Source organism: Erythrobacter sp. (genome assembly GCF_035194505.1).
In the GTDB taxonomy this organism is placed as follows: domain Bacteria; phylum Pseudomonadota; class Alphaproteobacteria; order Sphingomonadales; family Sphingomonadaceae; genus Erythrobacter.
This window is the reverse complement of sequence record NZ_CP136573.1, coordinates 1,233,707-1,289,900: the sequence shown is the minus strand read 5'-3', so window position 1 is coordinate 1,289,900 and position 56,194 is coordinate 1,233,707. Positions and strand designations below refer to the sequence as shown.

The following is a 56,194-nucleotide window of genomic DNA, read 5'->3' as shown; positions in this document are numbered from 1 at the left end:
TCCGGCCCGCCCAGCTCCATCGCGAAGACGCCGTCACGCTGGAAGCACACATCCTCGATGCGCACTTCCTCGCCCGCCAGCTTCTTGCGGGAAGAGGTTTCGATGATCGAAGGCGTGGCCTTGCCGCCGAACAGGAGGCTGGTGGTGTCGCTCTTGGGGTCGCAGCCGATCAGCAGCACGCGCTTGCCCTGCTGGGCCATCATGTAGGACAGGTTGGCGAGCGCGAAGCTCTTGCCGCTTCCGCCCTTGCCGTAGATCGCGATGATCTGCGTTTCCTTGGTCACCTCGCCGGTGTGGACCGGATCGGGCTCGTGGTTCGCTTCATCGCGCAGCGCGGCAGACTGGGTTTCAAGCACGGACATCAGCAGTCGCTCCAATCGAGAACCATCTTGAGACAATCAGGATCTGTGAATGCCTGCGGGTAGGCCGCGTCCACCTGGCTCGCCGGACGGCGATTGGTGACAAGGCCTTTGAGATCGAGCCGACCACATTCGATCAGCGCGCGGGTTTCGGCGAGATCGCCGGGCTGCCATTCGGCGGCCACGCGGAAATGGGCTTCCTTCATGAAGGCTGCCGGGAAGGCGAAGCTGACACGTTCGGAATAGAAGCCGGCAAGGACAATCTCCCCGCCCTTGGCAAGGCGCATCACCAGACTGTCGATGAGCGAAGCATCGCCGCTGGCATCGTAGATTGCGTGATAATCGCGGCGGTCATCATCCGCCGGATCGAGCACGGTATAGCCTTCCGCGCCTGCACGGCGGGCAGGATTGGTTTCCCACACCGTGGGCGGCTTTCCACCCAGCGCCACGGTGAGGCGGGCGAGCAGACGGCCCAGCACGCCGTGGCCGATGATGAGATCGGGCAGGGCGTCGCGGTGATGGAACCCGCCCTTGATCGCGTGGAGCGCGGTGGCGGTAAGCGCGCAGAGCACGCCGGCATCGCCCAGATGTTCGGGGATCGGCAGGGCGCGGGCCGAAGGCACGATCACGCGCTTGGCGGTGCCGCCGAACAGGCCGCGCGCATCGGTGTAGCAATTGGCGCCGGGCACAAACACCCAATCGCCCACCCGTCCGAGTGCCTCGTGGCCGGCGTCGACGATGCGGCCGACGGATTCGTAACCGGGAACCAGCGGATAGCCGAGGCCGGGGAAGGGCGGCATGCGCCCCGTCCAGAGCAGCTTTTCGGTGCCGGTGCTGATGCCGCTGAAGGTGATTTCGACGACGACATCGGACGCCTCGACAGGCTTCATCCCCAGCGCCCGCAGCGCAAGGCGCTCCGGTGCTTCAAGAATGACTGCCAGCGTGTCCATTTTGTCGGTCTCCTCCGGAGAATTCAGGGCTTTGGGCCCGAGTCGAATGCTCCGCAGCTAGGTTCTCCCGAGTGTTAGCTACGCCTTACGTGTAGGACTGTCAAATTTTATGGACAAATTTCCCTCAGGCCTGTGCGATTATCACGCTTGCGTTGACAGGTTGCGCAGTTGCGACGAGCCGAGCGCTGGCAAAGCCTGCCGCGCGCAGCATGGCGATGATTTCTTCCGGGCTGCGCGCCCGTCCTGATCCCATCGCCCACAGGTAGAGCCCGAAGAAGGCCTCCCCCATCGGTTCCGCCCCGTGAATCCGCGCCATCGGCTCGGCGATCAGCAGGCGCGCGCCGGGGGCAAGGCTGGCGCGGATATTGGCGAGCAGGCTCTGCGCCGGCGCATCATCGTGATCGTGGAGGATGCGGATGAGCGAGACCATGTCGTAGCCTTGCGGCACGGCATCCTCGAAGAAATTGCCGGGATGGGCAGAGACCCGCGCCGCGCCGAAGCTTTCCGCGAGCACCGCGCCGCCTTGCGCGGCGACTTCGGGCAGATCGAACAGGCCGAGTTCGAGATGCGGCCAGGCCGCGCCGATCGCTTTCAGGAAGGCACCATGCCCGCCGCCGACATCGAGCAGGCGGCGCACATCGCGGAAAGGCACGCTTGCCAGCACCTCGTCGGCAACGAAGTGCTGCGAGGCGGCCATCAGCTCGGAATATTCCGCCGTATCCTCGCCGCGCTCGGTGGTGCCTTGCAGTGCGCCGGCATAGGTCCAGAAGCGCGAAAGGCCGGTCGGCTCGCGCCGGTCAGCCTTCAGCAGTGCGAGCGGATCGGCGAGATCGGCGTAGAGCAGGCGGTGGTGGCGGACCATGGCCTGCACCCCGGCATTGGCAGCGAAGACCGCGCCCTGTTCGCCCAGCATCCACAGGTCAGGCCCGGCTTCCTCCGACAGCATCAGCGCCCGGCCCGCGCGTAGCAGGGTGAGGCCGGCCGCCTCGCTCATCCCCATGCGGCGGGCGACCTCGGCTGCGCCTATCGGCCCGTCTTTCAGAATGTCGAACAGCCCGCTTTCGACATAGGCGCGCAGCACCTGCGAGTAGGCAAAGCCCGCCAGCAGATCGAAGGCTGCATCGGCGCGGCTCCTCGCGATCCAGCGGATGATCGGCAGGCGCGCTGCCCAGTGCTGGAAGCGGGGATTGGCGAAAACCCGGTTGCGGCGGCTGATCCAGCCGATCCTGATGGTGGTCCAATCGGTCACGGACAGGGTGTTTCATGCGCCATATGTCTAATTAATTGGACATGTGAGACTGTAAGGTCAATGATAATCGGCGGGATCGGAGCTGGGAGGAGGCAACTATCGCGCGAGTCGCCGTCATCGGTGCCGGTATCGGCGGGCTGACCAGCGCCGCGCTGCTTGCGGCTGCGGGGCACGAGGTCCACGTCCTCGAGAAAGAGGCATGGGTCGGCGGCAAGGCGCGGCGCGTGGCTGTCGATGGCGCCGAAATCGACGGCGGGCCGACGGTCTTCACCTATCGCGCAGTCTTCGACGAGGTCTTTGCAGCCTGCGGTGCGCGGCTCGACGATCATGTCACCACCCGCAAGGCCGATGTCATCGCCCGCCATGCGTGGGACGATAGCGGCCACCTCGATCTGTTTGCCGACCGCGAAGCCAGCATCGCCTCGGTCGAAGCTTTCGCAGGCGCGGATACCGCGCGCGGATACCGCAATTTCACCGAAGAGGCGCAGCGCATCTTCGAAGTGCTCGAAGCCCCCTTCCTGCGCGGCGACAAGGCCTCCACCCCGCTGCCGATGATGTGGCGGATCGGCCCGTGGAAGCTGGGCGACATGCTGGCGATGCGCCCCTTCGACGGGATGTGGAACGCGCTCGGGGCACACTTCAAGGACCAGCGGCTGCGGCAATTGTTCGGCCGCTATGCCACCTATTGCGGCTCCTCCCCCTTCAGCGCGCCCGCCACCCTGATGCTGATCGCGCATGTCGAGGCGCGCGGGGTGTGGCTGATCGAAGGCGGTATCCATGCGCTGGCCAAGGCGCTCGCGACTCTCGCCGGACAGCAGGGCGCTCGCCTGCGCACCAATACGGCCGTCACCGACGTGCTCACCAAGGGAGGCCGGGCGAGCGGCGTGCGGCTTGCCAATGGCGAGGTGATCGCAGCCGATATCGTGATCTGCAATGGTGATCCGTCCGCGCTTGCCACCGGACGCTTCGGCGCAGACGCGGCGCGCTCCGTCCCCGCGATCCCGCCGGCCAAACGCTCGCTCTCCGCGCTCGTCTGGTATGCCCATACTAGGACCAGCGGCTTCGAGCTCAGCCACCACAACGTCTTCTTCTCGCCCGATTACGCGCGCGAATTCCGCGAGATCGCGGCCGGCCAGACCCCGTCCGATCCCACCGTCTATGTCTGCGCGATCGATCGCGGAGCCGATGGCAGCGCGCCTGCATCCGGCACGAGCGAGCGGCTCCAGATCATCGTCAATGCGCCCGCCAATGGCGACACCCACCAATACACCCCCGAGGAGAGAGAGCGATGCACCCGAACCATGATGGCGACGCTCAGGCGCTGCGGCCTCGAATTGGAGGAACCGCTGGCGCACCAGCTTATGACCCCGCAGGACTGGGAGGCGCTGTTCCCGGCCACGGGCGGCGCTCTTTATGGCAGGGCGTCGCACGGCTGGGCGGCCTCTTTCCAGAGGCAAGGGCCCAAGACGCGCCTGCCGGGGCTCTATTGCACGGGCGGGGCGACGCACCCGGCAGCTGGGGTGCCCATGGCAGCCTTGTCCGGGCAGCTGGCCGCACGTGTGATCGCGAAGGACCTCGCTTCGATGAAGACATCCCCGCGGGCGGCTATTCCTGGTGGTATGTCGATGCCATCTCCGACGACGGGCAGCACGGGCTGACGATCATCGCCTTTCTGGGGAGCGTCTTTTCCCCCTATTACAAGCGTTCGGGGCGTGGCGATCCCTTGAACCATGTCTCGCTCAATGTCGCGCTCTACGGTCCGCAGGCGCGCTGGGCGATGACCGAGCGCGGGCGCGGTGCGGTGGAGCGCGATGCCAGCAACCTCGTGATCGGGCCAAGCGCGGTGACATGGGACGGCGAGGCGCTCACCATCGACATTCACGAAGGCGACACGCGCCTGTTCGTCCCGTGGCAGCGCAAGGTCACCGGGCGCGTGCGGGTCTATCCCGAGGCGCTGAACCGCGCCGCCTTCGCGCTTGATCCCAAGGAAAGCCACATCTGGCACTGCCTTGCGCCCTGCGCGCGGATCGAGGTGGAAATGCAGTCCCCCGGCCTCAGCTGGAGCGGCAAGGCCTATCTCGATCACAATCGCGGGGCCGAGCCGCTGGAGACGGGCTTCAACACCTGGCACTGGTCGCGCGCGCATCTCAAGGACGGGGCGCTGGTGTGCTACGAGGGCGAGCGCGGCGACGGATCGCTGTTTGCCAGCGCCCTGCGCTTCGGCGCGGACGGCGTGCCCGAGCCGGTCGACCTGCCGCCGATCGCGGGCTTGCCTGACAGCAAGTGGGGCATCAACCGCCGCACCCGCTCCGACATCGGCGTCGCCGAAGTGCGCCGGACCTGGGAGGACACGCCCTTCTACGCCCGCAGCGAACTGGCTTCGCGCTTTCTCGGCGAGGAGGTGACGGCGGTGCAGGAAAGCCTCGACATGCGGCGCTTCTCCTCGCGGCTGGTGCAATACATGCTGCCCTACCGGATGCCCAGAAGGAAAGCCTGAGCGCGCCGATTAACCAAGGGCTTAGGGTTCTGTGTCATAGGCGCCTGTAACAGGGCAGGCGCATATGGCAGAACTCAGAGTTTCCAACGACAAATCGGCCTTTGAGGTTCTGGCGCAGTGCGATGCGTCGGGCCGGTTGACGCAAGGGTGCGTGGCCGAGGCGCTGGCCATGATGGACCGCTATGGCCTGGTGGTGCTCACCGATTGCCTGTCCCATGCCGAAGCCGACACCGCGCTCGCCTTCATGCAGGCGACCATCGCCGATCCCGACCGCAGCCACAGCGCCTTCGCCAGCGAGACCGACAATCTCTATCGCCGCCGCGATTTCTGCTCGCTGCCCTCAAGCCCTGCGGTCAAGCGCTTTGCCGCGACCCTCGCCCAGCGGCTCGAAGGGGTGATCGGGGAGTTCTGCGGCAAGACGCGCCCGGTGCTCGAAGTGGCGACCTTCACCTCCTACCTCGGCTCGTCCCACCAGTATATCCACCGCGATCCGGCAGGCGTGATCAGCATGTTTGCCGCGGTCGAGGATGTCTCGGATCAGCAGGGCGGCACGGTGTTTGCGCCGGGGACGCATATGTATGGCGGCTCTGCCAACACCCATGGCGGGGCGGCCAACGGTTTGATGGAGCTGTTTCGCACCCGCGCCAATGCGCGCATCTTCTGGCACAATCTCGCCAAGCTCAGGGCGATGCGCGGATCGGCCGAAGCGCCGCTCGCCCCCGGCGAATTCCGCGACCGGGTGTTCTCGACCCATTGGGACCAGCACCAGCCCAATATCCTGCGCTTCCTGCTCGGCAAGAACGCGCAGTTCAGCCTGCGCCACCTTGGGCTGCGCACGCTGTGGAAGCTCTGGCGCGAGGGTGCGCGGCTCGATCAGCTGTTTTCGCTGGTGCAGGTCGCCCCGCGCAAGGGGACGGTGATCCTCTATCGCAGCGATCTGCTGCATGCCGGGCCTGACAACCGCTCGCGCCAGCCGCGGCGGTTCTTCGGGATGAGCATCGCGCGCGACATGATCGAGCGCAAATACTGGCACGACGGCTATTCCCCGCATCCGAGCCTGGTGGCCGAACCGCTGAGCTTTGGCGATCTGCTGGCCTATCCTGCGCTGGCGGTGGAGGCCCCCGGCGAGCGCGAGGCGGCGGAATAATCGCCTAAGCGGCAGGCGGGGGCGCATCCTTCTCCGCCGCTTCGCGCGCTTCGCGTTCGGCGCGGGTTTTCTTGAGCTTGCGGTCCATCGAGACGAACTGCCACACCCCGAAACCGATGGCCCCGCCATAGAACAGCACCAGCTCGATCCAGCCGAAATTGCCGCCTTCCATGGTGCTCTCCTAGCTTGTGCCCGCCAGAAACCCCGCGATCAGCGCGGCGGCCTTATCGGGGTCTTCCTCATGCGCCAAATGGCCGAGACCGGGGAGAAGTTCCAGCCGCGCATTTGGGAGCCAGCCCTGCGCATCGCGCGCCCATTCGGGCGGGATGGCGGGATCATTGCCGCCGTGCAGCAGCAGCACCGGATTGGCGACCTCGCCCATGCGGGTGCGCAAGGTGGGCAGGTCCCAGTTCGCCATCATCGCCAGCGCGCCGCCGGCATGGCCGGGGTGCTTCAGCAATGTGCGATAGCAGGCGAGACCCCCGGCCTCGATCCGCGAATGGGTGGAGCGCCACAGGAACCGCTCGGCCCCGCCGACAAGGTCGATGCTGCCGGTGAAAATGCGCGGCACCAGCGGGTTGGCGAAAAGCGTTTTGGCGACCGCAGGGAAGATCTGCGCCAGCGCGCCGGGGAAGGGGCGCAGCGCGGCGTTCAGCCCGACAATCGGCCCGGCATAGGCGTGATCGAGCGCCAGTTGCAGCGCCACCGCAGCGCCTGCCGAATGGCCGATGATCGCGGCAGGCTCCACCTCCAGCGCGTCCAGCAGGGCAGAGACTTCGCGCGCCATGGCGGGCAGGCTCATGGCATAGGCGTCATGGCCTTGCGTGAAGGCATGGCGCGGCAGATCGGGCGCGATCACGGTGTAATTCTGCGCCAGCAGCGGCATCAGCCCGCGCCATGAATGGACCGAGGCGCCAGTGCCGTGGAGCAGCAGGAGGGGCGGTCCGGCTCCCATGCGCTGCACATGCCAACGGGCCTTGCCGACTTCGATGAAGGTGCTGGCATCGCGGTGCGGCCAGATCAGGCCCTCGCGGTTCCAGTCGAGGCGGCTCATGCCGCGCTGGAACGGGTGGGCGCACCCTGCGCGGCATTGATCGCGGCTTGCAGCATCTTTGCGTCAGCGCGGGGCAGGGCGAGGAAGCGGCCGTCCAGCGCGCTGGCGAGGCTGGCGCCTTCGGGGCCGGGGCGGGCGGAGATATCGACCACCAGCGCATCGATCCCGCGCGCGGCAATCGCCTTGGCGGCGGTCTCGGCGTCGCTCATCGCCTGCGGGCGGCCGGGCGAACCGTCGGCAGCGATATTGGCGCGCCCGTCGGTGAGGATCACCAGCGCCGCGCTGCGGCCGCGCGCGATCACGGCCTCGGCCACTTCGCGCGCCAGATGGAGGCCCATCGCAAGCGGCGTCCCCCCGCCGCCGGGCAGTTCGGCAAGGCTGCGGCGGGCGCGTGTCAGCGAGCGGGTCGGGGGCAGCAGCAGCTCGGCCTGCTCGCCCCGGAACGCGATCAGCGCGACTTCCGAGCGGGTGACATAGGCCTGCGCCAGCATCAGCTCGACCGCGCCCTTGGCCTCGGCCAGCCGCGCTGCTGCTGCCGACCCCGAGGCATCGACCGCAAAGATCGTGACCCTCGCGCTGCGCTCCTCGAAGCGGCGGATGCGCAGGTCTTCCTTGCGCATGATGATGGGAGAGGAAGGGTCTGCGCCGTTTTCGCGGCGGCGCACCGCCTGCCACGGCACAGCCGCGCGAAGGCTGTCGATCAGCGCCAGCTTCGCCCCGCCGCGCGGCATTCCGGGGCGCGCACCCAAGGGCTTGCCGCGGGTCGCTGCCTTGCGCTTCTGGCCGGTGCCGCTCGATCCGGCGCGGCGCGGCGCCTTGCCCTGTGCTAGGCTAGCCAGCAGGTCCGCCGGGATCGACGCCTTGGCCGCCTCGACCAGAATCTCGGAAAGATCGGGCTCCTGCTGTTGCTGCTCGCTATCGGATGGATTGTCGCGCTCGCCATCGGGGGGCGGGGGCGGCTGGTCTTCGGGTGGCTCTTGCGGCTCCTCCTGCGGGGGCAGACGGGTGGCACGCGGGGCGAGGACAAGGCCGACCGCACCGGCCAGATCGGCCTCGGACGCGGCGCTGCGCCCCTCCAGCGCGGCCAGCCCCCGTGCGGCCTCTCCGGCAAAGATCAGTGCGCGAAGGCTCTCCACGCCCAGCATTTCGGCGGTGGCGGCCAGCGCCTTGAGGGCCTGCCTATCCAAAGGCGCGACATCGGCGAGGCGTCCGGCGGCGGGCGTGAGGTCCACCCCCTGCCAGCGCCGCGATTGGGCCAGATCACAGGCGAAGGCTAGGCGCTCGGTGAGGCTTGCGGGCGGGGCTTCGTCCGGCTCGGTGGCATCGTCGAGCAGCACCAGCGCGGCGGCATCCTCGTCCAATGCCTGCGCCAGCCGACCGGCGACGCCTGTATCCATCCGTTCGGCCATGCCAGCCAGCAATGCGCCGCCTGCCGCTTCCTCGATCAGCCCGCGCTGGCGCACCGGCGCACCGGCAGCGAGGCTCGCGGCGAGATCGATCCCGCCAAGCAGGCGCTCGTCATCGACATGGCCGGGGATGCGCCGCAGCGCGATATTCTCGCCCAGCGCCGCCACCAGCGCCTCGCGCGCAGGACCAGCGCCGCGCAGCACCATCCCGCGAAACAGGCGCGGGGCGAGGCAAAACAGCCGCGCCGCCAGCAGGGCAGGCTCCAGCGGATCGTCCGGCAGAGCGCCGGGCGTGGTCATCCGAACAGCTCGGCAATCGCCCGGGTGATGCGCGCGGTGGAGCCGGTTTCATCGAGCACATCGCGCCGCAGCCGGTGGCGCAGGGCCGAGGGCGCGATGGCCACCAGATGCTTGCGGGACACTTTCTTGGCCCCCTCCAGCGCCGCCAGAGCGCGGGCAGCGCGCATCAAAGTGAGCTCGCCGCGCAGGCCGTCCGCGCCCACCGTAAGGCACAGATTGGCGGCATCGCGCAGCACCTCCTCGCCCGCCTCCAGCTTGGCAAGCCGGGCCTTGCCCTTGGCCACTTGCTTGAGGATCGCTGCGTCGGCCTCGGCAAAGCGGGCGGCGAAAGCTTCCGGGTCAGCCTCGTTCGCTGCGACCAGGCGCATGATTTCGATGCGGACTTCGATATCCTTGGGGCTGCGCACTTCGACCGAAAGGCCAAAGCGATCGAGCAATTGCGGGCGCAATTCGCCCTCTTCGGGATTGCCGCTGCCGATCAGCACGAATTTGGCCGGGTGGCGCACCGAAAGCCCCTCGCGCTCGACCACATTCTCGCCCGAGGCGGCCACATCGAGCAGCAGATCGACGAGGTGATCCTCGAGCAGGTTGATCTCGTCGATATAGAGGAAGCCGCGATGGGCCTTTGCGAGCAGGCCGGGTTCAAACGCCTTCTCGCCCGAGCGCAGCGCGCGTTCCAGGTCGAGGCTGCCGATCACCCGGTCCTCGGTCGCGCCCAAGGGCATGTCGATGAAGGGCACAGGCCGCTTCACCAGCTTGCCGGTGCCGACCACACCGGGATAGCGAGCCTGATCCTCCTTCGAGGCGCCATAGGGGCAGCCGTCTGCGGCCATGATCGGCGGGAGCAGGCTGGCGAGCGCGCGCGCGGCGGTGCTTTTGCCTGTGCCGCGATCGCCGAACACCATCACCCCGCCGATAGAGGGGTCGACGGCGGCGATCAGCAGCGCCTGTTTCATCTCGTCCTGACCGACGATTGCGGAGAAAGGGAAGCGTGCCATGTGGCTAGCCTTGTGAACCTTTGAGAAGGTTTGGACAAGGGAAAGTGACAGGCTGGCTAGACAGTATTCCCGAATTCCGTTCGCCTCGAGCGCAGTCGAGAGGCGTCGCGCAGGTGTCTCGACTGCGCTCGACACGAACGGAGGGTAGCTATCTCTTCCCCAGCCTATTCAACACCAGCACCGGGAGCAGCCCCGCCGCGAGCAGGATCAGCGCCGGGATCGATGCTTCGATCAGTCGCTCGTCGCTGGCGAGGCGATAGGTGCGGGTGGCAAGGGTTTCGAGGTTGAAGGGGCGCAGGATCAGGGTCGCGGGCAGTTCGCGCAGGGTGTCGATGAACACCAGCGCGGCGGCCCCTGCAAGGCTGGGGGCGAGCAGCGGGGCATAGATCTTTGCCAGCACACGGCCCGGCCCCGCGCCAAGGCTGCGCGCCGCCGAATCGAGCCCCGGCGGAATGCGCGAAAGCCCTCCGGTGACGGAGTTGTAGGCGACCGTCAGGAAGCGCACGCCGAGCGCATAGACGAGGATCGCCGAGGTGCCGGTGAGCAGCAGCCCGCCGCTCCAGCCCAGCTGATCGCGGGCAAAGCGGGTGAGGGTGACGTCGAAAGCGCCGAGCGGTGCCAAGAGGCCCACCGCCAGAAGCGCGCCGGGCAGCGCATAGCCCAGGGTCGCCAGCCGGATCGCGCCGGCCGTCAGCCCCGCACCGGATCTTGCGCGGGCAAAGGCGAGGAGGAGCGCGGCGACAAGGCACAGGCTCGCCGTCATCAGCCCCAGCCGCAGACTGCCGCCCGCATAGGTCGCCAGATCGCCCGCCGCGCCTTGCGCTTCGGGACTGGCGGCCAGCGTCATCAGGTAGAAGGCGGGCAGCAGGAAGCCGAGCGCCACCGGCACAAGGCAGGCGACAAGGGCGAGCGCCTTGCCCAGCGGCGAGAGTGCCACCAGCGGCTCCGCCTCACGGCTTTGGGCGAGGCCGTCGCGGCTGTCGGTGCGCCCGCGCCGGGTGGCCGCCTCGAGCGCCACCAGCGCGATGACGAAGAGCAGCATGACGCCGGCAAGCTTGAGCGCGGCAGGCTTGTCCCCCATCGCCAGCCAGCTGCGGAAGATGCCGGTCGAGAAGGTGGGGATGGCGAAATACTCGGCCACACCGAAGTCCGCGAGCACCTCCATCAGCACCAGCGCAAGGCCCCCCGCGATGGCCGGGCGCGCGGCGGGCAGGGCCACCTCGCGAAAGGCGCGCCAAGGCCTCGCGCCAAGGCTGCGCGCGGCGCGGAACTGGGCAAGGCTCTGGGTCGCAAAGGCGGTGCGCGCCATGAGGTAGACGTAAGGATAGAGCACCAGCCCGAACACCAGCGCCCCGCCGCCCAGCGAGCGGATATCGGGCAGGGCATAGTCATGGACGCCCCAGCCGGTCGCGTCCCGCAGCGCGCTTTGCACCGGCCCGGCATAGTCGAGCATGTCGGCATAGACATAGGCGGCGATGTAGGCGGGCAGCGCCAGCGGCAGCACCAGCGCCCAGCTCAGGATATTGCGCCCGGGAAAGCGGGTCGCCGCGATCAGCCATGCACAGCCCGTGCCGATCACGCCCGCGACTGCGCCTGCGAGCACCATGAGGAGCGCGGTGTTGGCGATATAGGCGGGCAGCACGGTGCGGGCGAGATCGCCGAGCGCCGCGCCCGAACCCCCGCCTCCGCCCAGCGCCGACCAGCCGATCGCGGCGATCGGCAGGCCCGCCAGCGCGGCAATTGCCAGCGCGCCAAGGCTCCAGCGGCTCAGCGCCCCTGCGCCGCCGCTTGCCGAGCTGCCTGCAAATTGCCTAAGGCGGCTCACCGGCGCACGCCGGATGCGAAGGGCAGGAACCAGGATTGAGCCTCGAATTTCGTCATATTGCCCACGGCTATGGTCAGGTCCGGGCGCTGGAGGACATCAGCTTCCACGCGCCGGCAGGAGAGATCACCTGCCTGCTTGGCGCGTCGGGTTGCGGGAAGTCAACTCTGCTTGGCCTCGCGGCGGGGCTGCTCACGGTGCAGCAGGGCGAGATATTGCTGAACGGCACAGTGCTGGCCGATGCCCGTCACAGCCCTCCGCCCGAAGCGCGCCCCGTGGGGCTGGTGTTTCAGGACGGCGCGCTGTTTCCGCATATGACGATTGCACAGAATATCGCCTTCGGCCTGCCCAAGGCCCGCGCTGGCGAGGCCGAGGGCTGGCTGGCGCAGGTCGGCCTTGCGGGGCTGGGCGCGCGCTATCCGCACCAGCTTTCGGGCGGGCAGCAACAGCGCGCCGCGCTCGCCCGGGCGATGGCGCCGGGGCCGCAGGTGCTCCTGATGGACGAGCCCTTCGCCAGCGTCGACATCGTGCTGCGCCGCAAGCTGCGCCGTGATTGCCGCATCATCCTGCGCGAACGCGGCGCGACCACGGTGCTCGTCACCCATGATCCGGCCGAGGCCCTCGATATTGCCGACCGGATCGCGGTGATGGAGGCGGGACGGATCGTCCAGTTTGCAACCCCCAGCGAGCTTCACGATGCCCCTGCCAGCGCGGCGGTGGGCGCGATGTTCGGAGGGGCGCAGGTCATCTCTGGCACGCGCGGCGAGGGCGGCTTTATGACGGCTTTCGGGCTGTGGAGCGCCGATTGTGCCGCTGCGGCTGTGCCGGAAGCCGCCGCCTATGATCTGCTGGTTCATGCCGATGCGCTCGATCTCGCCGAGGACCCGCAAGGGCTGCGGGTGCGCGATTGCCACGCGATTGGCCCCGCCGTGCGGGTGGTGCTGGTGGCGGCGGACGGCAGCGAGATCACCGCCGAGAGCGCCGCGCCGGTCAACCCCGCCAGCCGCTACCGCATCGCCCCGAGGAAGGGCAGCCTCAAGGTGTTTGCCCAAGGCTAGCACTTGCGCATCGCCAGATAATATTGCAAGTCATTCGCAACTTGCTATCAGGATTCGCGAAAGTCATGAAGAAACTGCTCCTCGCCCTTGCCGCCTGTGCCAGCCTTGGCGGGCTTGCCGCCTGCTCAGAAGGGGCGGAGGGTGACGGCGCAGCGCCGACCGATGCGGGCGAGGTCAATGTCTATACCGCGCGTCACTACGACACCGATCTGGCGCTCTACGAGGACTTCACCAAGACCACGGGGATCAAGGTCAACCGCATCGAGGCCGATGCCGACGCCCTGATCGAACGCATCGCGGCCGAGGGCGAATTCAGCCCCGCCGATGTCTTTGTGACGGTCGATGCCGGACGCCTCGCGCGGGCCGAGGAGGCCGGGATCCTTGCCGAGGTGGATTCGCCTGTGCTGCAAGAGCGCATCCCCGCCCACCTGCGCGATCCCAAGAACCGCTGGTTCGCGCTCACCACGCGGGCGCGGATCATCATCTACAACAAGGCCAAGGGACAGCCTGCGGGCCTTGCCACTTACGAAGACCTCGCCAAGCCGGAATTCAAGGGCCGCATCTGCATGCGCTCCTCCTCCAGCGTCTACAATATCGCGCTGCTCTCCAGCATCATCGCCCATGACGGCGCGGCCAAGGCCGAAAGCTGGGCCAAGGGCTTGGTCGCCAATTTCGCGCGCCCGCCGCAGGGCAATGACATGTCGAACATCGAGGCCGTAGCCGCCGGCGAATGCGACATCTCGCTGGTCAACACCTATTACCTCGCCCGTTTCGCCAGCGGAGAGAAGCGCAAGGTGCTGGACGGCGTCGGGATCATCTTCCCCAATCAGGCGACCACCGGCGCCCATGTCAACATGAGCGGGGCGGGCGTGGTGAAGTCCTCGCCCAACCGCGCCAATGCGGTGAAGTTCCTCGAATACCTCGCCTCCGACACGGCCCAGCAGCTGCTTGCAGGCGGCAACAACGAATATCCCACCGCCAAGGGCGTCGCTGCGACCTCGGCGGTCGAGGCGCTCGGCAGCTTCAAGGCCGACACCCTCAGCGCCGCCGAAATCGGCAAGGGCCAGCCGCAAGCCGTGACGATTTTCAACCGCGCGGGCTGGAACTGATTTGCGCTCCATCAAGGCGCGCTTTCAGGCCTTATCACTAAACTGTCTTGAAGGGGGCGCGGTGTTCGTCCATTTGCGCCCCGATCCTGCGGGCCGCTTCTGGCCGGCGCACACCTGTATCCGAGGCCTCTCTTGACCAACACCGCCCCGACCCGCGACCAGTTCACTGAAAGCGCGGCGCTCTCTGTCGAGACGATCACCTATGTGCACCACTGGTGCGAGGGGCTGTTCACGCTCAAGATGACGCGCCCGGCGAGCTTCCGCTTCCGCTCGGGCGAGTTCGTGATGATCGGCCTGCCGGGCGACAACGGCAAGCCGCTGCTGCGCGCCTATTCGGTCGCTTCGCCGAGCTATGAGGAGGAGCTGGAGTTCCTCTCGATCAAGGTGCAGGACGGCCCGCTCACCTCGCGGCTCCAGCACATTCAGGTCGGCGATCCGATCTATCTCGGCAAGAAGCCGACCGGCACGCTCGTCACCGACGCGCTGCTGCCGGGCAAGCGGCTGTTCATGCTCTCGACCGGCACCGGCCTTGCGCCCTTCATGAGCCTCGTGCGCGATCCCGAGGTCTACGGGATGTTCGAGGAAGTGATCGTCGTCCATTCCGTGCGCAACGTCGCGGAACTAGCCTATCGCGAGCTGCTTGAAAGCAAGCTCGAAGGCGACCCGCTGCTCGAGGATGAAGACCGCGCGCGGATGATCTACGTGCCGACCGTCACCCGCGAGCCCTTCCGCACGCAAGGCCGCATCCAGCAGCTGATCGACGATGGCCGCCTGTTCGAACAGTCAAAGGGCCCGCAGCACTTCGTGCCCGATGAAGACCGCGTGATGCTGTGCGGCTCGATGGCGATGATCAAGGACCACGCCGCCGATCTGGAGCAGCGCGGCTTTACCGAGGGCGCGAACAACAAGCCCGGCCAGTTCGTCATCGAACGCGCGTTTGTGGGGTAAGCCTGCGGCGGAGCTTTCCGCTGCATTCACAAGTGGTTCAGTATCGCGGCGGCAGTCTTTTCCCGGCAACAGGGAGACTGCCGTGCCCGATCATGTCCTGCCCGCTATCGCCGCTTTCGCTGGCGCATTGATCCCCGCAGCCGCGCTTGCGCAGGAGGAGCGCGTCTCCTCGCTTCCCGATTACAACCTCGTGCAACTCTCGGTCGCTGCCAGCGCGGTTCCGATCGAGGAATTCCAGTCCCGCACCATGGCGATCAATTCCTGCGGGGAGGCGGTGAAACTGGGCAAGGCGCTGGGCGCGAAGGTGGAGCGCAAGACCTTTGTTCACGCGACCGAACTGCCCCCGCAATTGCGGCCGGTGCTGAAGGATCTGCCCAACGGCATGGCCACTCCGGTGCTGACCGAGGACGGCAAGGCGCTGCACGTGCTGGTGGTGTGCAGCCGCTCCTGACCTCTCCCCACTTTCGCGCTTGACCCTTGGCGAGCGGCGCTGTTCAATCGTGGCAAATCAAAACCCATTTGCCTCGGAGAGAACCCCCCATGCTCGCGACCTCCTATCGCACCGCCTATAATGAAGACCACGAGGCCTTCCGCGACACTGTCCGCAAGGTCTTTGCCGAACACCTGACGCCGAACCTCGACGAGCATGAAGCCAACGGCATCGTGCCGCGCGATGTGTGGAAGGCCGTGGGCGAGGCGGGGCTCCTGTGCCCCACCGTGAAGGAAGAAAACGGCGGCTTGGGCCTCGATTTCGGGTTCAACTGCATTGTCGCCGAGGAACTCTCCTACCTCGGCTCGGCGGCGGGCTTCACGCTGCAATCGGATATCACCGCCAACTATTTCGAGCGCCTCGGCACCCCCGAACAGCGCGCCAAATATATGCCCGGCATGGTGACCGGCGACATCATCACCGCGATCGCCATGACCGAACCCGGCGCCGGCTCCGACCTTCAGGGCATCCGCACCACGGCGAAGAAGGACGGCAACCACCTCGTCATCAACGGCTCGAAAACCTACATCACCAACGGCCAGAACGCCGACGTGGTGATCGTGGTCGCCAAGACCGATCCCGAGCGCGGGGCCAAGGGCATCAGCCTTGTCCTCGTGGACGCCGATACCCCCGGCTTCGAGCGCGGACGCAATCTCGACAAGATCGGGCAGCATTCCGCCGACACCTCGGAGCTGTTCTTCAACGACTGCCGCGTGCCGATGACCAACATCCTCGGCGCGGAAGGCATGGGCTTCGTGCACCTGATGGAGGAACTGCCGCAGGAGCGCCTCAGCATCGCGGTCGGCGCGCAGGCGGCGGCGCAGCGCGCGTTTGACGAGGCGGTGAAGTTCACCAAGGAGCGCGCGGCTTTCGGCAAGACCGTGTTCGAATTCCAGAATACCAAGTTCACGCTCGCGGACCTCAAGGCCAAGCTGCAGGTGGGCTGGGCGCATCTCGACTGGGCGATCAGGAAGCACCTCGCGGGCGAGCTCACCACCGACGAGGCGAGCGCGGCCAAGCTGTGGCACACCGATCTCCAGTGGGAAGCCTGCGACGTGTCGCTGCAACTCCACGGCGGGGCGGGCTACATGAACGAATACGCCATCGCCCGCCTGTGGCGCGATGCGCGCGTGACGCGCATCTTCGGCGGCACGAACGAGATCATGAAGGAAGTGATCTCGCGCTCGATCTAAGTGCCTTGGGAGGGTCCTGACATGACCGAACCGCTCGACTTTACCGGCAAACGCGTGCTCGTCATCGGCGGGTCGAGCGGGATCGGCAATGGCATCGCGCACGGGTTCCGCCTGCGCGGCGCAAGCGTCACTGTCACCGGCACACGGCCCGATGCAGGCGATTATCTCGAAGCCGAGGACAGCGACTTCACCGGCCTCGATTACTGCCAGCTTGACCTCACCGACCGCTCGGCGGTGGACCGGCTGGCGGGGGTGCTAGGCGCGGTGGATGTGCTGGTGCTTTGCCAGGGCACGGTGCGCTATGGCCGGCAGGAATTCACCCGCGATGGGTGGGATCAGGTGGTCGACATCAACCTCAATTCGGTGATGGATGCCGCCCGCGCATTCCACCCCGCACTGAGCGCAGCCAAGGGCGCGATCATCATCGTCTCCAGCGTGGCGGCGTTCAAATCGACCATCGGCACGCCCGCCTATGCGGCATCGAAGGCGGGCGCGGCGAGCCTGACCAAGACGCTGGGCGAGGCCTGGGCGCGCGACGGCATCCGCGTCAACGGCATCGCTCCGGGCCTTGTGCCGACCAAGCTGACGAGCGTGACCACCGATCACCCCGAACGCCTCGAAGCGTCCCTCAGGAAGATCCCCCTGCGCCGGATGGGTACGCCCGAGGACATGGCCGGCGCGGCGCTGTTCCTCGCCTCGCCGCTTTCGGCCTACATCACCGGCCAGACGCTGGTGGTGGACGGCGGCCTCACCCTCTCCTGAAGGAAGCACCCGCGATGCAATTCACCCGCCTCGGCCGCTCCGGCCTCACTGTCTCGCGCCTGTGCCTTGGCTGCATGTCCTATGGCGACACCTCCAAGGGCTGGCACGGCGACTGGCTGCTGGACGAGGACGCCGCGCGCCCGTTCTTCCGCGAGGCGCTGGAGGCGGGGATCAATTTTTTCGACACGGCCAACATCTATTCGGGCGGCACCTCGGAGGAGATCACCGGCAAGCTGCTCAAGGAGATGGCGCAGCGTGACGAGATCGTGGTCGCCACCAAGGCTTTCGGCGTGTGGCGCAACGCCCCCAATTGCGGCGGGCTTTCGCGGAAGGCGCTGTTCGCCGCGATCGACGACAGCCTGACGCGGCTGGGCATGGACCATGTCGATCTGTTCCAGATCCACCGCTGGGACGACAACACGCCCATCGAGGAGACCATGGAGGCGCTCCACGACATCGTGAAGGCGGGCAAGGCGCGCTATATCGGCGCGTCTTCGATGTATGCATGGCAGTTCGCCCGCGCCCAGGAGACCGCGCGCACGAATGGCTGGACGCGGTTCATCTCCATGCAGAACCAATTGAACCTGCTCTACCGCGAGGAAGAGCGCGAGATGCTGCCGCTGTGCGCGGTGGAGGGCGTGGGGGTCATCCCGTGGAGCCCGCTCGCGCGCGGACGGCTGACGCGGCCATGGGGCGAGACCTCGGTGCGCTCGGAAAGCGATGTCGTGGGCAAGGTGCTCTACAAGCCCGAGGACGCGGCGGATCGCGCTGTGGTTGACCAGCTTGCGCAGCTGGCCGCCGCACGCGGGGAGGCGATGGCGAGCCTTGGCCTCGCATGGCATTTCACCAAGCCCGAAGTCACCGCCCCGATCATCGGCGCGACCCGTCCGCAGCACATCGCCGACGCGGTGCGCGCGCTCGATATCGCGCTGACGGCAGAGGAAGTGGGCGCGCTCGAAGCGCCCTATCGCCCCAAGTTCCCGACCGGCATGGGGATGCCGATGCCCGCGATGGACAAGGTAAGTGTGAGGTAGGGGCGGGGGGGCTGCACCACCAGCAACCGAATGTTACATTCGCATGTGATTTAGTCACAAGCGCGTCACATGCTTGCGCCACTCCTGTCCTTGCAACTGTGCGGGGCCACGATGGACGTCGTCAATATCTTCCTGACCAGCGAACTTGGCGAAAGCCTTGATGATTTCGTGCATGATGATCGGCGCTTCACCTTCGACAAGCTGGGCCCTGATGGCCCGCGCCGGTTGGTGGAAGGGCCGATGTGGGCCTTTGTCGACTGGGTGATGCCGACCATCTCGGGGCTCGAGATGTGCCGCCGCCTGCGCGCCGATCCGCGCACCGCCGATGCCCATGTCACGATGGTGCTGGAAGAGGACGATGCCGAGGATCGCCGCCGCGCGCTGCGGGCCGGGGCGGATGACTATCTGGTCGGGCCGCTCTCGCGCACCGCGGTGCTCGACCGGGTGCTGGCGCTGCAATCGCGCGGGGCCGAGCGCCACGCCACCCGCCGCTTCGAGGCGGGCGCCTTGACGATCGACATGGCTGCATTGCAGGCGCGCTGGGCGGGCGAGCCGATTGTGCTGCGTCCCAACGAATTCCGTCTGCTGCGCTTCTTTGCCGAAAACCCCAACCGCGTGCTCACCCGCGAGGATCTGATCAGCGGCCTCGGCAAGCGCGAACCGGCCATCGACGAGCGCACCGTCGACGTATGGGTCGGCCGGTTGCGCCGCGCGATCAAGGCGGCAGGCGGCGGCAACCCGCTGCGCACCGTGCGCTCCTTGGGATATGTCTTCGATCTGGGTTGAGAGGTGAGATGCCTCGTCGCCCCGTGCGTGACACGGGGCTCGGCCTTCTTCCGGACTGCGACCCAAAAAAGGAGCCTAACCCCGTGTCTGGCACGGGGTGACGGGTTCGGGAGAGACCGGAGCCTCTCCCGGTTGGTCAGAAACTCGCCTTCAACCCGATCGCGAAGCTCGTGCCGACATCGAAGGTGTTGAGCTCGGCGCGGTTGCCGTTCACTTCCTGGAACTCGAAATTGTCGCGCCCGAAGATGTTGCGCGCCTCAAGGCTCAGCTCCAGCGGAATACCGGCCAGCTTCAGCTCGCTGCGGGCGACCAGATCGACCGTCAGGCCCGGAGCCTCGACCACATCGGGCAGCGCCCCTCCGCGCAGGGTCACACGCTCGCTCGCATAGTTGAACAGCACGGTGAACTGCTGCACCTTTTCGGTGTCCTCGATCCCCAGCGACAGGTTGGCGACGTGGTCCGACTGGCCCACCAGCGGCGCGCCGTCATCGAACAGCTGGCTCGCCGGCTGGCCGACAGCACCCGGGATCGGCGCCAGATCGCCCGCACCCACCGAAATGCTCGACTGGGTGTAGGTGTAGTTGGCGAGGATCAGGAACTGCTTGGTCTCGAAGAAGCTGCCCCAGTCGGCGAGGTCAATGCCGTAGGAAACGTCCAGCTCGGCCCCGTAAAGCTCGGCCTTGGGGGCGTTGGCATAGCTTGTCTCGATGATCCCCGGCGCGGTGATCAGGAAGTTCTCGATCGGGTTGTCGATCGACTTGAAGAAGCCCGCGAGGCTCACCTTGCGAGGGCCCCCGAGGTAATATTCGAGCCGCGCTTCGGCATTGATCAGCTCGCTGTCCTGAAGGAACGGGTTCCCGCGGAAGCGGCGGTTCGATTCCGGATCGAAATAGGTCTGCTCCACCAGCTCGCGGAACTGCGGGCGGGCGATGGTCTGCGAGGCCGAGAGGCGCAGTTGCAGATCATCCATCGCCTGCCATGTCACCGTTGCCGAGGGCAGGAAATAGTCGTTGGCGATGCGGGTCGGGTTGGCGAGGTTGCCCCCGCCGAAAGTCGGATCGGGCGCGGCGACCTGAAGGCCGTCTTCGTAACGCACACCGGTTTCCAGCGTGAGCGTGTCGGTCGGCTGGTAGCGGCCCATCAGGTATCCGGCGTGCACCGTCAGCGCGGCGTCGAACACCGGGAAGGGGGTGGGATCGGAAACGGTAATGTTGAAGAAGGGCTGCGCAGTGGTGCCGGGCGGAATGATGCCGGTCGCAAGGGTCGATCCGTTGATGATGTCGCCCGGACGACGCAGGCCCAGCGCGCGCAGGGCGGTGGTGAATTCGGCCGAGGAGCTGATCAGCGGACGGATGATGAAGGAGATCGAACGGCGCGCGGTGTCCGAATAGGAATAGCCCGCCGTCAGCGTCAGGTTGTCGGCCACTTCGTAAGACACGTCCGCGCCGCCGAACCACAGCTTTTCGGTCAGCTCTTCAAAGCCGACCTGGATGCGCTCGGTCCCGCCCACCAGCGCGCCCACGTCGACCACGAATTCGCTGCCGAAGGGATCATTGGGGATGTTGGTGCGGATATAGGGCACGATCGCGTTGTAGGGCGCCTCGCGGTCGGTCTGGGCATAGCCGCCGCGCAGATCGATCTCGAAGGAGTCGAAGTTGAACTCGGCAACGATCTGCGAATCCATCAGCTGGCGTTCGAACCAGCCGGTCTGCTGGGTCTGGAAATCGAACGGGCGCGCGACATCGGTGAAGGCGTCGGTGCCGGTGGCGAGACGCGCGGTCTTGAGGGTGTCGCGGATGTAGAGATTGGTCCAGCGGACAGTGTGCTCGCCGATATCGAGGCCGATCCCGATCATCGCGTTCACCAGCACCTTGTTGTCGGTGATGAAGTTCTGCGAATCGAACAGGATCTGGCCCGCCTGCGCATCGCCGAACTGCTGGCTGGTGACATTGCGGTTGCGCCAGGTGTTGGTGATCCCGGCCGTGGCAATCAGGCCAAGGTAATTGCCGTCGCCCACCTCAATCGAGGCGCCGCCAGTGAGGTTGGCGGAGAAGTTGGCGGGCAGCACGTTGTTCTTCTGGAGCGTCACCAGATTGGTCGGCAGGATCTGCCCGGCCAGCTGGCGTTGCACCGCAGCCGGCGCATCATTGATGCGCGTGCCGCTGGCGATCAGGCCTTGCAGCGCGGTCGGGATATCGCGGTTGCCGTTGTCGAAGCCGAAGCTGTCCAGATCGCTGCCGAAATAGGTCAACCCGTTCTGGAAGGTGGTCTCGGTATCGCCGCTGGAGCCGATGGAGATGGTGAGGAAATCCTCGGTCGGGATCGCCTTGGTGGTGAGGTTGATCACCCCGCCGCCGAATTCGCCCGGGAAGTTGGCCGAATAGGTCTTCTGCACGAGGCTGGAGGAGATCACGCTGGTCGGGAAGATGTCGAGCGGGACGACGCGGCTCAGCGGTTCGGGGCTGGGAAGCGGCAGGCCGTTGAGCAGCGCGAGAGAGTAGCGATCGCCGAGGCCGCGCACGAAGACGCGGCCATTGCCGACCAGCGACAACCCGCTCACCCGGCCGAGCGCGCCGGCAATATCGCCTTCGCCGGTGCGGGCGATATCGGCTTCGGAGAGCACGGTCAGCACCTGGCCGGAATTGCGCGCCGGATCACGGCTGCGGCGACCGGTGACGATGATGCCGCCGCCCGGCACCGAAATGTCGGACTGCTGGAGCTCTTCTTCCGGCGGGGTCTCCTCGGCGGGCGCGTCGGTCTGCTCCGTGGCCTGCTCCTCGGGGGCCGGCTCGCTGCCTGCGTCCTGTGCTGCAAGCACGGACGGCATGGTGAGCGCGGTGGTGAAAAGCAGCAGGCCTGCCAGGCGCTTGCCGGTCGACATAGGTGAGAACCCTCTTTTAAATTGGTCGTGCTGAATGCGAAAATGGGGGAGACGCTGCGGGCTGCGGCGTCTCCCCCGTAGAGCGGTCAAGACGCTCGCTTAAACCGGGTAGACCGGGAGCGAGGTGCAGGCGCCGGTCGAACTGCTGAAGTTCTGGATCGACGAGTTGCAAGTCCAGTTGCCGAAGATGCTGGTCAGCGCCGCGGCGTTCTGGATCGCGCCGATGAAGGTGCGGTTCGGGAAGAAGGTCGAACGGCCGTTCGCGGCAAAGGGCGTGCGGGCGGTTTCGTTCGCGCCGTTGACCACGCCGTTGGTGAGCGTGATCGCAAAGGCGAGGTTGTTGTTGGTGCCGCCGTTGATGCGGGCTGCGACATCGGCATTGGTGTTGCCGCCGCCGCCGCGGATCGGATCGGTCGCCGGGCAATCGCCGACCACCGAGTCCACGCCGATGATCGCCGCGAGCGTGGTCGGCTCGTCGATCTGGAAGCAGTGGTTGGTGCCGGCATTGATCACGCCGTTGGTGAGACCGAGCGCCGCGCCGCCGCGGGCCTGCACCACCTGCGGAGCCGCATCGCGCGCCGCGAAGGTGAAGTTGTTCACCTGGAAACGGGTCTGCGGGATCGCGTTCGAGGGGGTGCGGTCGGCAACGTTGGGCGAGTCGAGTTCGATCAGGCGGTCGCCGGTCGAGGACCGCTGCACCGCGATCACGGTGTCGAGATTGACGATCGCGCCGGTATCGACGTCGAGCGAATCGTCCGACGCGCCGATGATCGCGAAGTTGCGGGCGTTGAACCCGCCGCCGAAGAACTCGATGCCGTCATCCGAGCTGTTGAACGAGACGAGGTTCTCGATCACCGTGCCCGAACCCGCGCCGCCGGTGGTCAGCGACTGGAGTTCGTTGTTCGGTGCCAGTTCGAAGCCCGAGAAGCGGATCTGGTTGAAGCGGAACGAGCCCGAGCTGTCAGCCGAGTTGGCCCCGCCGAACGGGGTGGCAACAGCGGCACCTTCAAGACGGCCTTCGCAGGTCGGGTTGTTGGTCGGCGCGGCGGCGGTGTTGAACACGCCGGTCGAGCAATCCGAGATCGGCGCGCGGCCGAGCAGCACGACGCCGCCCCACTGCTGCTGGCTGTTGTCGCTGGCGACGCCCTGGATGTTGTCGCGGCTGGTCCAGATGATCGGGCGTTCGGCGGTGCCGTTCGACTGGATCGCGTTGCCGCGGTTGACCACGAGGTAGGAGTCCTGCTGCGCGAAGAAGATCACGCCCGGCTCGACATTGAGGGTGACGGTGGTGCCGGTCGAGGAGAAGCCGCGATCCGTGCCGACATCGACGCGGCCGTTGATCTGGTAAACCAGCCCGCGGATGAAGGGCAGGGTGTCGGTCGAGGTGAAGCGCGCCGGCAGCTGGCACACACGGTAGGTGCCGGTCGGGCCCGAAATGGTGCCGGCATCTACCAGACCGCCCGAGGTGGCGATGGTCGGACAGCCGGCCGCCGGGGTCACCAGCGTCTGGGTCGGCGTGGGCGTCGGCGTCGGGGTGGGCGTCGGGGTCGGGTTGTTGATGATGATGTTGCCGCCGGTGCCGGGCGAGACGATTTCGTCCGCGCCGCAGCCGGCGAGCGCGAGCAGGCTGCAGCCCAGAACGAGAGTGCGTTGAATGTTTTTCACAGCGAGCGGTCCCCTGAAAAGCCGAGAATCGGGTGCGCGTTGAAAGCCGGTGGATTCGGCTGCGCAGGGCTTCGCTAGGGTTGCTGCATGACAGAATTCTTGCAGCGTTACAGTCGCATGGCATTCGCTGTAATATGACTGAAGAATGACAAATGTGACGAAGCGCCACTTCAGCGAAATCGCGATTGTGACAGTTCCTGGTGACGCAAAAACAATGACTTGCGGTTTTAAATTGCAGAAATATTACATTATTACGCTTTTGTTGCGGATGCGCTTTTTTCGAGTCACTATGCTCCCACACTGGAAGAGGAGCCTTCTGACCATGTCCTTCACGCTGTTTGCGACGGCCCTGATCGCCGCCACGCCGCTGCCGGCCGCACCTGTCGCCGGGCTTGCTCTTGCTGCCGAAAGCGATCTGGCGGCCACCACGCTCGCCACCGGGCGCGGGGAGGAGGCGATTGTCACGCTCCAGCGCGCCAGCGCCGCCGATCCGCATGATCCGGCGGTGATGATCAATCTCGGCATCGCCTATGCCCACCGCGGCGAGGACGCCAAGGCGCGCGCGGCCTTCGAGGCGGCGCTGACCTGCCACGAGGTGGTCGATCTCGATACGGCCGACGGGGCCACCACCGATTCGCGCCGGCTTGCGCGCAGGGCGATCCGGATGCTCGAACGCGGCGAGTTCCGCCCCGCGCAGCTGCGCACCGAACAGCTGACCTACCGCAACTAAGCGCCGCCGAAAGGCACGCAAAAAGGGCGGGTTGCCGATCCGGCAGCCCGCCCTTTTGCGTTGTGCAGCCCCTTGCAAATGCGCGCTTTCGCGGGACTGTCACCCGCTTGTCATTTAGGTTAGACATTGGGCGGAGGATTACAGAGGGACCCGGGGAATGATTCTCGCCGCGGCTGGCCGCGTCACCATTGTCGCCATGCTGCTCGGCCTAGCGACCGGGGCACGGGCCGATGTGCTTGAGCTCGGGGCCGAAGGTGCGCGCTGGGTGGCCGGGCCGCTGGCGGGCAGGCCTGCCGCAGCGACCGCGAGCCAAACCGAAGCGGCAAGCGCGCCAGTGGTGGTCGAAGGGCTTGCGCTGCCCGATGCCATGATCGCCGATCCCGCGCGCCATGCTGCTGGCATTCCGCCGCGCTACACCGCCAAGATTGCCGAACTCGCCGCGCGCTATGATCTTTCGCCCTCGCTGCTCGAAGCGCTGGTGTGGCAGGAGAGCCGCTGGCAGGAAAACGCGGTCTCGCCGGTCGGCGCGCGCGGTCTTGCGCAGCTGATGCCGGGCACAGCGCGCTATCTCGGGGTCAATTCCGACGATCCCTTCCAGAACCTCGAAGGCGGGGCGCGCTACCTGCGCGAACAGCTCGACCGGTTCGGCGGCGATCTCGAAAAGGCACTGGCCGCCTATAACGCAGGGCCCGGACGGGTCGAGCGCGCGGGCGGCATTCCCAATATCCGCGAAACCCAGAACTATGTGGCGGCGATCATCGGCCGCTTGTCCAACCATGCGCGTGTCTCAGGCCGATAGGCGGGGGCACGTGCGAGACGTGAAAGTACCATGAAGGAAATGATGTCGCTGCTCCGTTTGCCTGCCCGTATGGCTGCCGTTCTCACCCTCGCGCTCGCGCCTGCCGCGGCCATGGCGCAGACCGCCGATCCGGCCGGCTCCGGCCCGATCAACAATGCGCTCCTGTGGCTGCAGGGCACCTTGCTGGGCACCGTGGCGACCACGGTGGCCGTCATGGCGGTGGCCGCGATCGGCTTCATGATGCTCACCGGCCGGATGAACTGGCGCTTCGGCGCGACCGTTATCATCGGCGTCTTCATCCTGTTCGGCGCGACCACCATCGTCGCCGGCATCCAGTCGGCTGCCGGATAGGGCCATGAGCGAGCTCGTCCGCCATCCGGTGCACCGCGCGCTCACCCGTCCGCAGATGTTTGCGGGCGTGACGATGAACTTCTTCATCATCAACCTGATGGTGACGACGATCGCCTTCCTGATGCTCAAAAGCTTCTGGATCATTCCGGTGCCGCTGGTGATGCACGTGATCGGCTACTTCGCGTCCTTGCGCGAGCCGCGCATTTTCGACCTGTGGATCACCAAGGTCTCCAAATGTCCGCGCGTGCCCAATTTCAAGCGCTGGGGGTGCAATTCCTATGCCCCGTAAATGGATCGGCGCCGCCGCGTGGAGCGCGAAGGAAGCCAAGGTGGGCGACCGCCTGCCCTATGCCCGCCTGATCGACGAGAGCACCGTGCTGCTGCGCGATGGCTCGGTGATGAGCGCGATCCAGGTGCCCGGCCTGTTGTTCGAGACCGAGGATTCCGGCGCTCTCAACGCTCACGCAGCGACCCGCGAGGTGATGCTGCGCAGCACGCTCGATGCGCGCTTTGTGATGTATCACCACGTCATCCGCCGCCGGGTGGAGGTGGAACTCGATGCCGAATTCCCCGACGCGCTCAGCCGGCATATCGATGCGCGCTGGAAGCAGCGGCTGGCGGGCGGATCGCTGTTCATCAACGATCAGTTCATCACCCTTATCCGCCGCCCCGCGCGCGGCAAGACCGGTCTGCCCGAGCGGCTGTCGAAGATGTTTGCGCGCAGCACGGCTGAAGAGCCCGAGGCCGATCCCAAGGATCTGCGCAGCCTCAAGGCGGCCGTGAGCGGCCTTGTCGCCAGCTTGCAGAATTACGGCGCAGCGGTGCTGGGCGATTATCAGGCCGCAGGCAGCAGCGGCACCAATTCGGAGATGCTGGAGCTGCTCTCGGCGCTCTATAATGGCGAAATGCGCCCCGTGCGCCGCCCGACGCCCGAAACCGATATCGGCCATATGCTGCCCTATCGCCGCGCCTCTTTCGGGCTCGATGCGATGGAACTGCGCGGGTCAGCCGCGCCCGATTTCGCCGCCATTCTGGGCCTCAAGGACTATCCCGAGGCGACCTCGCCGGGGCTGCTAGACAATATCCTGCGCCTGCCGTTCGAGATGGTGGTGACCGAAAGCTACGCCCCCAACGAGCGGACCACGGCCAAGGAGCGGATCGATCTCGCCCTCAGGCGTTCGCGCTCGGTAGACGAGGAGGCAGCGGCCGAACGTGCCGACATGCTGTCTGCACGCGATGCACTGGGCAATGGCGCGGTCGGCTTTGGCGATCACCACCTCACTGTGCTGGTGCGCGAGACGACGCTGCCGCGATTGGACGATGCGGTGGCAGCCTGCGCGGCGGCGCTCGCCGATACCGGCGCGATTGCGGTGCGCGAGGACACCAATCTCGAACCCGCCTTCTGGGCGCAATTCCCCGGCAACGAGGAATACATCGTCCGCCGCGCGCTGATTTCCTCGGCCAATATGGCGGGCTTCGGCAGCTTCCACGGCTTTGCCCTGGGGCAGGCGAGCGGCAATCACTGGGGTGATGCCGTGACGCTGCTGGAGACCACCAGCGCCACGCCGTTCTTCTTCAACTTCCACCACGGCGATCTCGGCAACTTCTCCGTCATCGGCCCTTCGGGTTCGGGCAAGACCGTGGTGATGAACTTCCTTGCCGCGCAGGCGCAGAAGTTCAAACCGCGCACCATCCTGTTCGACAAGGATCGCGGCGCGGAGCTGTTCATTCGCGGCATCGGCGGGCGTTATGACCGGATCGCGCCCGGCGCGCCGACCGGCTTCAACCCCTTGAGCCTGCCCGATACGCCCGCCAACCGCGCCTTCCTGCGCGACTGGCTCGGCGTGCTGCTCAAGGCGGAGGGGCCGGAAGAGTTCGCGACCATCAGCGCTGCGGTCGATGCGACCTATGCCAATGATCCCTCGCTCCGGCGCCTCAAGCACTTCAAGGAGCTGCTGGCGGGCACCCGCCGCCCGACGCCGGGCGATCTGGCGGACCGGCTGGCCGCGTGGATCGGTGAGGGCGAGCACGCCTGGCTGTTCGACAATGCGCAGGACAAGCTCGATCTCGCGACCCGCGTGATGGGCTTCGACATGACCGCGCTGCTCGAAAATCCGCGCCTGCGCACGCCCACGATGATGTATCTCTTCCACCGCATCGACGAGCGGCTGGACGGGCAGCCGACCATGATCCTGATCGACGAGGGCTGGAAGGCGCTCGACGACGAGGTGTTTGCCGCGCGCATCCGCGACTGGCTGAAGACGCTGCGCAAAAGGAACGCACTGGTGGGCTTTGCCACACAGTCGGCGCGCGATGCATTGGACAGCCGCATCTCCACTGCGCTGGTCGAGCAGACCGCGACCATGGTGTTCATGCCCAATTCGCGCGCGCGTCCTGAGGATTACTGCGACGGCTTCGGCCTCACGAGCCACGAATTCGCGCTGATCCGCTCGCTCCCCGCGCACAGCCGCTGCTTCCTCGTGCGCCAGCCCGATGCGAGCGTCGTCGTGCGGCTCGATCTGTCGGGCGCGCCCGAGGTGCTGACCATTCTTTCGGGCCGCGAGAGTGCGGTGCGGCGGCTCGATCTGCTGCGCGAGGCGGTGGGCGACGAGCCTGCGGCGTGGTTCCCGGCGCTTACGGGCCGCGCATGGCCTGATGGGGCGGCGGTGGATGCCGATGGCCAGCCCGTGTGGCAGGCCGCCGAATGAGCACCACCTGCGATATGGCCGCAGAGGCGATGGGCACCGGCGTCTCCGCCGCGCTCACTGCGGTCGATTGCATTGCCAGCGGGATGAGCGAGCAGGCCTTCAACCGCCTGTTCGGCACCGATGGCCAGCTGGCCTTCGCGCTGACGATCCTGCTGGGGCTTTACGTCGCGTTCTTCGGTATCTCGCTGATGCTTGGGCGCGCCAATCTCTCGGTGCGCGCGCTGCTGCCCAAGATGATGACGCTGGGGCTGGTTTTGACCTTCGCCACCAGCTTCGTCGCCTTCTCGGCCGTGTTCTACAACCTCTTCATCGGCGGGCCGGATCAGGTCGCGGGCGTGCTGACCGGGGTGCAGGGCGAAAGCGCCACGGCGGTGTTCGCGCAGAAGCTCGATGTGGTCTTCGCCGCGATCCAGAAAGCGAGCGGCGACACCAAGGATATCAGCGCCTTCTCGCCGCGCGGGATGATGTGGCTGGGGGCGATGCTGCTGTTGCTCGGCACGGTGGGCCTGTTGGTGACCGCGCGGATCGCGCTGGCGCTGCTGCTTGCCGTCGGCCCGATCTTCGTGGTGCTGGCGCTGTTCGAGGGCACGCGCGGGCTGTTCACCGGCTGGCTCAAGGGGCTGGCGATGATGGCACTGGCGCCACTGTTTGCGGTGCTGGGCGGATCGATCATGCTCGAACTTTCGGTGCCGGTGCTCGCGGCGCTGGTGAAGGTGCCGGGGCAGATCGACCAGAACGCGGCAATGGCCTTCTTCCTGATCGGCGCGGTGCATATGGCGCTGATGCTGCTGGCGTTGGTGGTTTCGGGCGTGATGGTGTCGGGCTGGCAGGTGTTCGGGCTGGTGCCGGACAAGTCCGCGCGCAGCCGTGCGGGCGATGCGGGTCGGATGATCGCCGCGCCTGCCGCCACCGTCGGCATGGCTCCGCGCAGCACCGCTGTGGCGCCTGCTGCGGCTGGCCTTGGCGCGGGCGCGCGCCGGGTCGATGTCGCGCCGGCGCAGGTGGTCACCGCCGCCAATGACACCGGCCCGGCAGGTGCCACGCGCGAGACCCGGATCTATGCCACGGGTGATGGTGCCGGACAGGCCGCGCCCTTCGCTCCCGCCGCCACCTCGCGCACACGCGGGATCGGCAACCGCTTCCGCTCGGCTGGCAGTGCTGCCCCCGCGCCTGCGCCTGCCGCCGTTCCCCCTTCGGAGACCTATCAATGACCCGCTCCAGCCGTTTCGGGCTGATCCTTTCCGCTGCCGCGCTGGCGCTGGCGAGCCCCGTGCTAGCCGGTGACGCGCGCATCCAGACCCGCGTCTATGACGAGGCCGCTGTGGTGCGGATCGACGGCAAGGTGCTGGTGCAGACCACCATCAAGTTCGCGCCCGACGAGATGATCGAGAATGTCGCGATCGGTGACAGCACGGCCTGGCAGGTGCAGCCCAACAAGGCGCAGACGATCCTTTTCGTGAAGCCGCTGGCGCCTGCCGCGCGCACCAACATGACGGTGGTGACCGACAAGCGCACCTACCTGTTCGATCTCGTCGCCTCGCCGCGCAATGCCGCGCTTTATGTGCTGCAATTCCGCTATCCCGAGTTGGAGAAGGCCGCCGAGGAAGCGCGGCTTGCCGCCGCTGCCGAGGCCGAGGCCGAAGCCCTGCGCGCCAAGGCCGATCCGGCCGAACTTGCCGCCGCGAAGGATCCGTACGCGGTGGTCGATCCCGCGCGGATCAACTTTGAATGGGCCAGTGCCGGCACGCCCGCGCTGCTGCCCGCCAAGACCTTCGACGATGGCGAGGCGGTGTTCCTCACCTGGCCCGCCGGTACCGCGATCCCGGCGATCCTCGTCACCAACGAGGACGGCGAGGAAGGGCCGGTCAATTTCACTGTGCGGGGCGAGACCGTGGTGGTCGACGGCGTGCCGCCGCAGTTGATCCTGCGCTCGGGTCGCGACACGGCGACCCTCACCAACACCGGCCCGGCTGCGCCCGCTGCGCACAGCGCCGGGCTCTCCGGCCCGCGCAAGAAGGGGGCGAAATGAGCCCCGCCTGCCGCCGTCTGCAAAGGGAGTTTGTCTGATGCGCCTTGCCATGCGTCTGCCGCCCAAGAAGGGCGAGGCCGGGTCTGCCGGGAACGGCGATCCGCGCGAGCAGGAATCGGCCGAAATCATCGATCTCGCCAGCCGCGCCGCCTTTCCCGCGATCACCGAAAGGCGTGGCGGGAGTGACGGGCTTGGGCTCGCTGCCGGCGTTGCGCTGGTGGCGGGGATTGGCGCTGTCACCTTCTGGGCGATGAATTCCGCGCGCCTGCCCGATCCGCAAGGGGTGGGCAATCCGCAGGTCGCCGCCGCGCAGCCCGCGCCGGTGCCGGTCGCGCCGCCGGTGCCGCTGGCGCCGCCGGTCGATCCGACCGTTGCCCCCGTGGCTGCGCCCGCGCCGGTCTATGCAGTGCAGCCGGGCGTTGCCGGGATGCCTGCGACCAACCCCTATGCCAGCCCGCAGCTGGTGTTCGACGGCAGTTCGGCGCGGGGTTCGCGCTTTGCCGAGGCGACCGGCGTGCCTGCTCCGGCGGCCGGCACCGCGCCCGCTACGGGCGGAGGCGGCAGCGCGGGCGACTTTGCCGCACGCATCGGCGGGGTCGGCGGCGGTCCGGCGACGGCGCGCAGCATGGTCAACCCCTCGACCACCATCACCGAAGGCACGCTGATCCCCGCGATCCTCGAAACCGCGATCAACACCGATGTGCCGGGCTATGTCCGCGCGGTGGTGAGCCAGGATGTGAAGAGCTTCGATGGCAAGCGCATTCTCGTGCCGCGCTCCTCGCGCCTGATCGGCCAGTATCAGGCCGGGGTGCAGCAGGGCCAACGCCGCGCCTATGTGATCTGGACGCGGCTGATCCGGCCCGATGGCGTCTCGGTCAGCCTTGCCTCGCCCGCGATTGCCTTTGACGGGACCACGGGGCTGGAGGGCGACGTCAACAGCCACTTCTTCAAGCGCTTCGGTTCGGGCCTGCTCCTGTCCGTCGTCGGCGGCCTCGGCGCGCTGGCGACCGGCGGCGTGGGCGGCGTGATCGTCGCGGGCGGCGCGCAGGGCGCGGCCAACTCGGCGGTGCAATCGCAAGGCCAGATCAGCCCCACCATCCGCGTGCGCATGGGCGAGCCGATCCGCGTGTTTACCGCGCGCGATCTCGATTTCAGCTCGGTCGCCCGCTGAGCGGCACGATGAGCGCGGATATCCACCGGCTGGGCAGCGAGGACGGTTCCGTGCCGCTGAGCGCGGAGCGCTCGGTCTATCTCGACGCCTATCTTGCGCCCTTCCGTCGCTGGCTTGATCGCGACACGGTGACCGAGATCATGGTCAATCGCCCGGGCGAGGTGTGGATCGAGGATGCCGCCCACCCGGGGATGCAGCGCATCGAGACCCCCGAGATCGACGACCGGCTGGTGCAGCGCCTTGCCGAACAGGTGGCGCGGGTCTCGCATCAGGGGATCAACCGCGAACATCCCTTGCTCGGCGCCACCTTGCCGGACGGCGCGCGCGTGCAGTTCTGCGGTCCGCCGGCTGCGCGCCAGCACTGGGTGATGGCGATCCGCCGCCACCGCCGGCTCGATCTGCCGCTCGATGCCTATGACGCAGGGCCGCTGCTGGCCGCGCCCGATCCGGTCATGCCCGATCCCGCCGCTGCGCCGATCGCCTATCTGCGTGCCGCGATTGCTGCCCGCCGCACGATCTTGATCTCGGGCGGCACCAGCACCGGCAAGACGACCTTCCTCAACGCGATGCTCGGCGAAATCCCCGAAGCCGAGCGGGTGGTGCTGGTGGAAGATACGCCCGAGCTGAAGTTCCCCGGCGCCAATGCCGTGGGTCTGGTCGCGGTGAAGGGCGAGTTGGGCGAGGCCAAGGTCACCGCCAACGAATTGCTGCAAGCCGCCTTGCGCCTGCGCCCCGACCGGATCGTGCTGGGCGAATTGCGCGGCAGCGAAAGCGTCAGTTTCCTGCGCGCGATCAACACCGGGCACCCGGGCAGCTTCTCCACCATCCACGCCAATTCGATGCGCGGCGCGCTGGAGCAGTTGGCGCTGATGGTGATGCAGACCGGCATCGGCCTCACCCGCAGCGATACCATCGCCTATGCCGCGAGCGTGATCGACGTGATTGTGCAGCTTGGGCGCGATGCCAATGGCAAGCGAACCATCACCGGCATCGCGCAAAGCCGGGATTTGTTGTGACACGCGCGGCTTGGTGATTTACATCTGAAGTCCACGCGATAACAGGCACCCGCCCGGCGTAACAGGACAGCGATGAGCACCGCACCGACGATCAGCGAAGACGGACCCGATCCCTCGGGCGCCCCCGGCTTTGCCGAGCTTGGCCCGGACGAATCGCCCTATTTCAACCGCGAGCTTTCGTGGCTCCAGTTCAACCAGCGCGTGCTGGCCGAGGCCGGGAACGAGGCCTATCCGCTGCTTGAGCGCCTGCGCTTCCTGTCGATTTCGGGCAGCAATCTCGACGAATTCATGATGATCCGCGTCGCCGGCCTCGTCGGCCAGGTGCAGCGCGGGCTGGCGACCCCCTCGATCGACGGGCGCAGCCCCTCGCAGCAATTGGCCGCGATCCGTGAAAAGCTGGTCGAATTGTCGCAGCTCCAGCAGAAGCTGTGGCGCACCTTGCGCGAGGCGCTGGCGGCGGCCGATATTCACGTGGCTGACGAACAGCGCGTGAAGCCGGCCGCGCACAAGTGGCTCAAGGCCTTCTTCCTCAACGAGATTCTGCCGATCATTACCCCGCAGGCTCTCGATCCCGCGCACCCGTTCCCCTTCGTCCAGAACGAGGGCATGGGGCTCCTGTTCACTCTGACGCGGGACGAGACGGCCGAGCAGATCATCGAGATGGTGCTGATCCCCAGCGCCCTGCCGCGCTTCGTGCGCGTGCCGGACGAGGTGACGGGCGCCGAGACCGGGGCGGGCGGGGCGCTCTACATCTCGATCGCCAGCCTGATCCAGCGCTATGCCGAGGCCCTGTTCCCCGGCTTCACGATCCAGGGCGACGGCTTGTTCCGCGTGCTGCGCGACAGCGATATCGAGATTGCCGAAGAGGCCGAAGACCTCGTGCGCACCTTCCGGAGCGCGATCCAGCGGCGGCGGCGCGGGCAGGTGATCCAGCTTGAGCTGGAGGAGGATTTCGATCCCGCTGCCGAGGCCTTGCTGCTCGACCAGCTCGGCATCAACGAGGCCGCGGTGATCAAGACCGACGGGATCATCGGGGTCGACGGCCTCGCCGAAATCGTCGCCGAAGATCGCCCCGATTTGAAGTTCGAAGCCTATTCCCCGCGCTTTCCCGAGCGCATCCGCGAGCATGACGGCGATGCTTTCTCCGCCATCCGCGAGAAGGACATCATCGTCCACCACCCCTATGAAAGCTTCGAGGTGGTGGTCGATTTCATCCGGCAGGCCGCCGCCGATCCGGACGTGGTGGCGATCAAGCAGACGCTCTACCGCGCCGGTTCGCAATCGGCGGTGATCGGCGCCCTGATCGAGGCGGCCGAGGCGGGCAAGTCGGTGACTGCCGTGGTCGAGCTGAAGGCCCGCTTCGATGAAGAGCAGAACCTGCAATGGGCGGGCAAGCTCGAACGTGCAGGCGTGCAGGTGATCTACGGCTTCACCGACTGGAAGACCCACGCGAAGGTGGCGATGGTGGTGCGGCGCGAGGGCGCGTCCTTCCGCACCTATTGCCACTTCGGCACGGGTAATTATCACCCCGTCACCGCGCGCATCTATACCGATCTCTCGTTCTTCACCGCCGATCCCAAGCTCGGGCGCGATGCGGCCAAGATGTTCAATTTCGTCACCGGCTATGTCCAGCCGCACGCGCTGGAACGCATCCACATCGCGCCGATCGATCTGCGCGAGGAGATCTATTCGCGCATCGATGCCGAGATCGCCAATGCCGCGGCGGGCCGTCCGGCGGCGATCTGGATGAAGTGCAACCAGCTGACCGATGAAGGCGTGATCGACCGGCTCTACGCCGCCTCGGGCGCGGGCGTGCAGGTGGAACTGGTTGTGCGCGGCATCTGCTGCCTGCGCCCGGGTGTCGCGGGCCTTTCCGAGAATATCCGCGTCAAGTCGGTGATCGGCCGCTTCCTGGAACACAGCCGTATCTACGCCTTCGCCAATGGCCATGCCATGCCCAGCGCCCATGCGGCGCTCTATATCGCCTCGGCCGACATGATGAGCCGCAATCTCGATCGCCGGGTCGAGGCGCTGATCCCGATCCTCAATCGCACGGTGCACGATCAGGTGCTCCAGCAGGTGCTGCTCGCCAATATGCTCGATACCCAGCAATCCTGGTGGCTCAATGCCGATGGCTCCTATTCGCGCGTCGTGGCCGACGGCAAGCCGTTCAACTGCCACCGCTATTTCATGACCAACCCGTCGCTGTCCGGGCGCGGCGGGGCGCTGGAGGCAGGTGCGGTGCCCAAGCTCAGCTTGCGCAGGGGCGGGGCTGCATGACCTATCGCAAGCGGCGGGACGACCGCGGCGGGGCTTTCGGCGGCAGCACGCCGAGCCGCGCGATCATCGACATCGGATCGAACACAGTGCGCCTCGTCGTCTATGGCGGTTCGATGCGCGCGCCGATGGTGCTGTTGAACGAGAAGGTGACGGCCAAGCTCGGGCGCGAGATTGCCGCCACCGGGCGGCTGGCGGACGAGGCCATGGCGCTGGCGCTGCGTGGGCTGAAACGGTTTGCGCTGCTGCTCGAAGACCTCGGGATCAAGGATGTCGAAACCGTCGCCACGGCCGCCGTGCGCGAAGCCAGCAACGGGCCGGAATTTGTCGATCGGCTGCGCGCAATCGGGCTGAGCGTGCGGGTGATCTCGGGCGAGGAAGAGGCGCTGCTTTCTGCCCATGGCGTGATCGGTGCTTTCCCCGAAGCGCGCGGGGTGGTGGCCGATCTGGGCGGCGGGAGCCTCGAGCTGGTGCGCGTCGCGAGGGGTTCTGCGGACGGTGCCAGCACCCTGCCGCTCGGCACCTTGCGCCTGCCCGAATACGCCAAGGGCTCGCAGGCCGAGATGAAGAAGGCGCTCGACAAGGTGATCCGCAAGGCCGGATGGGACTGCGCCGAGAACCCGCCCGAGGCCAATGGCGCGCTCTATCTGGTGGGCGGCACGTGGCGCGCCATGGCGGTGTTCGCGATGGCTGTGAAGGGTCACCCTTTGAGCGATCCGCACGGGTTCGAGATCGACACGGTGACCGCGATGGAGGTCGCCAATGCGCTGGCGGGGAGCGAGAGCGATGCCCTGCGCAGCCGTGAGCGGATTTCGACGATGCGCGCCGAGAAGCTGCCCGATGCCGCGGTGCTGCTGGCCGCGCTGCTGACCCGGCTCGCGCCTGACCGGGTGGTGTTCTCGTCATGGGGCCTGCGCGAAGGCCTGCTCTATGATCGCCTGCCCGCGCATAGCCGGGCGCAGGACCCGCTGCTGGCCGGTGTGGCCGTGTTTGCCAGCCAGTGCGGCACCCCGCCGACGCTGGCGACGCGCATGGCGGCATGGACGCTCGACGCTGCACCCGCGCGCACCCATGGCAGCGAGCGGTTGCGGCTGGCGGCGACGATGCTCGCGCTCGCCTCGATGCAGATCGAGCCCAACCTGCGGCTCGGACAGGCTATCGATTGGGCGCTGCACAAGCGCTGGATCGCCGTGGATGGCAAGGGCCGCGCGATGATGGCGGCGGCGATTGCGGCCAATGGCAACCAGCTCACTCCGCCGCCCCGCGTCCGCGCGCTGGCGAGCGAGGAGGCGCTGGAAGAAGCGATCCGCTGGGGCCTCGCGCTGCGGCTGGCACGGCGGCTCGGCGCGCAGTCGCGCCGCTCGCTCGAAGTCAGCCGGCTGGTGGTGGAGGAGGGTGCGCTCGTCCTCAGACTGGCGCAGAGCCACGCGGCCTTGCTGGGCCAGCCGACCGAGAAAGACATGAAAGCGCTCGCCACGCGGCTGGGCACCGGCTGGCGTGTCGACGTGGTGCCCGACAGCGAGGTTTAGTCGGCGGTTTTCCCGCTGGTTGCGAAGGGCGAGAAGTCCGTATCGATGTCGTAAAGGTCCACGCCCTCGGCCTTTTTCAGCCGGTTCACCACCACATAGGTCACAGGCGTCAGCGCCGCTTCCCACGCCACCTTGAGCGCCCAGTTGGTGATCATCACGGTGATCACGGCATCCGTCGTCCAGATGCCGAGGAAGGCGACGGGGTAGAAGATCAGGCTGTCCACTGCCTGTCCGAAAAAGGTCGATCCGATGGTGCGGCTCCACAGGGCGCGGCCCTTGGTCCACACCTTCATCTTGGCGAGCACGAAGGAATTGACGAATTCGCCTGCCCAGAAGGCGGTGATCGAGGCGACGACGATGCGCCAGGTGCTGCCGAACACGCTTTCATAGGTCGTCTGGCAGATCGCCCCGCCGGTGATCGCCGGATCGGCGCTGGAGGTGAGCGGGCGCTCGCCGCCAAAGCCGCTCGCGGCGCATTCCCAGCCGTCGAAAGCGGGCAGGGCGGTCACGACATAGGACATGAAGGCAAGGAACAGCATCGCCGCCGTCCCCACCCAGATCACCCGCCGCGCGCGGGCAAAGCCGTAGATCTCGGTCAGCACGTCGCCGATGACATAGCCCAGCGGGAAGAACAGGATGCCTGCGCCATAGATGAAGGTGCCATCAGGCGCGGGCCACCAGCCCTGCGGCCAGAACGGCACATTGACATAGGTGAGTTTGGCCGCGCCGATGATGTTGGACAGCAGCAGGATCGTCACGAAGCCGGCCATCACGAGATCGTAATAGCGGAAGGTCACGGGCGCGCGGGCCGTGGCGACGATCCCGTCAGTCGGATCGCGATCGAAGGCTGCGGCGGGATCGGCGGCGGGAGCGGTGTTTTCCATCGCGCATCGGGTTAGCGCGATTCCCTTGGCTCGCAAAGCGCGCTATTGGCGGGTCCGGCGCGCGCCCGTAGCTCATCTGGATAGAGCGCGAGACTTCTAATCTTGAGGCAGCAGGTTCGAGTCCTGCCGGGCGCGCCAATTTTTTGTTTGGCCTCAGGTGCCGGCGGCGACATCCGTCGCCTTGGCTTCCCTTCGGGGCCACCCCTGCTGACGGCCGTTCGGCCTTGCGGTCCCTGCGGGACCGATGGGTGCATGCTTCAGGTGCTGGCACCAATTACCGCCAGCGCTTGGGCTTCGGAAATCACCTCGGCGTATTTGGCTTGCAGGTCGAACAGGTTCGCCTCGTGCGGGCCTTCGTGGCGGTCGGCGCAGGCCTCGCGCACCACCAGCGGGACAAAGCCATATTGCATCGCGTCGAGCGCGGAGGCGCGCACGCAGCCCGAGGTCGAATAGCCGGTGATCAGCAGGGTATCGATGCCCTCGGCGTGGAGCGCTTCGGCAAGGCCCGTGCCGAAGAAGGCGGATGGGTATTGCTTGGTGAACACCCGCTCGCCCGGTTGCGGGAGGATTGCATCGGGAAAGGCCCCCAAGGGCGATCCCTCGACAAAGGCCTTGAGCACCGGCGCCTTGCGATAGAACACCCCGCCGTCCGACCCATCGGGCTTGTAGCGGACATTGGTGTAGACCACCGGCACGCCAGCTGCGCGCGCGGCCTCTGCGAGCCGTACATTGCTGGCAAGCGCAGCGGCGGCGTCTGCCATGAACAGGGGCGAGCCTTCGGTGAGATAGGCCGTCACCAGATCGACGATCAGCAGCGCCGGCCGCTGGCCCGGCTGGAGCCGCCCCTCATAGACGCCCGCGTAATTGTCGGCTGCCGAGGGGCCGGTCATCAGATGATCCCGGCCGCCGCCAGCCGCTCAAGCTCGGCAGGATCCAGCCCCAGCCGTTCGGAGAGCACCTCGGCATTGTCCTGCCCGGGCGCTGCGGGCGCGGGGCGACGGATGCTCGACGGCGTCTTCGAGAGCTTGGGAAAAGCGTTCTGCATCTTGATGCGTCCGCGCTGCTGCGTCTCCACCTCGATGATCGCCTCGCGCGCCTGGAAATGCGGATCGGCGAGCATGTCGGGCGCGCGGTAGACCCGGCCGGCGGGAATCGAATACTCGATCATCAGCGCATCGACCTCGTCCACGGTGAGCGTGCCGGTCCAGTCATTGATCAGCGCATCCAGCTCGTCCTGATGGATGCCGCGGGCGATGTGGCTGGAATAGCGCGCGTCGCTCGACAATTCCGGGCGGCCCATCGCCTGACACAGCCGCGCGAAGATCGCGTCGTTGTTGGCGCCGATCATGTAGCTGCCGTCCTTGCAGCTATAGACGTTGGACGGGGCAATGCCCTTCAGCACTGATCCGGAACGCTCGCGGATCACGCCGTTGCGGTCATATTCGGGGACGAGCCCCTCCATCACCTGCAACACTGCCTCATACAGGGCGGAATCGACCACCTGACCTTCGCCGGTCTTCTCGCGGTGGTGGAGCGCGGCGAGCACGCCCAGCGCGCCATAGGTGGCGCAGAGGGTGTCGCCGATCGAGATGCCCATGCGGCTCGGCGGACGATCAGGCTCGCCGACGATGTAGCGCCAGCCGCCCATCGCCTCGCCGATCCCGCCGAAGCCGGCGCGGTCGGAGTAGGGGCCGTCCTGCCCGTAGCCCGACATGCGCGCGATGATCAGGCCGGGGTTCAAGGCGTGCAGCTCGACCGGGCTCATGCCCCAGCGTTCGAGCGTGCCGGGCTTGAAGTTCTCGATCAGCACATCGGCCTGCGCGATCAACCGGCGGGCGAGGTCCTGCCCCTCGGGCACGCGCAGGTTGCAGGTGACCGAGCGCTTGTTGCGCGCGATCACTTCCCACTGCACCTTCTCGTCGCCCTGGCCCCAGTTGCGCATCGGATCGCCCGCACCCGGCGGCTCGATCTTGACGACGTCCGCGCCCATGTCGCCGAGCAGCTGACCGCAGAAGGGGCCCGCGAGGAGCTGCCCCATCTCGACCACCTTGATGCCCGCCAGCGCGCTCTGATTGCCCAATGCGGCGTGCGCGTTCATTCCGCCGCCTCCCGCAGAGCGGTCCAGACCGGCTGGATCGGCGCGGGAAGGCCTGTCTCGGCCTCGCAATTGGCACGCAGCGCATCGATGCCCGGGCCATAGTCGAACAGCGGCAGTTCCCCGCGGCTGGCCGACATTTCGGCGCGCAGGGCTTGCGTTGCGGCTGCATCCACAAGGCCCGCGCCGTCCGCCACCACGCCATAGGCGCGCGCGCCTTCGGGGGTCACGAGGCCCTGCCGGATTTCGAGGCCCACCAGCTCGGGATCGCGCGCCAGCGGGTCACCCCAGCCGCCGCCGCCCCAGGTGATGAAGTGCAGCAGATCGCCCGCCTTCACGGCGACGCTTTCGACCTTGTTGCCGACAATGCTCTGCGAGCCATCGGCGCGTTCCAGCACCTTGCGCGCCCGTGCGCCCGGATGCCCGCCATTGACGCCCCACGGCGGCACGAACCAGCGGTCATCATGGATCGCGATCTCGCCATCGGCGAGGAAGCGGTAGGTCATGTGGATGCCATTGCCGCCGCGATGCAGGCCCGCTCCGCCGCTGTCGGGTGCGGTCGAATAGCGCTCGATGCGGAGCGGGAAGTAGCGCTCGAGGAACTCGTTGGGGACATTGGTGAAGCCCGGCCACAGCGAGTGTCCGTCCGGCCCGTCGCCCAGCGGACGGCCCGGAATGCCGCCAAAGCCGATCTGGAACAGCTGGAACCAGTCGCGGCTGCCATCCTCGCGGCTGTCCCAGCCCGAATAGAACAGGTGCGGCGAGGAGGAGAAGCCAGCGGCGTTGAGGAATTCCGGCGTTTTCTGCCCGAGCAGCCCGCCGAGAATGTCGAAGATGCGGCCCAGCGCATGGGTGCGGCCCGACAGCGCGGCAGGGAAGTGCGGCTTCAAGAGCGAGCCTGCCGGGATGCGCACCTCGATCAGATCGTAGAACCCGTCGTTGAACAGGATCTGCGGATCGAAGACCATGATCATGTAGATGCCGAAGAACATCTTGAACATGTTTTCATTGAGGAAAAAGTTGATCGAGGCGGCCGATTGCGGGTCCGTGCCCTCGAAATCGAGGATCACGCGGTCGCCATCGCGCCACATGGTGCAACGGATCTTGTAGGGGCCGTAGCCCTTGCCGTCGTCGCAGATATAGTCCTCGAAGCTGACCGGCTCTTCCGCCACCGCCATCGCCAGCAGCGCCTTCATCGCGCGGTGGTTGCGCGCGAGCAGCTCCTGCGTGGCCGAGACATAGACATCGTCGCCGAAACGCTCGGCCATCTCGATCACGCGGCGCGCGGCAACGCGGCACGAGGCGATGAGCGCGTTCAAATCCGCCTGGCACCAGTCGGGCTTGCGGGTCTGGTGCATCACCAGCTTCATCAGGTCTTCGTTATATTCGCCCTTTTTCCAGATCTTCACGGGCGGGATGCGCACGCCCTCTTCGAAGATCGAGGATGCGCCGATCGGCATCGAGCCGGGGACCGAACCGCCGATGTCGCTCTGGTGGCCGAACATCGCGGTGTAGGCCAGCAGTCGCCCGTCCTTGAACACGGGGAGCAGCACCAGCCAGTCGTTGGAGTGGCTGACCGCACCGCCGCAGGAATAGGGATCGGACAGGAAGATCATGTCCCCGTCTTCGATGGTGCCGTCAAACTGCTTGAGGAAGCCGTCGATGAAGCTGCCGAACTGGCCGACGATCATCTTGCCCGCGGGATCGGAGATCAGCGGGAAGGCGTCGCCCTGTTCGCGGATGCCGGGGCTCATGGCGGTGCGCACGAGGGTCGCGTCCATCTCGATACGCGCATTGCGCAGCGCGTTCTCGATGATGTCGAGCGTGACCGGATCGATCGCGATGGTGTTGAACGGGGTGGTGTTGGGTTCGATGATGCGAGCCGGCATGGTCTTAGCCTTCCGTCTTCAGAGTGATGAGGATGTTGCCGACAGCGTCCACGGCCGCGCGGCAATCGTGCTCGACCAGTGTGGTCGAATCCATCTCGGTGATGATCGCCGGGCCTTCGATGACGTCGCCCTGACGAAGCTTGGCGCGGTCGTAGATCACCGCAGGCCGCTCCTCGCCGCCGATCCACATCACGTGATCGCGGATCTTGGCGGCTGACGGATCGCCATCGCCCTTGGGCAGTTGCGCCGCGGGAAGGGCGGGGGCCTGCCCCTGTGCGACAGCGCGCAGGTTCACGATTTCGTGCGGCGTATCCATGTTGAAGGTGAAGAGCCGCAGATGCTCCTCGTCAAAGCGGGCGAGGATGCCTTCGATCCCGTCCTTCTTGAGGATGTCCTGCGTGATCGTCAGCGGCACTTCGAAGGCCTGGCCTGCATAGCGAACGTCGATTTCGAACAGCGAGGTGATCTGCTCTTCGGGAATGCCGTCCGCCAGCAATTCGCTGCGGGTCTGCGCTGCCATTTCGTCGAGCACGGCGACCAGATCGGCGATGCTCGTGTCCTTGGCGAGGCGCGAGAAGCTGCGCGCGGTCTCGGTGCGCATCCGCGTGGTCGCATCGCCCAGCGCGCAGAGCACGCCGGGGGAAACCGGCGAGATTGCGGGCCAGCTGCCCATCAGGCGGGCGACCGCATTGACGTGGAGCGGGCCGGCGCCGCCGAAGCCCATCAGCGCGAATTCGCGCGGGTCGTAGCCCTGCTGGACCGAGATCATCCGCAGCGCGCCGAACATGTTCTCGTTGACGATATCGATGATCCCGCGCGCGGCTTCCATCAGGGTGACGCCCAGCGCATCGGCGATGGTCTGCACCGCGGCCTTGGCGCCTTCGCGATCCAGCTTGAAGCTGCCGCCGAGGAGGTCTTCGGGCAGGTAGCCGAGCACCACATTGGCGTCGGTCACCGTGGGCAGCGTGCCGCCCTTGTTATAGGCGACCGGCCCCGGCACCGCGCCCGCGCTTTCCGGGCCGACACGCAGCGCGCCGGTGAGCTGGGGCACGTGGGCGATCGAGCCGCCGCCCGCGCCCACAGTCTTCACGTCGAGCGCCGAAGCGCGGACCGACAAGTGCCCGACTTCGGTGGTGCGCTGGCGGCGCGGTTCCAAGCCCTGGATCAGCGCCACATCGGTCGAAGTGCCGCCAACGTCGAGCGTGAGGATGTTCTCGAAGCCCGCGTTCTTCGCCACCCAGAGCGCGCCCGTCACCCCGCCGGCGGGGCCGGACATGAGGATGTTGACGGGGTGCTCCTCGGCCTTCTGGCTGCTCATCAACCCGCCGTCGGAACGCAGCAGCGAGAGGCGGCCACCAAAGCCCTCGGCCTCCAGCCGGTCACGCAGGTTGGAGACATACTTGCTTACCACCGGACGCACCGCCGCATTGGCGACCGTCGAGAGCGTGCGCTCGTATTCCTGCATTTCGGGCAGGACTTCGTGGCTCAATGAGACGGGGATGCCGGGCAGTTCCTCGGCGGCGATCTGGCCGATGCGGGCCTCGTGCGCGCCGTTCAGATAGGCGTTCATGAGGCTGACGGTGAGCGCCTCGATCCCGTCCGCTTTGAGCTTGCGCAGCGCGGCGCGCACCGCGTCTTCATCGAGCGGGGCGACTTCGCGACCTTGGGCGTCCATGCGGCCGGGCACTTCGACCGTATGTTCGAGCCGGGCGAGCGGCTGGGGCTTGGGCCACACGATCCACGCGGCGAGGCCTCCGGGCACGAAGCTGCGGGCGATCTGCATGATATCGCGGTAGCCCTGCGTGGTGACGAGGCCGACGCGCGCGCCCTTGCCTTCGAGCACGGCATTGGTTGCGACTGTGGTGCCGTGGAGGAAGTAGGTGATGTCCTCCGCGCCGATCCCGGCGGTGGCCATGATCGCCTTCACCCCGTTGAGGATGCCTTCGGAGCTGTCATGCGGGGTCGAGGGGGTCTTGTGCCGCCAGAAGGCCCCGCTGCTCTCGTCGAACAGCAAGAGGTCGGTGAAAGTCCCGCCCACATCTACGCCCAGCCTGTAAGTCATGCCGTTTTCCTGTCTTGTGTCAGCTTGCGCGGGCCACGGCCGAGGGGAGTTCCCGCCCCAGCTCGCCCGCAAACCACTTGTTGGCGGCGATTGCCGCGTCGAGATCAATGCCTGTGCCTACGCCTGAACGCTCCATCATGTAGATGAGGTCCTCGGTCGCGATATTTCCCGTCGCGCGCGGCGCGAAGGGACAGCCGCCAAGCCCGCCGAGCGATGCGTCGAACACCCTGACGCCCGCCTTGTAGGCCTCCCACGCATTGGCGATACCGGTGCCCCGCGTGTTGTGGAAATGGGCGCGCATCGGGATCGTGCCGGAGAGCACTTCGCCGAGCTTGCCGAACAATTCGCCTGCCTCGAAGGGCGTGCCGACGCCGATGGTATCGGCGAGCGCGATCTCCTCCGGCGCTTCGATCGCCAGTTCCTCGGCAATGGCGAGGACGGTGGGATGCTTGACTTCGCCCTCGAACGGACAGCCGAATGCTGCCGAGATGGTGACCTGCGCGCGCATCCCTTCGGCGCGGGCGAAGCGCAGCATGTCGCGCGTTTCGGCGAGGCCCTCGGCGATGGTCTGGCCCTGGTTCTTCTGGCCGAAGGTGTCGCTGGCGACGATCACGCAGCCGACCTGATCGATGCCCCGCTTACCGTTCTCGCGGGTGGCGAGCGCGCGCATCACGCCGCGCTTGTTGAGCACGAGGCCGACATAGGTGCAGTCCGAACGGTCCGGCAGGCCGGCGATCACAGCTTCGGCATCGGCCATCTGCGGCACGCGCTGCGGGTGGACGAAGCTCGCCACCTCCAGCCGCCGCGCGCCATAGCCGATCATGCGATTGATCAGCGCCAGCTTTGTGTCGGTGGTGATGATGTCAGGCTCGTTCTGGAGCCCGTCGCGCGGGCCGACTTCGACCAGTTCGATGCTGTCGGGGCTCATGGTGAATCGCCTGATGAGAAACGGGGGTCAGGGGGTGACTTACCCAATTTGTATACAATTGCAATGCGGCTGCGACCAGCGAGGCCATTCGGAACCGGTCCGGATATCAGACGTTGTTACGCGGCTTCAGCGCCGCTTTCGCCCGCCATCGGGCCGACCGTCCGGGCAAAGGTATGGAAGGCGCGGCGCAGGTGGCTGCCCATCACCGCGCGCGCCCAATCGGGATCATGCGCGGCAAAGGCGGCAATCAGCTCGTCGTGATCGCGGGCCGACTGGCGCAGGTCCTCGGGTGAGTAGGTGCGCGCTGTGCGCAGCACCACCGGGGCCTCCACCAGCTTGGCCAGCATCTGCCCGAGCCGCGGCGAATCCGCGGCTTCGATGATCGCTTCGTGGAACTTGCGGTTGGCATCGAGGAAGCGCGCGACATCGGGCGGGGTCTGTTCGATCGCGGCCTTCAATTCGCGGTTGACCAGCTCCAGCGCCGCAACCTGCCCGCGCGTGAGGCGGCGCGCCGCGCGCTCGGCCGCGTGACATTCCAGCATCTGGCGCAAGGTGAACATCTCCTCGATGTCGTCCCGGCTCCAGTCGGCCACGAACAGCCGCTTGGTATCGCTGCGCACCAGCAGCAGCTCGTCCTCCAGCCGCCGCACCGCCTCGCGCACCGGGGTGCGGCTGACTCCGGTGATCTGGGCGAGCTGATCCTCGGTCAGCTGCTCGTTCGGCTTGACCGCACCGCTCAGCAGATGGGCGCGGATCTTGGCATAGGCCTGATCGGACGCGCGGCTCATGCGGCACGGGCCTCGGCTTCAGCAGGGCGGGGGAGGGGTGCGTTCATCACATGCCTTTTCTGTCGTCAGCCGGTTTGCGCCGCAAAGGGCCTGCGGCACCAAAAACACACCGCCCGCGCGAGTGCTGTCACATTTGGGGAAAGCACTTGACGGGAGTGTTTTGTATACAATAACCACCCACCACTAGGCAACAGGGGAGTGCCGTGAACCGTATCAAGGTCATCGTGCCGATCGCCATGGATGAAGCCGGGGTCGCCAATCGCGCCCAGCAGCTTCCTGATGGTTTCGTGCGCCCCGGCTTTGCCCCGACCTTCGAGGCGGTGCGCTGGGGTGCGGCGCTGGGCGATTCCTACCATGACACGCTGTTGATGGACTGGACGGTGTTCCAGGCCGGCGTCACGGCCGAAGAGGAAGGCTATGCCGGCGTGCTGATCGACACCGTCAGCGACAGCGGGCTGTGGCCGCTGCGCTCGGTGCTCAACATCCCCGTCGTCGGCCCGGGCGAGGCAAGCTTTGCCGCCGCGCAGATGCTCGGCAAGAAATTCTCGGTCATCACCATGTGGCCGCAATGGTTCCCGCTCTACGAGAAGGTGCTGAACCAGCACGGCTGGGAGCACCGCTGCGCGAGCGTCCGTTCGATCAACACGCGGCCCGATGTCACCGAACTGCTCGAAGGCAAGGAAGAGGTCGTCTTCGCCAAGCTGAAGGCCGAAGCCCTGCGCGCGATCGAGGAAGACGGCGCGGATGTGATCGTGCTCGGCTCGACCACCATGCACCAGTCGGCGGCCTATCTCGCAAGCGAGCTTCCGGTGCCGGTGCTGAACCCGGGGCAAGTCGCCTACAAGCAGCTCGAAACCCTGATTGAGCTTGGCCTCACCCATTCCAAGAAGGCCTTCCCCGCACCCGAAGTGCCGATGCACGCCAATATCCGAAAGGGCTGGTACTGATGAGCGAATGGAGTGAAGGCGGCCCGGGCCAGACGCCGCTGCCCTATCCCGTCTATGTCGATATCGTCACCAAGCGGTATTTCGACGGGGTCGACAACAAGCACATGGACAAGGTGCTCGACTGCTTCACCCCCGACGCGATCCTGACCGAGGTGACCAGCAACACGGTGCACAAGGGCCGCGAGGCGATCCGGGCGATGTTCGTGAAGCTCTTCGCGGATTTCGAGACCATCTGGCACGGCAATTTCGTCCACACCGCGGATCCCGAAACCAACGCGATCTGCAGCCAGTTCACCGTGCTGATCACCCCCAATGGCGGGGAAGAGCTGCGCTACGAGAACTGCAACCGCTTCTACCTGAAGGACCGGCTGTTCCACCGCGTCTATGTCTACATGTCGGGTGACAACCTGCTGAAGGAAGGGGACGTCTGATGCAGTACGAACCCACCCTGTCGCGCGCCGAGCTGATCGATTTCGCGCTGAACAAGTACTTCGCCCGCGTCGATGCCAAGGACATGGAGGCGGTGCTGGACTGCTTCCACGACACCGCGCTGTTCTGCGTGCAGACCGCCTTCACGCGGCATTCCGGCAAGTCCGAGATCGCCCGGATGTTCGAGGATTTCTTCGCGTCCTACAAAACCATCATCCACCGCGATTTCACCTGCACGGTGGACGAGGCAAACGGGCGCATCACTGCCTGCTTCACCGCCGAACTGCACGACCATGATGGTCAGGTGACGCTGCTGGAGAACACCAATTTCTGGCGCCTGCGTCCCGGTCCGGGCGGCGCGAAGTTCCAGGAAGTCTATGTCTACATGAGCGGGGCCAACCCGCTCGTCTGATCCCTTTAGCCACTCTCGATCCCTTTAGGAGAGCCTCCCATGAAGTTCCGTCTCACTCTTGCCACCGGCGCGGCGCTTGGCGCCATTGCCCTTGCCGTTCCTGCCGCTGCGCAGGACGCCCCCGCCGGCACCACCGCCGCCGAAGATGAAAATGCGATCATCGTCACCGCGCGCCGCCAGTCGGAATCGCTGGCTGATGTTCCGGCCTCGGTCACCGTGCTCGGCGCCGATGCCATCGCCAAGACCGGCGTGCAGCGCGCGGACGACTTCGTCCAGCTGACCCCGGGCGTCACGATCGTCACCGGCACTGCCGAGGCGGGCGACACCCAGATCAACATCCGCGGCATCAACGGCGCGCGCGACGCGGAAAGCTCGGTCGCGCTGGTGGTTGACGGGATCCTCAAGACCAATACCGCCCAGCTCAACCAGAACCAGGGCACGCTGCGCCAGATCGAAATCCTCAAGGGCCCGCAGGGCGCGCTCTATGGCCGTAACGCCGCCGCCGGCGCGATCGTCATCCAGACGATCAAGCCGGGCGATGTGCTGGAAGGCGGGATGACCCTGCGCGCCGCACAGGACAACACCTACCTTGCCACCGGCTATGTCGCGACCCCGGTGGGCGACAGTGCCGGCCTCGTGCTGTCGGGCAGCTATTCGACTACCGACGGCTTCTTCCGCAACCGCTTCCTTGAATCGCGCACCATCGATGATCAGGACGTGTGGTCGGTCGACGGGCGCTTCGTCGCCCAGCTTGGCGACAATACCGAGCTCGACGTGAAGGCGCGCTACGCCGATCTCAGCGGCGCTTCGATCAACTTCAACGCCAGCTTCCACCTGCCCAATTTCGCAGCGGTGAACCCGGCTTTCTTCGAGGACGTCAACACCCACCCCTTCGGCTTCTATTCGAACATCCGTCCGACCAACGATCAGACCACCTTCGAAACCTCGGCCAAGATCGAGCATGAATTCGACAGCGTGACCCTGACCGCCTGGGCGCTGTACAGCGATGTCGACCAGTCGCTGACGGCGGACGGCACCTCGGCCGACTTTGCGCGCTTCACCTTCCCGGGCGCGACCCCGGCGTCGGTTGCTGCGGCCAATGCCTGCGCCGCCAGCACCAATGCGCTCGCCGGCTTCCCGCTCAACGCGCCGACCTTCATCGGCACCAGCCCGATCCCGTTCATCTTCAACCCGGCGACCGGATCGACCTTTGGCCCCTACAGCCCGACCACCTGTGACGGCACCCAGTTCCAGATCCGCGAGCAGAGCGATATCAGCGCGGAAATCCGCCTCGCTTCCAACGGGGACAATACCCTCGACTGGCAGGTGGGCGCCTATTACCTCCACATCGACCGCGAAGTGGGCGTCAGCCTCGGGGCGGACCTCGGGCAGGGCGTGATCCGTCAGCTCTACAACGCGCCGAATACGACCAACCCGACCACCCAGCTCTATCACGACAGCTTCAAGACCGATGTCTTCGCGCTGTTCGCCTCGGCCGATTTCGATGTGAGCGACCGCTTCAACATCAGCGTCGCGGGCCGTTACGATATCGAGGACCGGCAGGTGCAGAGCCTCGTTCCGGCGGTGCGCGATCCGATTACCGGCGGGCCGATCAACCCCGGCCAGACCGTGGTGGCGGGCAATGTGCAGGCAATCCCGGGCAAGTCGGAAACCTTCAGCCAGTTCCAGCCCAAGATCTCGCTGCGTTACGAGCTGGCCGACAATGCCAATCTCTACGCCAACTGGGGCGTCGGCTTCAAATCGGGCGGGTTCAACAACCAGGGCTCGGCCGCGATTGTCGACCAGTCGTTCAACCGCTTCATCGGCACCAACGTCCTCATCAACGACCAGTATCGCAAGGAAGTCTCGAGCGCCTTCGAAGTCGGGATCAAGGGCGATCTCCTCGATGGCGTGGTGACCTATGACCTCGCCGGTTACTACACCACCATCGACGACATGCAGTTCTTCGAGTTCTTCGTCGGCGGGTTCGGCCTGCTGCGCGTGGTCTCGAACATCGACGAGGTGGAGATCTACGGCGCCGAGGCAAACCTCACCGCCAAGATCCTCGACGGCTGGACTGTGTTCGGCTCGGCCAACGTGACCGAGAGCGAGATCAAGGCCAATGCCTCGCGTCCGGGCACGGTCGGCAACAAGTCGCCCTACACTGCGGACTACACCATCAACCTCGGCACCCAGCTGGATCTGCCGGTCACCGACACGCTCGATTTCGTCGCGCGCGCCGATTACCGCATCACCGGTCCGACGTGGTTCCACACCATGCAGAACAACACCAACCCGACGCTGTTCAGCGGTCTGCTGCCGGGCTCGGCGCTGGCACTGCCGGCCTTCGTGGGTGATGCCGATTACTCGGTCTCGCAGCGCGATACCTTCGGCGTGGCGGACCTGCGCATTGGTGTGGAGACGCAGACCTGGTCGCTGTTTGCTTATGCCGAGAACCTCTTCAACGAGAAGTATCTCAACGAGGTGATCACTGCGGTCGAATTCGGCGGCTCGTTCATCTCGCCCGGCGCGCGCCAGCGCCTCGGGGTGGAGTTCGGCTACAAGTTCTGAGCCCTCGGGTTGGCCAGACACGGCGGCGACGGGGAAACCCCCGCGCCGCCGTTTTTTATTGGGGCTCCGCTCCTCCTTACCCCCGCGCCACAGTCTCCAGCAGTTCCGCCGTCACCGGATAGCCTGCATCCCCTAGGATCGTCAGCCAGGCCTTGCCGCCTTCCTCGACGATCTGCGGCATGATCGTGCGCACCGGGATCGCCTCGGCGTGGGCGCGTGCTTCCTCGTAGCTGGCAAACAGCGCGAGGCGTTCGAGATTGCGGCGGGTGGGGAAGATCAGCTTGATCTCGCCGCGCTCCGCCGCATCGAGCGCGCCTTGCGCCGAGGTCCAGAACAGCTGCGTGTTCTCCGACTGGTCGATCGACACCTCGACTGCGCCGGTGCCGAGATTGGCGAGATAGAAACGCGTGTCATAGACGCGGGCGATGTTCTCGTTCTTGGGAAACCAGCGCGCAAAGGGCGTGATCTGCGACAGATCAAGCTGCCAGCCGAATTCGTCGAGCACCGGGGCGAGCGCACCGACCTCTGACAGCATCGCGCGCGCAGCGGCAGCGCGGGCCGCATCGATGGCGCCGGCAAGGCCCATCGCAAGGCCCGTCTCCTCCAGCGTCTCGCGCACGGCGGCAATCTGGTGGGCGGCTTCATCGGCGGCAAGGCCGTGGGCATCGGCCGCCGCTTCGGCCAGCGCATAGTCTGCAGGGTCCACCCGCCCGCCCGGAAACACCGCCATTCCGCCCGCAAACGTCATCTCACGCGAGCGCACTGTCATCAGCACTTCGGGCGGGCCGCCTTCGGATGCATTGCGGAACAGGATGATGGTGGCGGCAGGAATGCCCTGCGGAGCGGCGGAATCGGTCATCACCTGCGAGAATGACGCGGCGGCAAGGTCTTGCCAAGCGCTTTGGCCGCAGCCTGCCGCTTTGGAGAGGGGGTGTCGGGTTGCTTTACAACCGGCCCGCGCCGGAGGTCGCACGATGGAGTGAAAATGCTGGATTTCGGCCATTTTTCAAGTTTGGCACGGGCTGTGCATTAAGTGTTGCGGTCCTAATGGTCTTCGAACCGAGGCGCGCCCTTCCTGGTCTCCGGGCTGCGCCTCCCCAAAACAAGAAACACCCCGCACTGGTCCTGCGGGGTGTTTTTTTGTTGGCCTCAGGCGCCGGCGCACGCATCCGCGTGCTCGGCTTTCCTCGCATAAGCTCAGGGCGCGCGTTTTTTGTCGGCCTATCGCTTCGCTACTTGAGTCCGTTCGCGCTTGCGGCCCTGCGGGCCGATTAGCGCTCATCCGCAATGTAGTGCCGGCATCGTTCGCATAGCGACCGCGAGCGCACGCGCGCGAGCCGCAGGTGCTCCGCAGCGAAGCGGAGGAAACAGTACCGAGGACGCAGCCCGGAGGGGCTGCGAAAATCAAACGCGCATAGCGACCGCGTGCGCAGGCGCGCGAGCCGCAGGTGCTCCGGAGCGAAGCGGAGGAAACAGCACCGAGGATGCACCCGCGCAAGGCGGGTGCGTAAATCAAACCTTCGCAGCGCCGCTTTCGTCAAACAGCTGCTGGAGTTCGCCGGCCTCGAACATTTCCATCATGATGTCGCTGCCGCCCACGAATTCGCCCTTCACATAGAGCTGCGGGATGGTCGGCCAGTCGGAGAAGCTCTTGATGCCCTGCCGCACTTCCATGTCCTGCAGCACATCGACGCTTTCATAGGCGACGCCGCAATGATCGAGGATCGCCACGGCACGGCTCGAAAAGCCGCATTGCGGGAACAGCGGGGTGCCCTTCATGAACAGCACCACGTCGTTGCTGCTGACGAGATCGGAAAGACGCGCGTTGATATCGGACATGTGTGACTTGGCCCTGATAATGGGGTGAGTGTTACGGTGTTACGTGGGAACCTTGGTGGTGACTTGCAAGGCGTGGAGTTCCCCGCCCATCCGGCCGCCGAAAGCGGCATAGACCAGCTTGTGCTGCGCCACCCGGCTCAGGCCCGCAAATTGCGGCGCGGTGACCGTGGCGGCCCAGTGATCATCGTCACCCGCCAGATCGGTCAGCTCCACCTCAGCGCCCGGCAGGGCAGCGAGGATCGCCTGTTCGATCGCGGCCGCGCTCATCGGCATGGCCTAGACCTCGCCCAGCAGCTGGCGGCGCGCCTCGATCGCCATTTCGGCGAGCTTGGCGCGGATGTCGGCCTCGCTGACATCGACCTTGGCGCCGGTGAGATCGCCGAGCAGCTTGCGGATCACGTCCTCGTCGCCCGCTTCCTCGAAGTCGGCCTGCACCACCGCCTTGCGATAGGCGTCGCCTTCTTCGGGAGTGAGATGCATCAGCCCCGCCGCCCATTCGCCCAGCAGCCGGTTGCGGCGGGCGAGAATGCGGAAGGCGGTTTCTTCCTCGAGCGCGAAATGGGCCTCTTCGGCGCGCTCGCGGTCCCTGAAATCGGTCATGCAGTTTGTTCCCTCGGGTACGATCCGGTTACTGAATTAAAGCGCGCGGGGCCGCGCTTCAAGCGCGAAGCATCGCGCGGCCCCTGTTGTGCGTCAGTCGATGGTCACCACCAGCTTGCCCACCGCCTCGCGCGCTTCGAGCTTGGCGATGGCATCGCCGGCGCGGGCAAGCGGGAAGGTCTCGCTGACCAGCGGGTCGATCTTCCCCGCCTTCATCAGGTCGAACAGCTCGTTCACCTGGGCGCGGAAGGCTTCGGGCTCGCGTGCGGTGAAGGCGCCCCAGAACACGCCGCAGATGTCGCAGGACTTCAGCAGGGTGAGATTGAGCGGCATCTTGGCGATTCCTGCCGGGAAGCCGACCACGAGGAAGCGGCCCTCCCACGCGATGGCGCGCAGGGCGGGTTCGGAATATTGCCCGCCGACGATGTCATAGACGATGTTCGCGCCATTGGGGCCGCAAGCCGCCTTGAAGGCGTCCGCGAGCGCCTTGGAGGCATCCTTGTCCATCGCCTCGCGCGGATAGATCACCACTTCGTCCGCGCCAGCCTTGCGGGCAACTTCGCCCTTGGCCTCGGAGGAGACGGCGGCGACCACGCGCGCGCCGAAAGCCTTGGCGAGTTCGACCGCCGACAGCCCGACGCCGCCCGCCGCGCCCAGCACCAGCACGGTGTCGCCCGGCTTGATATGCCCGCGATCCTTGAGGCCGTGGATGGTGGTGCCATAGGTCATCAGCAGGCTGGCCGCCTTTTCATAGGGCACGCCGTCCGGCACCGCGAACATCCGGTCCGCCGGCACCACAACCTTTTCTGCAAGGCCGCCATTGCCGATCCCGGCCATCACGGTGTCACCCACCTTGTAGCCCTCGACACCTTCGCCGATCGCCTCGATCACGCCGGAAATCTCGCCGCCGGGCGAGAAGGGGCGGGGCGGCTTGAACTGGTACATGTCGCGCAGCATCAGCCCGTCGGGATAGTTGATCGCGCAGGCCTTGACCGCGACGAGCACCTGGCCCTTGCCCGGGGTCGGGATCTCGACCTCGTCGAGCGTCAGGGTTTCCGGCCCGCCGGTCTGGTGGGTGCGAATGGCTTTCATGGTTTCCTCTCCCAAGTAATCTGTGTCAGGCAGCGTTGGTGCCGCGCATCAGCCACGGCTGGGCGGCGGTGCGGGTAGCTTCAAACCCGCCGATCGCCTCGCCCCGCGCCATGGTCAGCCCCACCTCGTCGAGCCCGTTCAGCAGGCAGTGCTTGCGGAACGGGTCGATCTCGAAGCTGAAGCGGTCCTGATAGGGGGTGGTGACGGTCTGCTGTTCAAGATTGACGCTGATCTCCAGACCCTCGCGCGCAACTTCCAGCAGCCGGTCGACCGCGTCCTGCGGCAGCACCACGGGCAGGATGCCGTTCTTCACCGCATTGCCCGAATGGATGTCGGAAAAGCTCGGCGCGATGACCACGCGGATGCCGAGATCGAGCATCGCCCAGGCCGCGTGCTCGCGGCTGGATCCGCAGCCGTAATTGTCGCCCGCGATCAGGATCGGCGCGCCCTTGTAGGCGGGGTCGTCGAAGACATTGCCCGGTTCCGCCCGCAGCGCCTCGAAGGCGCCCGCGCCAAGCCCTTCGCGGCTGATGGTCTTGAGCCACTTGGCCGGAATGATGATGTCGGTATCGACATTCTTGAGGCCAAGCGGAATGGCGCGGCCTTCGACGCTGGTGAGGGGTTGCATGGGCGCGGCCTCAGTCGGTCTGCGGCGGCTCGCCCGAGGGGATCGCCCCCGGCGAGGCAGGCTCGTCGGCCTTCTTCTTGTTCGCGGCGAGCTTGCGCCCGGCATAGAGCAGCGCGGCAGCCACCGCGGCCGAGCCGATCGCCGCCACGCCAAGCGCGGCCTTGCTGGTGGGTTTCTTGTCGGATGGTTTTTCGGTCATGATTATTCCATGCGCCTTAGGGGAGGGCGTTTCAAGGGGTTCAGGTCACACCAGCTCGCGCACATCGGCGAGCCGTCCGGTGACAGCGGCCGCCGCCGCCATCGCGGGGCTGACGAGGTGCGTGCGTGCGCCGGGGCCTTGCCGCCCCACAAAATTGCGGTTCGATGTCGAGGCGCAGCGTTCGCCCGCGGGCACCTTGTCGGGGTTCATGCCCAGACACGCCGAACAGCCCGGCTCGCGCCATTCGAAACCGGCGTCGATGAACACCTTGTCGAGGCCTTCCTCCTCGGCCATCGCCTTCACCAGACCCGAGCCCGGCACGACAATCGCCCAGCGCACATTATCGGCCTTGCGGCGGCCCTTGAGGATCGCGGCGGCGGCGCGGAGGTCTTCGATCCGGCTGTTGGTGCAGCTTCCGATGAAGACGTTCTCGATGGGGACTTGCGTCATCGGCGTGCCAGGGGTGAGGCCCATGTAATCGAGCGACTTCTGCGCAGCGACGCGCTTGCTCTCGTCGGCGAAGTCTTCCGGTGCAGGCACGCGGCCATTGATCGGCACCACATCCTCGGGGCTGGTGCCCCAGGTGACGCTGGGTTCGACTTGCGCCGCGTCGATGGTGACGGACTTGGCGAAGGTCGCGCCTTCGTCGGTGTGGAGCGAGCGCCAGTAGGCCACTGCCGCATCCCACTCCGCGCCCTTGGGGGCCATCGGGCGGCCCTTGAGGTAGGCGAAGGTGGTGTCATCCGGCGCGATCAGGCCGGCGCGCGCGCCTGCCTCGATGCTCATGTTGCAGACCGTGAGGCGCTCCTCGATGGTCATGCGCTCGAACACGCGCCCGCGATATTCGATCACGTAGCCAGAGCCGCCTGCCGCGCCGATGGTGCCGATGATGTGGAGGATCAGGTCTTTCGCGGAGACGCCGGGGCCGAGATCGCCGTCCACCCGCACTTCCATCGGCTTCGACTGCTGGAGCAGGAGCGTCTGGGTTGCCAGCACATGCTCGACTTCACTTGTCCCGATGCCGAAGGCGAGGGCACCCAGGCCGCCGTGGCAGGCGGTGTGCGAATCCCCGCAGACGATGGTGGTGCCGGGCAGCGAGAAGCCCTGCTCGGGGCCGACCACATGGACGATCCCCTGCTCCTTGGCGGTCGCGGGAATGTAGCGGATGCCGAAGGCGGGCGCGTTGACTTCGAGGGCTGCGAGTTGGGCGGCGCTTTCCGGGTCGGCGATCGGCACGGGCGCGCCCTTGGCGTCCAGCCGCGCGGTCGTGGGCAGGTTGTGATCGGGCACCGCCAGCGTCAGTTCGGGGCGGCGCACCGGACGCCCGGCGACCTTCAGCGCCTCGAACGCCTGCGGGCTCGTCACCTCGTGCACCAGATGGCGGTCGATATAGATCAGCGCCGTGCCGTCATCGCGGGTTTCGACGACATGCGCGTCCCAGATCTTCTCGTAAAGCGTGCGCGGGCGGCTGGCCATGGGTGCGTGTTCCTCAGGTGGAGAGGGCGATTAGACGCGCCAGAAGCCATCGCGCAAGATGCGCACTTGATACGGGTCAAATTCGTCATGGATTTGCAAGGATCACGGGGTATAACTGACAAATATGTCAGCAACCGAATCCGCCTCGACGCCCGCCCTGCCGTTTCTTCACGCGATCAAGGTCGTGGCCGAAGACATCGATTTCATGGGGCACGTCAACAATGCGCGCTACCTGAACTGGGTGCAGGATGCGGTGCTGGCGCATTGGCGCGGGATTGCGCCGGCCGAAGATGTGGCGAGCAAGGCGTGGGTCGCGCTCAAGCACGAGATCACCTATCGCAAGCCCGCCTTCCTTGAAGACGACGTGATCGCGCAGACCGTGCTGGAACGCTTCAACGGCGCGCGCGCGTTCTACTCCACGCTGATCAAGCGCGGCGAGGATGTGCTGGCCGAGGTGCAATCCTCGTGGTGCTGCATCGATGCCGAAACCCTGCGCCCCGCGCGTATCGGCGATCACTTGCGCGAATTTTTCTTCCCCAAGGGCGAATAAGGCAGCGGAGCGCAAGAGCCGCAATCGCAAACGCAATTGCCGTTTCGCCTGGGCGCTTTATACGCAACCGCATGACCTGCGCGCGCGTATCTCTGTCCGGATGAGCCCGAACTTCACCCTTCCGGCGCGCGGCTTTCAGCGTGCCATCGGCCTTGGGCTGGCGCTGGCGATTGCCGGGAGCTGGCTCGGCATTCACGCCTGGGGCATGTTCATCTTCGAGCTGACGTGGAGCAACTGGCCGCTCGCGCTGGCCGTGGCGATGGTGCAGTGCTGGCTATCGGTCGGTGTGTTCATCGTCTGCCATGATGCGATGCACGGCAGCCTTGTGCCCGGCTACCCGAAGATCAATGCTGCAATCGGCGCGGTGCTGCTGGCGCTTTATGCGGGCTTTGCGTGGAAGCAGCTGCGCGATGCGCATTTCGATCACCACAAGCTTGCAGGTCACGCCGGAGACCCGGACTTCGACGAGAACAATCCGGGTGATTTC

The 56,194-nt window shown here is 66.5% G+C and carries 53 protein-coding genes and 1 tRNA gene (2 of these 54 cut by a window edge); 29 read left to right on the top strand and 25 right to left on the bottom strand.

What is annotated here, in order from left to right:
- The 3 genes from RSE14_RS06450 to RSE14_RS06440 form a co-directional block, all read right to left on the bottom strand.
- Positions 1-362: the beginning of a chlorophyllide a reductase iron protein subunit X gene (locus RSE14_RS06450; RefSeq protein ID WP_324076426.1), read on the bottom strand. 628 nt of this gene lie to the left of the window's left edge; the window shows 362 of its 990 coding nt (coding positions 1-362); it begins with the start codon at positions 360-362; the stop codon falls past the left edge of the window.
- Positions 362-1,309, bottom strand: coding sequence for a chlorophyll synthesis pathway protein BchC (gene bchC, locus RSE14_RS06445; protein WP_324076423.1), 948 nt, complete (start codon positions 1,307-1,309; stop codon positions 362-364). The genes RSE14_RS06450 and bchC overlap by 1 nt, the downstream gene beginning before the upstream one ends.
- 124 nt (positions 1,310-1,433) lie before the next feature.
- Positions 1,434-2,558, bottom strand: a complete 1,125-nt coding sequence (locus RSE14_RS06440; RefSeq protein WP_324076422.1) for a methyltransferase — start codon at positions 2,556-2,558, stop codon at positions 1,434-1,436.
- 98 nt (positions 2,559-2,656) lie between these two features.
- Here RSE14_RS06440 and crtD point away from each other — a divergent pair, with 98 nt between their 5' ends.
- From crtD to RSE14_RS06425, 3 genes are all read left to right on the top strand, one after another.
- The gene (crtD, locus tag RSE14_RS06435) at positions 2,657-4,216 is read left to right on the top strand and encodes a 1-hydroxycarotenoid 3,4-desaturase CrtD (RefSeq protein ID WP_324076848.1); all 1,560 of its coding nucleotides are present in this window, start codon (positions 2,657-2,659) and stop codon (positions 4,214-4,216) included.
- Between the two features lie 65 nt (positions 4,217-4,281).
- Entirely contained in the window at positions 4,282-5,055 is a 774-nt protein-coding gene (locus tag RSE14_RS06430; protein WP_324076845.1) for a carotenoid 1,2-hydratase family protein, read from the top strand.
- Between the two features lie 64 nt (positions 5,056-5,119).
- Positions 5,120-6,202, top strand: a complete 1,083-nt coding sequence (locus tag RSE14_RS06425; RefSeq protein WP_324076420.1) for a phytanoyl-CoA dioxygenase family protein — start codon at positions 5,120-5,122, stop codon at positions 6,200-6,202.
- A gap of 4 nt (positions 6,203-6,206) precedes the next feature.
- Here the strand turns inward: RSE14_RS06425 and RSE14_RS06420 are convergent, their stop codons facing one another.
- The 5 genes from RSE14_RS06420 to RSE14_RS06400 all read right to left on the bottom strand — a co-directional run bounded on the left by RSE14_RS06420 (position 6,207) and on the right by RSE14_RS06400 (position 11,785).
- Positions 6,207-6,374, bottom strand: a complete 168-nt coding sequence (locus RSE14_RS06420) for a hypothetical protein (RefSeq protein WP_324076419.1) — start codon at positions 6,372-6,374, stop codon at positions 6,207-6,209.
- Between the two features lie 9 nt (positions 6,375-6,383).
- The gene (gene bchO / locus RSE14_RS06415) at positions 6,384-7,256 is read right to left on the bottom strand and encodes an alpha/beta fold hydrolase BchO (RefSeq protein ID WP_324076417.1); all 873 of its coding nucleotides are present in this window, start codon (positions 7,254-7,256) and stop codon (positions 6,384-6,386) included.
- Positions 7,253-8,962: a magnesium chelatase subunit D gene (locus RSE14_RS06410; protein WP_324076415.1), complete on the bottom strand. Its 1,710-nt coding sequence runs from the start codon at positions 8,960-8,962 to the stop codon at positions 7,253-7,255. The genes bchO and RSE14_RS06410 overlap by 4 nt, the downstream gene beginning before the upstream one ends.
- Positions 8,959-9,960, bottom strand: a complete 1,002-nt coding sequence (gene bchI, locus RSE14_RS06405) for a magnesium chelatase ATPase subunit I (RefSeq protein ID WP_324076413.1) — start codon at positions 9,958-9,960, stop codon at positions 8,959-8,961. Before bchI ends, RSE14_RS06410 begins: the two co-directional genes overlap by 4 nt.
- Positions 9,961-10,108: 148 nt before the next feature.
- On the bottom strand, positions 10,109-11,785 hold the full coding sequence (locus tag RSE14_RS06400) for an ABC transporter permease (protein ID WP_324076411.1): 1,677 nt from the start codon (positions 11,783-11,785) through the stop codon (positions 10,109-10,111).
- A 35-nt stretch (positions 11,786-11,820) separates the two neighbouring features.
- On the opposite strand from RSE14_RS06400, the gene RSE14_RS06395 reads away from it, so the two are divergent.
- The 8 genes from RSE14_RS06395 (at position 11,821) to RSE14_RS06360 (ending at position 19,162) form a co-directional block, all read left to right on the top strand.
- The gene (locus tag RSE14_RS06395) at positions 11,821-12,840 is read left to right on the top strand and encodes an ABC transporter ATP-binding protein (RefSeq protein WP_324076409.1); all 1,020 of its coding nucleotides are present in this window, start codon (positions 11,821-11,823) and stop codon (positions 12,838-12,840) included.
- Between the two features lie 65 nt (positions 12,841-12,905).
- Positions 12,906-13,949: a Fe(3+) ABC transporter substrate-binding protein gene (locus RSE14_RS06390; protein WP_324076408.1), complete on the top strand. Its 1,044-nt coding sequence runs from the start codon at positions 12,906-12,908 to the stop codon at positions 13,947-13,949.
- Positions 13,950-14,081: 132 nt separating this feature from the next.
- Positions 14,082-14,897, top strand: coding sequence for a ferredoxin--NADP reductase (locus RSE14_RS06385; protein WP_324076407.1), 816 nt, complete (start codon positions 14,082-14,084; stop codon positions 14,895-14,897).
- Positions 14,898-14,979: 82 nt separating this feature from the next.
- Positions 14,980-15,348: a hypothetical protein gene (locus RSE14_RS06380; protein WP_324076405.1), complete on the top strand. Its 369-nt coding sequence runs from the start codon at positions 14,980-14,982 to the stop codon at positions 15,346-15,348.
- 89 nt (positions 15,349-15,437) lie between these two features.
- Positions 15,438-16,580 (top strand): acyl-CoA dehydrogenase family protein, encoded by a 1,143-nt coding sequence (locus RSE14_RS06375; RefSeq protein WP_324076403.1) that lies wholly within the window; start codon positions 15,438-15,440, stop codon positions 16,578-16,580.
- 21 nt (positions 16,581-16,601) lie between these two features.
- Complete coding sequence (locus RSE14_RS06370) at positions 16,602-17,342, top strand: SDR family NAD(P)-dependent oxidoreductase (RefSeq protein WP_324076401.1); 741 nt, start codon at positions 16,602-16,604, stop codon at positions 17,340-17,342.
- 14 nt (positions 17,343-17,356) lie between these two features.
- A complete protein-coding gene (locus RSE14_RS06365) occupies positions 17,357-18,376 on the top strand; it encodes an aldo/keto reductase (RefSeq protein ID WP_324076399.1) in 1,020 nt (339 codons plus the stop codon).
- A gap of 111 nt (positions 18,377-18,487) precedes the next feature.
- Positions 18,488-19,162, top strand: coding sequence for a response regulator transcription factor (locus tag RSE14_RS06360; protein ID WP_324076844.1), 675 nt, complete (start codon positions 18,488-18,490; stop codon positions 19,160-19,162).
- A gap of 136 nt (positions 19,163-19,298) precedes the next feature.
- Here RSE14_RS06360 and RSE14_RS06355 read toward each other — a convergent pair whose 3' ends face one another.
- Together RSE14_RS06355 and RSE14_RS06350 are read right to left on the bottom strand one after the other, a co-directional pair.
- Complete coding sequence (locus tag RSE14_RS06355) at positions 19,299-22,043, bottom strand: TonB-dependent receptor domain-containing protein (protein WP_324076396.1); 2,745 nt, start codon at positions 22,041-22,043, stop codon at positions 19,299-19,301.
- 99 nt (positions 22,044-22,142) lie between these two features.
- The gene (locus RSE14_RS06350) at positions 22,143-23,708 is read right to left on the bottom strand and encodes a beta-helix domain-containing protein (protein WP_324076394.1); all 1,566 of its coding nucleotides are present in this window, start codon (positions 23,706-23,708) and stop codon (positions 22,143-22,145) included.
- A 322-nt stretch (positions 23,709-24,030) separates the two neighbouring features.
- Between RSE14_RS06350 and RSE14_RS06345 the strand changes: the two genes are divergently transcribed.
- The 11 genes from RSE14_RS06345 (at position 24,031) to RSE14_RS06295 (ending at position 36,318) form a co-directional block, all read left to right on the top strand.
- Positions 24,031-24,438: a tetratricopeptide repeat protein gene (locus RSE14_RS06345; RefSeq protein WP_324076392.1), complete on the top strand. Its 408-nt coding sequence runs from the start codon at positions 24,031-24,033 to the stop codon at positions 24,436-24,438.
- Between the two features lie 157 nt (positions 24,439-24,595).
- Positions 24,596-25,237 (top strand): lytic transglycosylase domain-containing protein, encoded by a 642-nt coding sequence (locus RSE14_RS06340; protein WP_324076390.1) that lies wholly within the window; start codon positions 24,596-24,598, stop codon positions 25,235-25,237.
- A 39-nt stretch (positions 25,238-25,276) separates the two neighbouring features.
- Positions 25,277-25,588, top strand: a complete 312-nt coding sequence (locus RSE14_RS06335) for a TrbC/VirB2 family type IV secretion system protein (RefSeq protein ID WP_324076388.1) — start codon at positions 25,277-25,279, stop codon at positions 25,586-25,588.
- A 4-nt stretch (positions 25,589-25,592) separates the two neighbouring features.
- On the top strand, positions 25,593-25,877 hold the full coding sequence (locus RSE14_RS06330) for a VirB3 family type IV secretion system protein (protein ID WP_324076387.1): 285 nt from the start codon (positions 25,593-25,595) through the stop codon (positions 25,875-25,877).
- Positions 25,867-28,296: a VirB4 family type IV secretion/conjugal transfer ATPase gene (locus RSE14_RS06325; RefSeq protein ID WP_324076385.1), complete on the top strand. Its 2,430-nt coding sequence runs from the start codon at positions 25,867-25,869 to the stop codon at positions 28,294-28,296. The genes RSE14_RS06330 and RSE14_RS06325 overlap by 11 nt, the downstream gene beginning before the upstream one ends.
- On the top strand, positions 28,293-29,507 hold the full coding sequence (locus tag RSE14_RS06320) for a TrbL/VirB6 family protein (RefSeq protein ID WP_324076383.1): 1,215 nt from the start codon (positions 28,293-28,295) through the stop codon (positions 29,505-29,507). Before RSE14_RS06325 ends, RSE14_RS06320 begins: the two co-directional genes overlap by 4 nt.
- Positions 29,504-30,325, top strand: a complete 822-nt coding sequence (locus tag RSE14_RS06315; RefSeq protein WP_324076382.1) for a TrbG/VirB9 family P-type conjugative transfer protein — start codon at positions 29,504-29,506, stop codon at positions 30,323-30,325. Before RSE14_RS06320 ends, RSE14_RS06315 begins: the two co-directional genes overlap by 4 nt.
- 37 nt (positions 30,326-30,362) lie before the next feature.
- Positions 30,363-31,496 (top strand): TrbI/VirB10 family protein, encoded by a 1,134-nt coding sequence (locus RSE14_RS06310; protein ID WP_324076378.1) that lies wholly within the window; start codon positions 30,363-30,365, stop codon positions 31,494-31,496.
- Between the two features lie 8 nt (positions 31,497-31,504).
- Positions 31,505-32,512, top strand: a complete 1,008-nt coding sequence (virB11, locus tag RSE14_RS06305) for a P-type DNA transfer ATPase VirB11 (RefSeq protein WP_324076377.1) — start codon at positions 31,505-31,507, stop codon at positions 32,510-32,512.
- A gap of 72 nt (positions 32,513-32,584) precedes the next feature.
- Positions 32,585-34,792 (top strand): RNA degradosome polyphosphate kinase, encoded by a 2,208-nt coding sequence (locus RSE14_RS06300; protein WP_324076375.1) that lies wholly within the window; start codon positions 32,585-32,587, stop codon positions 34,790-34,792.
- Positions 34,789-36,318, top strand: coding sequence for a Ppx/GppA phosphatase family protein (locus RSE14_RS06295; RefSeq protein WP_324076373.1), 1,530 nt, complete (start codon positions 34,789-34,791; stop codon positions 36,316-36,318). Before RSE14_RS06300 ends, RSE14_RS06295 begins: the two co-directional genes overlap by 4 nt.
- On the opposite strand, the gene RSE14_RS06290 is transcribed toward RSE14_RS06295, so the two are convergent.
- The gene (locus RSE14_RS06290; protein ID WP_324076371.1) at positions 36,315-37,202 is read right to left on the bottom strand and encodes a queuosine precursor transporter; all 888 of its coding nucleotides are present in this window, start codon (positions 37,200-37,202) and stop codon (positions 36,315-36,317) included. The two genes, RSE14_RS06295 and RSE14_RS06290, sit on opposite strands and share 4 nt — an antisense overlap.
- 61 nt (positions 37,203-37,263) lie before the next feature.
- On the opposite strand from RSE14_RS06290, the gene RSE14_RS06285 reads away from it, so the two are divergent.
- A tRNA-Arg gene (locus tag RSE14_RS06285) sits at positions 37,264-37,340 on the top strand.
- Between the two features lie 119 nt (positions 37,341-37,459).
- Here the strand turns inward: RSE14_RS06285 and RSE14_RS06280 are convergent.
- The 6 genes from RSE14_RS06280 to RSE14_RS06255 form a co-directional block, all read right to left on the bottom strand.
- Positions 37,460-38,092, bottom strand: coding sequence for an isochorismatase family protein (locus RSE14_RS06280; protein ID WP_324076369.1), 633 nt, complete (start codon positions 38,090-38,092; stop codon positions 37,460-37,462).
- Positions 38,092-39,300 (bottom strand): CaiB/BaiF CoA transferase family protein, encoded by a 1,209-nt coding sequence (locus RSE14_RS06275; protein WP_324076367.1) that lies wholly within the window; start codon positions 39,298-39,300, stop codon positions 38,092-38,094. The genes RSE14_RS06280 and RSE14_RS06275 overlap by 1 nt, the downstream gene beginning before the upstream one ends.
- Positions 39,297-41,186, bottom strand: a complete 1,890-nt coding sequence (locus tag RSE14_RS06270; RefSeq protein ID WP_324076366.1) for a hydantoinase B/oxoprolinase family protein — start codon at positions 41,184-41,186, stop codon at positions 39,297-39,299. Before RSE14_RS06270 ends, RSE14_RS06275 begins: the two co-directional genes overlap by 4 nt.
- Before the next feature lie 4 nt (positions 41,187-41,190).
- Positions 41,191-43,248, bottom strand: coding sequence for a hydantoinase/oxoprolinase family protein (locus tag RSE14_RS06265; RefSeq protein WP_324076364.1), 2,058 nt, complete (start codon positions 43,246-43,248; stop codon positions 41,191-41,193).
- A gap of 19 nt (positions 43,249-43,267) precedes the next feature.
- Positions 43,268-44,176 carry a hydroxymethylglutaryl-CoA lyase gene (locus RSE14_RS06260; RefSeq protein WP_324076362.1) on the bottom strand — a complete coding sequence of 303 codons (909 nt, stop codon included), beginning with the start codon at positions 44,174-44,176 and terminating at the stop codon, positions 43,268-43,270.
- Positions 44,177-44,292: 116 nt separating this feature from the next.
- Entirely contained in the window at positions 44,293-44,964 is a 672-nt protein-coding gene (locus tag RSE14_RS06255; RefSeq protein WP_324076360.1) for a GntR family transcriptional regulator, read from the bottom strand.
- Between the two features lie 203 nt (positions 44,965-45,167).
- On the opposite strand from RSE14_RS06255, the gene RSE14_RS06250 reads away from it, so the two are divergent.
- The 4 genes from RSE14_RS06250 to RSE14_RS06235 are packed head-to-tail and all read left to right on the top strand — an operon-like array spanning position 45,168 to position 49,323.
- Positions 45,168-45,911, top strand: coding sequence for an aspartate/glutamate racemase family protein (locus tag RSE14_RS06250; protein WP_324076358.1), 744 nt, complete (start codon positions 45,168-45,170; stop codon positions 45,909-45,911).
- Positions 45,911-46,342 (top strand): nuclear transport factor 2 family protein, encoded by a 432-nt coding sequence (locus tag RSE14_RS06245; RefSeq protein WP_324076356.1) that lies wholly within the window; start codon positions 45,911-45,913, stop codon positions 46,340-46,342. The genes RSE14_RS06250 and RSE14_RS06245 overlap by 1 nt, the downstream gene beginning before the upstream one ends.
- Entirely contained in the window at positions 46,342-46,752 is a 411-nt protein-coding gene (locus tag RSE14_RS06240; RefSeq protein ID WP_324076355.1) for a nuclear transport factor 2 family protein, read from the top strand. Before RSE14_RS06245 ends, RSE14_RS06240 begins: the two co-directional genes overlap by 1 nt.
- A gap of 39 nt (positions 46,753-46,791) precedes the next feature.
- On the top strand, positions 46,792-49,323 hold the full coding sequence (locus RSE14_RS06235) for a TonB-dependent receptor (protein WP_324076354.1): 2,532 nt from the start codon (positions 46,792-46,794) through the stop codon (positions 49,321-49,323).
- A gap of 76 nt (positions 49,324-49,399) precedes the next feature.
- Here RSE14_RS06235 and RSE14_RS06230 read toward each other — a convergent pair whose 3' ends face one another.
- The 8 genes from RSE14_RS06230 to leuC form a co-directional block, all read right to left on the bottom strand.
- Positions 49,400-50,182 (bottom strand): NUDIX hydrolase, encoded by a 783-nt coding sequence (locus RSE14_RS06230; RefSeq protein ID WP_324076353.1) that lies wholly within the window; start codon positions 50,180-50,182, stop codon positions 49,400-49,402.
- 653 nt (positions 50,183-50,835) lie between these two features.
- Positions 50,836-51,162: a Grx4 family monothiol glutaredoxin gene (gene grxD / locus RSE14_RS06225; protein ID WP_324076352.1), complete on the bottom strand. Its 327-nt coding sequence runs from the start codon at positions 51,160-51,162 to the stop codon at positions 50,836-50,838.
- 39 nt (positions 51,163-51,201) lie between these two features.
- Positions 51,202-51,435 carry a BolA/IbaG family iron-sulfur metabolism protein gene (locus RSE14_RS06220; RefSeq protein WP_324076351.1) on the bottom strand — a complete coding sequence of 78 codons (234 nt, stop codon included), beginning with the start codon at positions 51,433-51,435 and terminating at the stop codon, positions 51,202-51,204.
- 3 nt (positions 51,436-51,438) lie between these two features.
- Positions 51,439-51,762, bottom strand: a complete 324-nt coding sequence (locus tag RSE14_RS06215; protein WP_324076350.1) for a DUF1476 domain-containing protein — start codon at positions 51,760-51,762, stop codon at positions 51,439-51,441.
- Between the two features lie 93 nt (positions 51,763-51,855).
- Positions 51,856-52,854 (bottom strand): NADPH:quinone oxidoreductase family protein, encoded by a 999-nt coding sequence (locus RSE14_RS06210; RefSeq protein ID WP_324076349.1) that lies wholly within the window; start codon positions 52,852-52,854, stop codon positions 51,856-51,858.
- A gap of 25 nt (positions 52,855-52,879) precedes the next feature.
- Entirely contained in the window at positions 52,880-53,482 is a 603-nt protein-coding gene (gene leuD, locus RSE14_RS06205; RefSeq protein ID WP_324076348.1) for a 3-isopropylmalate dehydratase small subunit, read from the bottom strand.
- Between the two features lie 10 nt (positions 53,483-53,492).
- Positions 53,493-53,681, bottom strand: coding sequence for an isopropylmalate isomerase (locus RSE14_RS06200; protein WP_324076347.1), 189 nt, complete (start codon positions 53,679-53,681; stop codon positions 53,493-53,495).
- A gap of 45 nt (positions 53,682-53,726) precedes the next feature.
- On the bottom strand, positions 53,727-55,157 hold the full coding sequence (leuC, locus tag RSE14_RS06195) for a 3-isopropylmalate dehydratase large subunit (RefSeq protein ID WP_324076346.1): 1,431 nt from the start codon (positions 55,155-55,157) through the stop codon (positions 53,727-53,729).
- Positions 55,158-55,281: 124 nt separating this feature from the next.
- On the opposite strand from leuC, the gene RSE14_RS06190 reads away from it, so the two are divergent.
- Both RSE14_RS06190 and RSE14_RS06185 read left to right on the top strand, forming a co-directional pair.
- Positions 55,282-55,707: an acyl-CoA thioesterase gene (locus RSE14_RS06190; RefSeq protein ID WP_324076345.1), complete on the top strand. Its 426-nt coding sequence runs from the start codon at positions 55,282-55,284 to the stop codon at positions 55,705-55,707.
- A 100-nt stretch (positions 55,708-55,807) separates the two neighbouring features.
- On the top strand, positions 55,808-56,194 hold the start of the coding sequence (locus RSE14_RS06185; RefSeq protein WP_324076344.1) for a fatty acid desaturase. Its footprint extends 390 nt past the window's final position; only the first 387 of its 777 coding nucleotides appear in the window; the start codon lies at positions 55,808-55,810; its stop codon lies off the right edge, out of view.

What these genes read in the sequence shown, in the direction of transcription:
- virB11 (WP_324076377.1), top strand. Translation starts at nt 31,505, where the DNA reads ATGAGCGCGGATATCCACCGGCTGGGCAGCGAGGACGGTTCCGTGCCG.
- RSE14_RS06260 (WP_324076362.1), bottom strand. Translation starts at nt 44,176, where the DNA reads ATGAGCCCCGACAGCATCGAACTGGTCGAAGTCGGCCCGCGCGACGGG.
- RSE14_RS06355 (WP_324076396.1), bottom strand. Translation starts at nt 22,043, where the DNA reads ATGTCGACCGGCAAGCGCCTGGCAGGCCTGCTGCTTTTCACCACCGCG.
- RSE14_RS06200 (WP_324076347.1), bottom strand. Translation starts at nt 53,681, where the DNA reads ATGACCGAAAAACCATCCGACAAGAAACCCACCAGCAAGGCCGCGCTT.
- RSE14_RS06270 (WP_324076366.1), bottom strand. Translation starts at nt 41,186, where the DNA reads ATGCCGGCTCGCATCATCGAACCCAACACCACCCCGTTCAACACCATC.
- RSE14_RS06215 (WP_324076350.1), bottom strand. Translation starts at nt 51,762, where the DNA reads ATGACCGATTTCAGGGACCGCGAGCGCGCCGAAGAGGCCCATTTCGCG.
- RSE14_RS06365 (WP_324076399.1), top strand. Translation starts at nt 17,357, where the DNA reads ATGCAATTCACCCGCCTCGGCCGCTCCGGCCTCACTGTCTCGCGCCTG.
- RSE14_RS06290 (WP_324076371.1), bottom strand. Translation starts at nt 37,202, where the DNA reads ATGGAAAACACCGCTCCCGCCGCCGATCCCGCCGCAGCCTTCGATCGC.
- RSE14_RS06190 (WP_324076345.1), top strand. Translation starts at nt 55,282, where the DNA reads ATGTCAGCAACCGAATCCGCCTCGACGCCCGCCCTGCCGTTTCTTCAC.
- RSE14_RS06235 (WP_324076354.1), top strand. Translation starts at nt 46,792, where the DNA reads ATGAAGTTCCGTCTCACTCTTGCCACCGGCGCGGCGCTTGGCGCCATT.
- RSE14_RS06265 (WP_324076364.1), bottom strand. Translation starts at nt 43,248, where the DNA reads ATGACTTACAGGCTGGGCGTAGATGTGGGCGGGACTTTCACCGACCTC.
- RSE14_RS06320 (WP_324076383.1), top strand. Translation starts at nt 28,293, where the DNA reads ATGAGCACCACCTGCGATATGGCCGCAGAGGCGATGGGCACCGGCGTC.
- bchC (WP_324076423.1), bottom strand. Translation starts at nt 1,309, where the DNA reads ATGGACACGCTGGCAGTCATTCTTGAAGCACCGGAGCGCCTTGCGCTG.
- RSE14_RS06420 (WP_324076419.1), bottom strand. Translation starts at nt 6,374, where the DNA reads ATGGAAGGCGGCAATTTCGGCTGGATCGAGCTGGTGCTGTTCTATGGC.
- RSE14_RS06360 (WP_324076844.1), top strand. Translation starts at nt 18,488, where the DNA reads ATGGACGTCGTCAATATCTTCCTGACCAGCGAACTTGGCGAAAGCCTT.
- RSE14_RS06310 (WP_324076378.1), top strand. Translation starts at nt 30,363, where the DNA reads ATGCGCCTTGCCATGCGTCTGCCGCCCAAGAAGGGCGAGGCCGGGTCT.
- RSE14_RS06295 (WP_324076373.1), top strand. Translation starts at nt 34,789, where the DNA reads ATGACCTATCGCAAGCGGCGGGACGACCGCGGCGGGGCTTTCGGCGGC.
- RSE14_RS06410 (WP_324076415.1), bottom strand. Translation starts at nt 8,962, where the DNA reads ATGACCACGCCCGGCGCTCTGCCGGACGATCCGCTGGAGCCTGCCCTG.
- RSE14_RS06370 (WP_324076401.1), top strand. Translation starts at nt 16,602, where the DNA reads ATGACCGAACCGCTCGACTTTACCGGCAAACGCGTGCTCGTCATCGGC.
- leuC (WP_324076346.1), bottom strand. Translation starts at nt 55,157, where the DNA reads ATGGCCAGCCGCCCGCGCACGCTTTACGAGAAGATCTGGGACGCGCAT.
- RSE14_RS06230 (WP_324076353.1), bottom strand. Translation starts at nt 50,182, where the DNA reads ATGACCGATTCCGCCGCTCCGCAGGGCATTCCTGCCGCCACCATCATC.
- RSE14_RS06300 (WP_324076375.1), top strand. Translation starts at nt 32,585, where the DNA reads ATGAGCACCGCACCGACGATCAGCGAAGACGGACCCGATCCCTCGGGC.
- RSE14_RS06210 (WP_324076349.1), bottom strand. Translation starts at nt 52,854, where the DNA reads ATGAAAGCCATTCGCACCCACCAGACCGGCGGGCCGGAAACCCTGACG.
- RSE14_RS06345 (WP_324076392.1), top strand. Translation starts at nt 24,031, where the DNA reads ATGTCCTTCACGCTGTTTGCGACGGCCCTGATCGCCGCCACGCCGCTG.
- RSE14_RS06375 (WP_324076403.1), top strand. Translation starts at nt 15,438, where the DNA reads ATGCTCGCGACCTCCTATCGCACCGCCTATAATGAAGACCACGAGGCC.
- bchO (WP_324076417.1), bottom strand. Translation starts at nt 7,256, where the DNA reads ATGAGCCGCCTCGACTGGAACCGCGAGGGCCTGATCTGGCCGCACCGC.
- RSE14_RS06255 (WP_324076360.1), bottom strand. Translation starts at nt 44,964, where the DNA reads ATGAGCCGCGCGTCCGATCAGGCCTATGCCAAGATCCGCGCCCATCTG.
- RSE14_RS06275 (WP_324076367.1), bottom strand. Translation starts at nt 39,300, where the DNA reads ATGAACGCGCACGCCGCATTGGGCAATCAGAGCGCGCTGGCGGGCATC.
- RSE14_RS06220 (WP_324076351.1), bottom strand. Translation starts at nt 51,435, where the DNA reads ATGCCGATGAGCGCGGCCGCGATCGAACAGGCGATCCTCGCTGCCCTG.
- RSE14_RS06330 (WP_324076387.1), top strand. Translation starts at nt 25,593, where the DNA reads ATGAGCGAGCTCGTCCGCCATCCGGTGCACCGCGCGCTCACCCGTCCG.
- RSE14_RS06315 (WP_324076382.1), top strand. Translation starts at nt 29,504, where the DNA reads ATGACCCGCTCCAGCCGTTTCGGGCTGATCCTTTCCGCTGCCGCGCTG.
- RSE14_RS06390 (WP_324076408.1), top strand. Translation starts at nt 12,906, where the DNA reads ATGAAGAAACTGCTCCTCGCCCTTGCCGCCTGTGCCAGCCTTGGCGGG.
- bchI (WP_324076413.1), bottom strand. Translation starts at nt 9,960, where the DNA reads ATGGCACGCTTCCCTTTCTCCGCAATCGTCGGTCAGGACGAGATGAAA.
- RSE14_RS06245 (WP_324076356.1), top strand. Translation starts at nt 45,911, where the DNA reads ATGAGCGAATGGAGTGAAGGCGGCCCGGGCCAGACGCCGCTGCCCTAT.
- RSE14_RS06425 (WP_324076420.1), top strand. Translation starts at nt 5,120, where the DNA reads ATGGCAGAACTCAGAGTTTCCAACGACAAATCGGCCTTTGAGGTTCTG.
- RSE14_RS06325 (WP_324076385.1), top strand. Translation starts at nt 25,867, where the DNA reads ATGCCCCGTAAATGGATCGGCGCCGCCGCGTGGAGCGCGAAGGAAGCC.
- RSE14_RS06340 (WP_324076390.1), top strand. Translation starts at nt 24,596, where the DNA reads ATGATTCTCGCCGCGGCTGGCCGCGTCACCATTGTCGCCATGCTGCTC.
- RSE14_RS06335 (WP_324076388.1), top strand. Translation starts at nt 25,277, where the DNA reads ATGATGTCGCTGCTCCGTTTGCCTGCCCGTATGGCTGCCGTTCTCACC.
- grxD (WP_324076352.1), bottom strand. Translation starts at nt 51,162, where the DNA reads ATGTCCGATATCAACGCGCGTCTTTCCGATCTCGTCAGCAGCAACGAC.
- RSE14_RS06280 (WP_324076369.1), bottom strand. Translation starts at nt 38,092, where the DNA reads ATGACCGGCCCCTCGGCAGCCGACAATTACGCGGGCGTCTATGAGGGG.
- leuD (WP_324076348.1), bottom strand. Translation starts at nt 53,482, where the DNA reads ATGCAACCCCTCACCAGCGTCGAAGGCCGCGCCATTCCGCTTGGCCTC.
- RSE14_RS06240 (WP_324076355.1), top strand. Translation starts at nt 46,342, where the DNA reads ATGCAGTACGAACCCACCCTGTCGCGCGCCGAGCTGATCGATTTCGCG.